Source organism: Peterkaempfera griseoplana, from assembly GCF_001418575.1.
Taxonomy (GTDB): domain Bacteria; phylum Actinomycetota; class Actinomycetes; order Streptomycetales; family Streptomycetaceae; genus Peterkaempfera; species Peterkaempfera griseoplana.
This window is the reverse complement of record NZ_LIQR01000008.1, coordinates 1-44,110: the sequence shown is the minus strand read 5'-3', so window position 1 is coordinate 44,110 and position 44,110 is coordinate 1. Positions and strand designations below refer to the sequence as shown.

The 44,110-nt window shown below is 75.1% G+C and carries 47 protein-coding genes; 16 read left to right on the top strand and 31 right to left on the bottom strand.

Features of this window, described 5'->3' with window-relative positions:
- Positions 1 to 139: 139 nt before the first annotated feature.
- Positions 140 to 1,156, top strand: coding sequence for a phosphotransferase (locus tag AOK09_RS00720; RefSeq protein ID WP_079062617.1), 1,017 nt, complete (start codon positions 140 to 142; stop codon positions 1,154 to 1,156).
- A gap of 19 nt (positions 1,157 to 1,175) precedes the next feature.
- On the opposite strand, the gene AOK09_RS00715 is transcribed toward AOK09_RS00720, so the two are convergent.
- The 4 genes from AOK09_RS00715 to AOK09_RS00705 all read right to left on the bottom strand — a co-directional run bounded on the left by AOK09_RS00715 (position 1,176) and on the right by AOK09_RS00705 (position 3,667).
- Complete coding sequence (locus tag AOK09_RS00715; RefSeq protein ID WP_055585099.1) at positions 1,176 to 2,363, bottom strand: acyl-CoA dehydrogenase family protein; 1,188 nt, start codon at positions 2,361 to 2,363, stop codon at positions 1,176 to 1,178.
- A 137-nt stretch (positions 2,364 to 2,500) separates the two neighbouring features.
- A complete protein-coding gene (locus AOK09_RS43540; protein ID WP_407675316.1) occupies positions 2,501 to 2,629 on the bottom strand; it encodes a putative leader peptide in 129 nt (42 codons plus the stop codon).
- Between the two features lie 104 nt (positions 2,630 to 2,733).
- Positions 2,734 to 3,228 (bottom strand): hypothetical protein, encoded by a 495-nt coding sequence (locus tag AOK09_RS00710; protein ID WP_055585098.1) that lies wholly within the window; start codon positions 3,226 to 3,228, stop codon positions 2,734 to 2,736.
- Positions 3,229 to 3,409: 181 nt separating this feature from the next.
- Complete coding sequence (locus tag AOK09_RS00705; RefSeq protein WP_079062615.1) at positions 3,410 to 3,667, bottom strand: DUF397 domain-containing protein; 258 nt, start codon at positions 3,665 to 3,667, stop codon at positions 3,410 to 3,412.
- Positions 3,668 to 3,890: 223 nt separating this feature from the next.
- On the opposite strand from AOK09_RS00705, the gene dhaK reads away from it, so the two are divergent.
- From dhaK to AOK09_RS00685, 4 genes are all read left to right on the top strand, one after another.
- The gene (gene dhaK, locus AOK09_RS00700) at positions 3,891 to 4,883 is read left to right on the top strand and encodes a dihydroxyacetone kinase subunit DhaK (protein ID WP_055585107.1); all 993 of its coding nucleotides are present in this window, start codon (positions 3,891 to 3,893) and stop codon (positions 4,881 to 4,883) included.
- 36 nt (positions 4,884 to 4,919) lie between these two features.
- Positions 4,920 to 5,594, top strand: coding sequence for a dihydroxyacetone kinase subunit DhaL (dhaL, locus tag AOK09_RS00695; protein WP_055585097.1), 675 nt, complete (start codon positions 4,920 to 4,922; stop codon positions 5,592 to 5,594).
- Between the two features lie 119 nt (positions 5,595 to 5,713).
- A complete protein-coding gene (locus AOK09_RS00690) occupies positions 5,714 to 6,139 on the top strand; it encodes a PTS sugar transporter subunit IIA domain-containing protein (RefSeq protein ID WP_055585106.1) in 426 nt (141 codons plus the stop codon).
- Positions 6,140 to 6,256: 117 nt separating this feature from the next.
- Entirely contained in the window at positions 6,257 to 7,183 is a 927-nt protein-coding gene (locus tag AOK09_RS00685; RefSeq protein WP_055585096.1) for an NAD-dependent epimerase/dehydratase family protein, read from the top strand.
- 142 nt (positions 7,184 to 7,325) lie between these two features.
- On the opposite strand, the gene AOK09_RS00680 is transcribed toward AOK09_RS00685, so the two are convergent.
- Both AOK09_RS00680 and AOK09_RS00675 read right to left on the bottom strand, forming a co-directional pair.
- Positions 7,326 to 7,835 carry an NUDIX hydrolase gene (locus AOK09_RS00680; protein WP_055585095.1) on the bottom strand — a complete coding sequence of 170 codons (510 nt, stop codon included), beginning with the start codon at positions 7,833 to 7,835 and terminating at the stop codon, positions 7,326 to 7,328.
- Positions 7,836 to 7,844: 9 nt separating this feature from the next.
- Positions 7,845 to 8,534 (bottom strand): acetyltransferase, encoded by a 690-nt coding sequence (locus tag AOK09_RS00675; RefSeq protein WP_079062613.1) that lies wholly within the window; start codon positions 8,532 to 8,534, stop codon positions 7,845 to 7,847.
- A gap of 145 nt (positions 8,535 to 8,679) precedes the next feature.
- Between AOK09_RS00675 and AOK09_RS00670 the strand changes: the two genes are divergently transcribed.
- Both AOK09_RS00670 and AOK09_RS00665 read left to right on the top strand, forming a co-directional pair.
- Positions 8,680 to 9,750, top strand: a complete 1,071-nt coding sequence (locus AOK09_RS00670; RefSeq protein WP_079062612.1) for an O-antigen ligase family protein — start codon at positions 8,680 to 8,682, stop codon at positions 9,748 to 9,750.
- A gap of 1,106 nt (positions 9,751 to 10,856) precedes the next feature.
- Positions 10,857 to 11,213 (top strand): DoxX family protein, encoded by a 357-nt coding sequence (locus AOK09_RS00665; protein ID WP_055585094.1) that lies wholly within the window; start codon positions 10,857 to 10,859, stop codon positions 11,211 to 11,213.
- Between the two features lie 45 nt (positions 11,214 to 11,258).
- Here AOK09_RS00665 and AOK09_RS00660 read toward each other — a convergent pair whose 3' ends face one another.
- The 14 genes from AOK09_RS00660 to AOK09_RS00595 all read right to left on the bottom strand — a co-directional run bounded on the left by AOK09_RS00660 (position 11,259) and on the right by AOK09_RS00595 (position 20,678).
- Positions 11,259 to 11,540, bottom strand: coding sequence for a gas vesicle protein K (locus AOK09_RS00660; protein WP_055585093.1), 282 nt, complete (start codon positions 11,538 to 11,540; stop codon positions 11,259 to 11,261).
- Positions 11,537 to 11,758 (bottom strand): gas vesicle protein GvpJ, encoded by a 222-nt coding sequence (gvpJ, locus tag AOK09_RS00655; RefSeq protein ID WP_055585092.1) that lies wholly within the window; start codon positions 11,756 to 11,758, stop codon positions 11,537 to 11,539. Before gvpJ ends, AOK09_RS00660 begins: the two co-directional genes overlap by 4 nt.
- Positions 11,755 to 12,561, bottom strand: a complete 807-nt coding sequence (locus AOK09_RS00650; RefSeq protein ID WP_055585091.1) for a GvpL/GvpF family gas vesicle protein — start codon at positions 12,559 to 12,561, stop codon at positions 11,755 to 11,757. The genes gvpJ and AOK09_RS00650 overlap by 4 nt, the downstream gene beginning before the upstream one ends.
- Positions 12,558 to 12,902, bottom strand: coding sequence for a gas vesicle protein (locus tag AOK09_RS00645; RefSeq protein WP_107101198.1), 345 nt, complete (start codon positions 12,900 to 12,902; stop codon positions 12,558 to 12,560). The genes AOK09_RS00650 and AOK09_RS00645 overlap by 4 nt, the downstream gene beginning before the upstream one ends.
- Positions 12,903 to 12,919: 17 nt before the next feature.
- Positions 12,920 to 14,038 carry an SRPBCC family protein gene (locus AOK09_RS00640; protein ID WP_055585089.1) on the bottom strand — a complete coding sequence of 373 codons (1,119 nt, stop codon included), beginning with the start codon at positions 14,036 to 14,038 and terminating at the stop codon, positions 12,920 to 12,922.
- Positions 14,031 to 14,687 carry a hypothetical protein gene (locus AOK09_RS00635; RefSeq protein ID WP_055585088.1) on the bottom strand — a complete coding sequence of 219 codons (657 nt, stop codon included), beginning with the start codon at positions 14,685 to 14,687 and terminating at the stop codon, positions 14,031 to 14,033. Before AOK09_RS00635 ends, AOK09_RS00640 begins: the two co-directional genes overlap by 8 nt.
- A gap of 31 nt (positions 14,688 to 14,718) precedes the next feature.
- Positions 14,719 to 14,988 (bottom strand): gas vesicle protein GvpG, encoded by a 270-nt coding sequence (locus tag AOK09_RS00630; protein ID WP_055585087.1) that lies wholly within the window; start codon positions 14,986 to 14,988, stop codon positions 14,719 to 14,721.
- Positions 14,976 to 15,728, bottom strand: coding sequence for a GvpL/GvpF family gas vesicle protein (locus AOK09_RS00625; protein WP_055585086.1), 753 nt, complete (start codon positions 15,726 to 15,728; stop codon positions 14,976 to 14,978). The genes AOK09_RS00630 and AOK09_RS00625 overlap by 13 nt, the downstream gene beginning before the upstream one ends.
- Before the next feature lie 3 nt (positions 15,729 to 15,731).
- Positions 15,732 to 16,166: a gas vesicle structural protein GvpA gene (locus AOK09_RS00620; protein ID WP_407675317.1), complete on the bottom strand. Its 435-nt coding sequence runs from the start codon at positions 16,164 to 16,166 to the stop codon at positions 15,732 to 15,734.
- A 93-nt stretch (positions 16,167 to 16,259) separates the two neighbouring features.
- Positions 16,260 to 16,571, bottom strand: a complete 312-nt coding sequence (locus tag AOK09_RS00615) for a gas vesicle protein GvpO (RefSeq protein WP_055585084.1) — start codon at positions 16,569 to 16,571, stop codon at positions 16,260 to 16,262.
- Positions 16,572 to 17,161: 590 nt separating this feature from the next.
- A complete protein-coding gene (locus AOK09_RS00610; RefSeq protein ID WP_079062611.1) occupies positions 17,162 to 17,884 on the bottom strand; it encodes a sugar transferase in 723 nt (240 codons plus the stop codon).
- Positions 17,881 to 19,116, bottom strand: coding sequence for a glycosyltransferase family 4 protein (locus tag AOK09_RS00605; protein ID WP_245687056.1), 1,236 nt, complete (start codon positions 19,114 to 19,116; stop codon positions 17,881 to 17,883). Before AOK09_RS00605 ends, AOK09_RS00610 begins: the two co-directional genes overlap by 4 nt.
- The gene (locus AOK09_RS00600; RefSeq protein ID WP_055585083.1) at positions 19,109 to 19,942 is read right to left on the bottom strand and encodes a polysaccharide deacetylase family protein; all 834 of its coding nucleotides are present in this window, start codon (positions 19,940 to 19,942) and stop codon (positions 19,109 to 19,111) included. Before AOK09_RS00600 ends, AOK09_RS00605 begins: the two co-directional genes overlap by 8 nt.
- A gap of 160 nt (positions 19,943 to 20,102) precedes the next feature.
- Positions 20,103 to 20,678: a hypothetical protein gene (locus tag AOK09_RS00595; protein WP_245687055.1), complete on the bottom strand. Its 576-nt coding sequence runs from the start codon at positions 20,676 to 20,678 to the stop codon at positions 20,103 to 20,105.
- Between the two features lie 308 nt (positions 20,679 to 20,986).
- On the opposite strand from AOK09_RS00595, the gene AOK09_RS00590 reads away from it, so the two are divergent.
- Together AOK09_RS00590 and AOK09_RS00585 are read left to right on the top strand one after the other, a co-directional pair.
- Positions 20,987 to 21,991 (top strand): polysaccharide deacetylase family protein, encoded by a 1,005-nt coding sequence (locus AOK09_RS00590; RefSeq protein WP_245687054.1) that lies wholly within the window; start codon positions 20,987 to 20,989, stop codon positions 21,989 to 21,991.
- 26 nt (positions 21,992 to 22,017) lie between these two features.
- Entirely contained in the window at positions 22,018 to 23,109 is a 1,092-nt protein-coding gene (locus AOK09_RS00585) for a GNAT family N-acetyltransferase (RefSeq protein ID WP_055585082.1), read from the top strand.
- A gap of 94 nt (positions 23,110 to 23,203) precedes the next feature.
- Here the strand turns inward: AOK09_RS00585 and AOK09_RS00580 are convergent, their stop codons facing one another.
- On the bottom strand, positions 23,204 to 24,400 hold the full coding sequence (locus AOK09_RS00580; protein WP_055585081.1) for an FAD-dependent oxidoreductase: 1,197 nt from the start codon (positions 24,398 to 24,400) through the stop codon (positions 23,204 to 23,206).
- A 13-nt stretch (positions 24,401 to 24,413) separates the two neighbouring features.
- Positions 24,414 to 24,893: a hypothetical protein gene (locus tag AOK09_RS00575; RefSeq protein ID WP_055585080.1), complete on the bottom strand. Its 480-nt coding sequence runs from the start codon at positions 24,891 to 24,893 to the stop codon at positions 24,414 to 24,416.
- 167 nt (positions 24,894 to 25,060) lie between these two features.
- On the opposite strand from AOK09_RS00575, the gene AOK09_RS00570 reads away from it, so the two are divergent.
- Positions 25,061 to 25,684 carry a PadR family transcriptional regulator gene (locus tag AOK09_RS00570; RefSeq protein ID WP_055585079.1) on the top strand — a complete coding sequence of 208 codons (624 nt, stop codon included), beginning with the start codon at positions 25,061 to 25,063 and terminating at the stop codon, positions 25,682 to 25,684.
- Here AOK09_RS00570 and AOK09_RS00565 read toward each other — a convergent pair whose 3' ends face one another.
- Both AOK09_RS00565 and ku read right to left on the bottom strand, forming a co-directional pair.
- On the bottom strand, positions 25,685 to 26,701 hold the full coding sequence (locus AOK09_RS00565) for a PHP domain-containing protein (RefSeq protein WP_055585078.1): 1,017 nt from the start codon (positions 26,699 to 26,701) through the stop codon (positions 25,685 to 25,687).
- 18 nt (positions 26,702 to 26,719) lie between these two features.
- Positions 26,720 to 27,685: a non-homologous end joining protein Ku gene (gene ku / locus AOK09_RS00560; RefSeq protein ID WP_055585077.1), complete on the bottom strand. Its 966-nt coding sequence runs from the start codon at positions 27,683 to 27,685 to the stop codon at positions 26,720 to 26,722.
- Positions 27,686 to 27,716: 31 nt separating this feature from the next.
- On the opposite strand from ku, the gene ligD (AOK09_RS00555) reads away from it, so the two are divergent.
- Complete coding sequence (gene ligD, locus AOK09_RS00555) at positions 27,717 to 28,619, top strand: non-homologous end-joining DNA ligase (RefSeq protein ID WP_055585076.1); 903 nt, start codon at positions 27,717 to 27,719, stop codon at positions 28,617 to 28,619.
- Between the two features lie 91 nt (positions 28,620 to 28,710).
- Here ligD (AOK09_RS00555) and ligD (AOK09_RS00550) read toward each other — a convergent pair whose 3' ends face one another.
- Both ligD (AOK09_RS00550) and AOK09_RS00545 read right to left on the bottom strand, forming a co-directional pair.
- Positions 28,711 to 29,697 (bottom strand): non-homologous end-joining DNA ligase, encoded by a 987-nt coding sequence (gene ligD / locus AOK09_RS00550; RefSeq protein WP_245687053.1) that lies wholly within the window; start codon positions 29,695 to 29,697, stop codon positions 28,711 to 28,713.
- Between the two features lie 118 nt (positions 29,698 to 29,815).
- On the bottom strand, positions 29,816 to 30,607 hold the full coding sequence (locus AOK09_RS00545) for a glutamate racemase (protein WP_055585100.1): 792 nt from the start codon (positions 30,605 to 30,607) through the stop codon (positions 29,816 to 29,818).
- An 86-nt stretch (positions 30,608 to 30,693) separates the two neighbouring features.
- On the opposite strand from AOK09_RS00545, the gene tsaA reads away from it, so the two are divergent.
- Both tsaA and AOK09_RS00535 read left to right on the top strand, forming a co-directional pair.
- Positions 30,694 to 31,110 (top strand): tRNA (N6-threonylcarbamoyladenosine(37)-N6)-methyltransferase TrmO, encoded by a 417-nt coding sequence (tsaA, locus tag AOK09_RS00540; RefSeq protein WP_055585075.1) that lies wholly within the window; start codon positions 30,694 to 30,696, stop codon positions 31,108 to 31,110.
- Between the two features lie 50 nt (positions 31,111 to 31,160).
- Positions 31,161 to 32,312 (top strand): glycosyltransferase, encoded by a 1,152-nt coding sequence (locus AOK09_RS00535; protein ID WP_055585074.1) that lies wholly within the window; start codon positions 31,161 to 31,163, stop codon positions 32,310 to 32,312.
- Between the two features lie 51 nt (positions 32,313 to 32,363).
- Here AOK09_RS00535 and AOK09_RS00530 read toward each other — a convergent pair whose 3' ends face one another.
- The 5 genes from AOK09_RS00530 to AOK09_RS00510 all read right to left on the bottom strand — a co-directional run bounded on the left by AOK09_RS00530 (position 32,364) and on the right by AOK09_RS00510 (position 39,877).
- Positions 32,364 to 33,584 (bottom strand): glycosyltransferase, encoded by a 1,221-nt coding sequence (locus tag AOK09_RS00530; RefSeq protein WP_055585073.1) that lies wholly within the window; start codon positions 33,582 to 33,584, stop codon positions 32,364 to 32,366.
- 1 nt (position 33,585) lies between these two features.
- Positions 33,586 to 34,779 (bottom strand): ABC transporter ATP-binding protein, encoded by a 1,194-nt coding sequence (locus tag AOK09_RS00525; protein ID WP_055585072.1) that lies wholly within the window; start codon positions 34,777 to 34,779, stop codon positions 33,586 to 33,588.
- Complete coding sequence (locus AOK09_RS00520; protein ID WP_055585071.1) at positions 34,769 to 35,656, bottom strand: ABC transporter permease; 888 nt, start codon at positions 35,654 to 35,656, stop codon at positions 34,769 to 34,771. The genes AOK09_RS00525 and AOK09_RS00520 overlap by 11 nt, the downstream gene beginning before the upstream one ends.
- 1,611 nt (positions 35,657 to 37,267) lie before the next feature.
- Complete coding sequence (locus tag AOK09_RS43345; protein ID WP_322973141.1) at positions 37,268 to 38,671, bottom strand: AAA family ATPase; 1,404 nt, start codon at positions 38,669 to 38,671, stop codon at positions 37,268 to 37,270.
- 105 nt (positions 38,672 to 38,776) lie between these two features.
- Complete coding sequence (locus tag AOK09_RS00510) at positions 38,777 to 39,877, bottom strand: glycosyltransferase (RefSeq protein WP_157875755.1); 1,101 nt, start codon at positions 39,875 to 39,877, stop codon at positions 38,777 to 38,779.
- 261 nt (positions 39,878 to 40,138) lie between these two features.
- Between AOK09_RS00510 and AOK09_RS00505 the strand changes: the two genes are divergently transcribed.
- The 3 genes from AOK09_RS00505 to AOK09_RS00495 form a co-directional block, all read left to right on the top strand.
- Positions 40,139 to 41,299: a glycosyltransferase family 4 protein gene (locus AOK09_RS00505; protein WP_055585069.1), complete on the top strand. Its 1,161-nt coding sequence runs from the start codon at positions 40,139 to 40,141 to the stop codon at positions 41,297 to 41,299.
- Positions 41,300 to 41,727: 428 nt separating this feature from the next.
- Positions 41,728 to 43,530, top strand: a complete 1,803-nt coding sequence (locus AOK09_RS00500; RefSeq protein ID WP_055585068.1) for a tyrosine-protein kinase family protein — start codon at positions 41,728 to 41,730, stop codon at positions 43,528 to 43,530.
- Positions 43,527 to 44,110 (top strand): glycosyltransferase (locus AOK09_RS00495; protein ID WP_157875754.1); only part of this gene is annotated, 584 nt, incomplete at its 3' end. The genes AOK09_RS00500 and AOK09_RS00495, both read left to right, overlap by 4 nt.

Below are 44,110 nucleotides of genomic sequence, written 5' to 3'. Positions count from 1 at the left end.
GTATCCGTCAGCCACCGCCCCGTCCCCTGTCGCGCAGTCCCCCACCGCGCTGCACGCCCCGGCCGCGCTGCGCCGCCGCCCGGTGGGCGCGCCGTCCGCCCCGGTGCACACCGGGCATCCCCTCGACACCCGCTCCCCCATGGTCCCCCGGCGTTCCGTGACACCGGTGGGCACGGCCCTGCTGCCCCGTCCGGCGGGCGACCCCGCGCTGCGCGGCCGGCTGCCCCAGCCGGCCCCAGGGCGGCCGGACACCGCCGCCCTGCAGTCCCCGCTGGTGCGGGCGGCGATGGCCCATGTGACGCGGATATGTCCCTCGTTCACCCCGCGCCAGCTGATCCGCGAGGACAGCCGTCACGTCCTGGTGGCGGGCACCGTCGGCCGCACCCCGGTGGTGGCCAAGTGCCTGACGCCGACCGTACGGCGCGGCCCCGAGGAGCTGCGCTGGGTGGAGAGCTTCCGCCATGAGGTGGCCTGCTACCGGGCCTTCGTACGGCTGCGGCCCCCGGTACGGCTGCCCAAGCTCGTGGCGGCCGACCCGGACCGCTGTGTGCTGCTGCTGGAGCGGGTGCCGGGCCGTCCGGCCGCCCGGGAGCGGCACCCCGGGGACGCCCCCACGCCGGGCGAGGTGCGTGCGGTGCTGGGGTCGGTCCGGGCGCTCAACCTGTGGCGGCCGCAGTCCGGCTTCCACGCCCCGCTGGACTACCCCACCGAGATCGCCCGCTACCACGCCCTGGGCCTGCTGACCGACCGGGACACCGGTGACCTCCAACAGCTGCTGCACGGCCTGGCCCACACCCCGGCGCAGTTCTGCCACGGCGACGCGCTGCTCTCCAATGTGCTGCTGGCCCCCTCCGGGCCGGTGCTGGTCGACTGGGAGCGGGCCGGCTGGTACCTGCCCGGCTACGACCTCGCGGTGCTCTGGAGCGTGCTCTCCGGCGACACTGCCGCACGTCGGCAGATCAGCCAGCTGGCGCAGGCGTCCGGGACGGTGCCCCGGGACGCGTTCCTGGTGAACCTGATCCTGGTGCTGATGCGGGAGCTGCGCAGGTACGACGTGCCCGGCGCCGGTGAGGAGCAGCGCATCCTGATCCGGCGGCTGCACGACGACGCGGCCCTGGCGCGCCGTGCGGTGCGGGCCGCGGTGGGCACCCGCTGAGCCCCGGCGCCGGCCGGGCTCAGCGGGACGCCGCCCGGGCCAGGGCGGCGCTTCCGGCCCCGGTGAGCACCGCGTCCTCCTGGGGGCAGTGGGTCCGTCCGCACAGGATGTCCCGGTGGTGCCGCTCCAGGGGGTTGGCGCGGCTGAGCCCCTGGTCGCCGGCCAGGGCCAGGGCCTGCTCCACGGAGGAGACCGCGGCGCGTACGGCGAGCAGCCCGGCGGGGCCGGTACGGGGGACGGCTGCCGGATCGCCCTGGTCGATCCGCTGGGCGAGGGCGGTGAGCAGGTCCTCGGCGCAGGCCAGCCGGATCTCGATCTCACCGAGGGCGGCGCGGGGGGCCGGTGCCCGGGAGGTGTCCCGGCGGTGCAGGAAGCCCACCAGCCAGTCGCGGGCGGCACGGGCGGCGCCCAGCTGCACGGCGGGCAGGGCCAGGTTCCGCCAGGCCGCCGCGAGCGCCTCGGGACCCTGTGCCTCGGGGCCGTCCTGGCCGGCTCCGGGACGGATGCCCGGGTCGCGCAGGCCGACGGCGGCCCGTTCGGGTACCAGCACGTCGTTCAGCAGCACATCGTGCCCGGCGCTGGCCCGCAGCCCCAGATGGTCCCAGGTGGGGTCGATCTCGATCCCGGGGGCGTCGCCGCGCACCAGGAAGGTCCCGACCCGGGGCACGGGCTCGTCGGTCCGGGCCGGGACCGCCATCCAGGAGAGCGCCTCGGCGCCGGTGCAGCGGGTCTTGCGGCCGTGCAGCAGCCAGCCGCCGGGGGTGCGGCGGGCCACGGTGGCGGGGATCTCCGAGGGGCCGGCGGTGTCGTCCGCGGGCTCCGACCGCAGGGTGGCGGCCAGGGCCGGCCCGCGGCGGGACTCCTCCAGCAGCGCCCGGTAGAGGGGCTCCGGCCAGAAGCCGTGGTGGGACTGGGCGGCGTGGTGGAGCAGCGTACCGGCGGCGACCAGCGCCACCGACGCGTCGCCCCGGCCGAGTTCGCCGAGCACCCGGACGGTGTCGGCGAGGCCGGCCGCCGTCCCGCCGTAGCGGGCGCCGACGGTGAGGGTGAGCAGCCCGGCCTCATGGACGGCCTCGATGCCCTGGTAGGGGAAGGTGCCCTCGCGGTCCAGCTCGTCCGCGCGGGCGGCCAGCAGGTCGACCACGCGGGGCAGCGCGGCCATGGCGGCGGCGACGGTGGTGGGGCCGCTGTGCTGAAGGGTCGTCATATGCGGTTCTCCGGAACGGTGGCGGCGCTGCGCGCGGCAGCGGGCGGGGGCGCGGTGCACCGGACACCGAGCGGCGACGGCGGGGCGGCGCAGCCGGGGCGGGACGGCGCGAGGGCGCGGAGGGTTCGGCGGAGGTGTCAGGCCGTACGGCGCGCGGCGGCGAGGGGCGCCGCCGCGCGGTCGCGCACGGCGCCGCTACAGACTGCGCTGGCGGTCCGCCGGAGGTCGACATGGCTGCGACGGGTCAGCAGCGGACGGCACGGCATGGAGGGAATCTACGAACCGGGCTTCGGCGGCGTCAACCGCGGTCCGACGGCCGGGCCGCGCCGGCGACGGTCCCGGCCCGCCGCCCGGCGGGGCGTGGGGGCGCTCAGCCCTGCTGGAACATGTCGGCCGGCAGCGGCTTGAGCAGCTGGTAGAGGTCGTCCGAGATCGGCCGGTCCCAGGAGGCGATGGTGACCTGGACGCCGTCGCTGCGGCCGAACTGGGCGCAGGTCACCCTCTCCTCGCTGACCTTGACCTTCTTGACGATCAGCAGGTCGTCGCCGAGCAGCACCGGGAAGTCCTCGGTGGAGACGACGCTCACCGGCTCGTCGTTCTCCAGGGCGGCGAGCAGCTGCCGGACCTCGAAGGGAACGCCGTCCTCCGGCTCCCTGGCCGGGGAACCCTCCGGCAGGTTGCCGATCAGCATCGCGGGGCCGCGGCCGCCGAAGAGGTCGTAGCGCAGGAAGATCCCCTGGCAGGTCCCGTCGGCACCGGCCAGGATGGCGGCTCCGAAGTGGCCGGGCCAGTCCCCGGGGTCCATCGCGAGCACATCGAAGTCAGGGCCCGCGGGGGTGCCGGAGCGGCGGCGGAGAAACGGCATGGGGACATCGTACGGGGCGGTCGGCGCAGGCCGCGCAGCCGTCCGCCCCACGTCGGGCGTGGCCGGGCGGCGGCCCCGGCCGCCGTCACCGCCCGCCGGGCGTCCCCGGGCGGGCGCACGGCAGGCCGCCCGCCGGGCGCAGCGCGGGACGGGGCGGCCTGCCGTGTACGCCGTGCGGCGGTCAGGTGAGGTCGAACTCGCCGTCCCGTGCGCCGAGCACGAAGGCCCGCCACTCGCCGGGGGTGAAGATCAGCGCCGGGCCGTCCGGCTGCCGGCCGTCGCGCATCGCGATATAGCCCTCCACAAAGGCGATCTGCACATCGCCGACCCCCTGGCTGCTGGAGAGCCACTGCGCTTCGCTGAGGTCGATCTGCGGCTTCCGTCCGTCTGCGAGGACCTCGGGTCCGCCGAGGTCCACACTGGTGCTTTCGCCTGACACTCCTGCACTCCTCCCGCCGTCGTCCGGGAGCCAGCGTAGCCAGCGGGGCACGTCGCCAGCAGCCGTTTGCCCCGGTTGCACACTCGCCGGGGCGCGGACACGCCGGGAGCCGGGCCGCTCCGGGTCGTTCCGCAGCGGGCTCGGGTTTGCGACAGTGGCAGCAGCGGTCGCGGTGGTCCCGCGGACCGGCCGGCTGCACTCGGCGGAACGGGAGGAAGCGGCGATGAAGAAGCTGGTCAACGCCCCCGATCGGGTGGTCCCCGACGCGCTGCGCGGTCTGGCCGTCGCCCATCCGGAGCTGGCCGTGGACCTGGAGGCCCGGATCGTGGTGCGCCGCGACGCCCCCAGGGCCGGCAAGGTCGGCCTGGTCTCGGGCGGCGGCAGCGGGCACGAGCCGCTGCACACCGGGTTCGTCGGCTTCGGGATGCTGGACGCGGCCTGCCCCGGTGAGGTCTTCACCTCCCCGGTGCCCGACCAGATGGCGTCCGCCACCAGGGCGGTGGACGGCGGCGCGGGCGTACTCCACATCGTGAAGAACTACACCGGTGACGTGCTCAACTTCCGGTTGGCCGCCGAACTGTGCGAGGACGCCGGGGTCGAGGTGCGGCAGGTGGTGGTGGACGACGACGTGGCGGTCACCGACAGCCTGTACACGGCCGGGCGGCGCGGCACCGGCGCCACACTCTTCGTGGAGAAGCTCGCTGGGGCGCTCGCCGAGTCCGGGGCGCCGCTGGACCAGGTCGCCGCGACGGCCCGCCGGGTCAACGAGTCGTCCCGCAGCTTCGGGGTGGCGCTCACCGCCTGCACCACCCCCGCCAAGGGCTCGCCCACCTTCGACCTGCCGGACGGCCAACTGGAGCTGGGCATCGGCATCCACGGCGAACCGGGCCGGGAGCGGCGGGCCATGATGCCGGCCGCCGAACTCGCCGAGGTCTGCCTGGACGCGGTCCTGGCCGACCTGCCCCCGGGCGGCCCGGTGCTGGTCCTGGTCAACGGCACGGGCGGCACCCCGCTGCAGGAGCTCTACGTCGTCTGCGCCGAGGTGGACCGGATCCTGCGCCGGCGCGGCGTGCCGATCGCCCGCTGCCTGGTGGGCGACTACGTCACCAGCCTGGACATGGCGGGCTGCTCGCTCACGCTGTGCCGCACCGACGACGTCCTGCTGCGGCTGTGGGACGCGCCGGTGCAGACCCCCGCGCTGCGCTGGGGCCGCTGACCCCCCACTCCCTCGACCGCAGGAGCGACAACCCGGATGCCGACCGTGACCGTCCTCGACACCGCCTTCTTCCGCCACTGGCTGGAGCTGGCCGTAGACGCCGTACACCGGGAGAGCCCCCGGCTCACCGAGCTGGACTCCCCCATCGGCGACGCCGACCACGGCGCCAACCTGGACCGGGGGTTCACCGCCGCCGCGCTCGCGGTGCGCACCGAGCCGCCGGGAACGCCGGGGGAGCTGCTGGTCACGGTGGGCCGCACCCTGGTCTCCAGCGTCGGCGGCGCCTCCGGCCCGCTGTACGGCACGGCGCTGCGCAGGGCCGGGAAGGCACTCGGCGACGCCCCCGAGGTGACCCCGCCCGAACTGGGCGAGGCCCTGGCGGCGGCCGTCAACGCCGTACGGGAGCTGGGCGGCGCCGAGCCGGGCGACAAGACCATGGTCGACGCCCTGCTGCCCGCCTCCCAGGCCTACACCGGGGCGCTGACCGACGGCGGCAGCGCCCGGGAGGCGCTGGCAGCGGCGGCGGAGGCGGCCCTGGCGGGGGCGGAGGCCACCGTTCCGCTGCTGGCCCGCAAGGGCCGCGCCAGCTATCTGGGCGAGCGCAGCATCGGCCACCAGGATCCCGGGGCCACCTCCTCGGCGCTGCTGCTGGCGTGTCTGCGGGACGCGTCGGCGCCGGGAGCACCGGGGACGGAGGCGGGGCCGCGATGAGCACCTCCGAGGGCGGCGGCGCCGAGGTGATCCCGATCAGTGAGGCCCCCTCGGCTCAGTCGGGCGCCGCCCGCCGGGTGGCCCCGCGCCCGGCCGTCGCCCCGGTGGAGCCCCCGGTCATCGCGCACCCGGCGGAGCTGGACCGGGTGGGCGTGGTGCTGGTGTCGCACAGCCGGGAGGTCGCCTCGGCGACCGCCGCGCTGGCCATCGGCCTGGTGGGTTCCGGTGATCCGGCGCCGGTGGGAACCGCCGGCGGTACCGCGGACGGCCGGCTGGGCACCAGCGCCGAACTGGTGCTGGCCGCCGCCAAGCGGGTGGACCAGGGCATGGGCGTGGTGCTGCTGTCGGATCTGGGCAGTGCGGTGCTGACGGTGAAGTCGCTGCTGGCGGAGGCCGACAGCAACGGGCTGCCGTTCCCGACCCGGTTCGCCAACGCGCCCTTCGTGGAGGGGGCGATCGCCGCGGTGGTCACGGCCTCGGCGGGCGGGGACCTGGCGGCGGTGGTCGACGCCGCGGAGGACGCCTACCGGTTCCGCAAGGGCTGACCCGGCTTCCGTCCGCTTTCCGGCCCGCCGGCGGCCGGCCCGGGGCTACCATCGCCGACGGGGTGAGCCGGCCGCCCCGGGGGGACGCAGCGGGCCGGCCGCAGAGGGGGGTACGCCATGCGAGTCGTCATCACCGGCGGAGCCGGTTTCATCGGGGCCAACCTGGCCCGGACCCTGCTGGAGCGGCCGGAGGTGGAGCAGGTCAGGGTGGTCGACGACCTGTCCACGGGCCGCAAGGCCAATCTGACGGGGCTGGACGTCGCCTTCCACGAGGGCACCGTCCTCGACCCGGCGCTGCTGGACGAGGCGTTCGCCGGGGCCGACGCCGTGGTGCACCTGGCGGCCCTGCCGTCGGTGCCGCGTTCGGTGGCCGACCCGGTGGCCAGCCACCACGCCAACGCCACCGGCACCCTGGAGGTGCTCCAGGCCGCCCGCCGGGCCGGCGACCTCCATGTGGTGGCGGCGTCCTCGTCGTCGGTGTACGGCGCCAACCGGGAGCTGCCCAAGCGGGAGACGATGCGTACGGCGCCGATGAGCCCGTACGCGGTCAGCAAGCTGGCCACCGAGGCCTACCTCGCGGCGTTCCACCACTGCTACGGGCTGGGGGTGCTGCCGTTCCGGTTCTTCAATGTCTTCGGTCCGCTGCAGCCGGCCGGGCACTCCTACGCCGCGGTGGTGCCGGCGTTCGTGGACGCCGCGCTGGCCGGGCGGCCGCTGCTGGTGCACGGCGACGGCGGGCAGACCCGCGACTTCACCTATGTCGGCACCGTCACCCGGGTGCTGGCCGACGCGGTGCTGCGCCGGGTGGTCCACCCCGACCCGGTGAACCTCGCCTTCGGCAGCCGGACCTCGCTCACCGAGCTGGTCGCCGAGCTGGAGTCGGTGCTGGGCCGGCCGGTGGAGGTGGAGCACAGCGAGCCGCGCCCCGGCGACGTCCGGGACTCCCAGGCGGACAACTCCCGGCTGCGGTCGCTCTTCCCGGAGGTGCAGCCGGTGCCGCTGCGGGAGGGGCTGGAGCGCACGGTGGAGTGGTTCCGCGCCTGAAACGCTCCTGAACTGCCCTGCCTCGAACCGGCCTGCCGCGCCCGGGCCCGGCGCCGGCACGACGGCCGCCCGGCCCGTGGGCGCGGTGCAGGTGCCCACGGGCGGGGAGCGGTGGCCCGACTTGCTCCCCGGCCCGCGAAGGTCAGACGCCCCGGGCCGGGGTGAGGACCTCCTCCAGACCCGAGAAGGAGAAGTGCGCCTCGGGGTTTCCGCTCAGCGCATGGTTCAGCCGGCGGGTGGCGCTCTCCCCCAGCTGCGGCAGGGCGTCCTGGGCGAACCAGCCGACCTCCAGGGACTCGTCGTCGTTGACCCGGGCCTCACCGCGCACCGCCCGGCACAGGAAGGTGATCTCGACGTACTGGCTGCGGTCCCCGTTGGGGTACTCCAGCATCCGCGAGACGGTCACACTGGTGATCCGCTCCGGTACGACCTCCACCCCGGTCTCCTCCCAGCACTCGCGGACGGCGCCGTCCGCGGGCTCCTCGCCCGGGTCGAGGATGCCGCTGATGACCGACCAGTTGCCGGTGTCGGCCCGGCGGCCGAGCAGTACCCGGCCCTGGTCGTCGAGGACGACGGCGGTGACACCGCAGAGCCAGAGCGGACGGGTGCCCACCAGGGAGCGCAGATCGCGGAGGAACTCGGGAATCGCCATACGGGGAGACTATGCGCTCCCCGGCCCGCGCAGCGGCCGTGCGGGGGAGCCCACCACCGTCGTCCCCGGCGGTACGTCCCGGGTGACCACCGCCGCCGCGCCGACGAACGCCCCGCGGCCCACCGTGCGCCCCTGCAGCACCACCGCGTTGCTGCCGACGGTGGCGCCGTCCTCCAGCCGCACCGCACCGGAGACGTTGCCGCCCGGATAGACCGTCACCCGCGCCCCCAGCACCGCGTCATGGCCAATGGTGGCGTTGTAGTGGACCTGGGTGTGCGGACCCAGCCGCACACTGCTGGAGATGTACGCCCCACCCAGCACCAGGCAGCCCTCGGCCAGTTCGGTCTCCGGTGCGATCAGCGCCCGGGGGTGGACCAGGCCGGCCGGGCGGGCGCCGCGCTGCTCCAGCAGCTCCGCCAGGCGCAGCCGCACCCCGGGGTCGGCGATCCCCACCAGGTAGCGGGCACCGGACGGCACCTGCGACGGCGCCACCACCGGCAGCCCCCGTACCGTGCCCCCGGCCAGGTGGTCGTCGAGGAATCCCGCCACCCGGACGCCCGCGGCCAGCGCGGTGTCCAGGGCCTCCCGGCCGACTCCCCCGGCTCCCGCGATCCACAGGCCGGTGCCGTGTTCGGCCGCCGGTGCCGGCGCGGGGTGCGGGACGGTGTGTACATCCGGCGCGGAAATCCTTTGCGACATGGTCACATCCTGCCCGCTGCGGCACTACGGTGTGGGCAGGTCCGGGTGCCCGGCCACCTGCCGCACCGCTTCGGGCCCGGATGCCCGGGGCCGACGGCACGGCGGCGGTGCCGGTCCGCAGCGGGGGGACTCGAAGGGGGCGGGGATGCCGGGTTCTGATGCCGTCTCCGGTGCCGTGCTGCCGTCCCGGTCCCGTGTGTCGAGCCCCGATGTGCTGGGCCCGGTGGTCCTGACCAGTTGCGCCGGCTGGACGCTGGCCTCCGCGGTCGGCCATGAGGCGGCCCGGCCCGAGGGGGTGCTGCTGGCCCTGCTGGCGGTCGCGGCCGGCTTCGCCGCCGGGCGGGTGGCCGGGGCGCTGCTGCCCACGGTGGCCCCGGCGGCGGCCGCCGTCGCGGTGGGGCTGGTGGTCGCGGCCACACCCGGCGCCCTGTCCGGTGATCCGCTGGCGCCCCCGCTGCACTACGGCAACGCCGACGGCGCGCTGCTGGCGCTGGGCGTCGGCGCGGCGTGCTGCGCCGCCTGGTCGGCGCGCGGCATCCGGGTACGCGCGGCGCTGCTGGCGCTGGGAGCCGTCCTCGCCGGACTGAACCTGCTGGTCGGCTCGGCCGCGGCCTTCGCCACCTCGGTCGCGACGCTGCTGGTCTCCTGCGCGGCCGCACGGTCACGGCGCCGGGGGCCGTTGCTGGTGGTGCTGGCGCTCTGTGCGGCGCTGGCGGGCTGCGGCACGGTCGCGCTGGCGCGCGGCCACGTCCCGGCGGCCCTGCAGCGGCATGCGGTGGCCCAGCTGTCGGAGCGCCGGCTGGAGCTGTGGGGGGACGCGCTGGACCAGGTGGGCCGGCATCCGCTGCGAGGCGTGGGGCCGGACCGGTTCGCCGAGCAGAGCCCCACCGCCCGGGCCGACCAGGACACCACCAAGACCCACTCGGCGGCGCTGCAGCAGGCCGCCGAGCAGGGGCTGCCCGGGCTGGCCCTGCTGATCTGCGCTTTTCTGTGGACGCTCTGGTCGCTGGCACGCTCGCCGCGGCCCACGGCGGTGGCGCTCTCGGCGGCTGTGGCACTGACCGGCCTGGCGGTGCACGCCACCATCGACTACGTGCTCAGCTTCGCCGCCGTCACCGTGGGCGCCGGTCTGCTGCTGGGCATGGCCACGGCGCGCCCGTTGACGGAGGAGGACTCCGGCGCCGGGCACGGCCGGCCCGAGGTGGCTCCCGCGTAGCGACGCGTCGCGGGCGCGGGACGTCGTGCGGGGCCCGCCCGGGCTGACCGGCGCTCCGGGGCCGTCCGGCCCGGGTGACCGCACGGCCCGCGCACGGGTGCCACCGGTCCGGGCACTCGGCGGTGGAAGGTCCGCCCGCCTGCGCCTGAGGAGACGGACCACACCTCGACGATCAGCCCGGCGGAGACCCTGAGGATGTCGATTCCGCTTCTGGCGGTCTCTCCGCCCCGCTCGCCGGCGAAGCGTGCCAGGTAGGGGCGTGCGACCGATCCGGTCGGCCCTCCGCCGGCGGGTGTCAGGTCGACCACGGCGGTGCCCTCCGCCGTGAAGAGAAGCCCGTCGTGGGATCGGTGCCAGGCGGCGACCGTCTCGGCCGGCTGCGGCGGGGTGCGGATCCCGTCGAAGGCGTCGGTGCCCGCCTGTGCGTGGCGGAGCACGAACTCGGGCGCCATCATCTCGTCGACGAGACCGAGGTCGCCGTTCCACATGGCCGTCCACTGGTCGGACAGACCGATACCGAACGCGTGCATGCCGGTGCCGCCCACAACAACCCCCCGTGTACCGGATCCTGACGGACGCGTGCACCGTGGCAAGCACCTCTGACAGTCACCGCTCTCGTGTCCGGGGCCCCCGGGGCTCGTCACCGGGTCTGCGGGTTCGCCCTCGCTGGCGGGGACTGGTCCTTTAGGTTGTCCCACAGTGGTGCACGTTCAACTGCCGTTCACGGCAAGGGACTTCGGCAGCACCTGGCCGCCGCTCGGCGAGTGCGGACGGGGCAGGAGGACCACCCGGGTCAGGCGGCGGGCCGGCCGTGCACAACCGGCTTACAGCAGTGGGGGACGAAGGCGTGTCGGAGGCTCCGCCGAAGGGCCAGGTCGCGGGGGGCGCACAGCAGGGCTGGTGGACCCGTCACCCCCTCTGCGCCGGTTCTGCCGCGTGGGCTGCCGGACGGCCCGCCCCCGCGACCCGGGAGGGCGGCCGGTCACCCGCCCTGGAACCGGTGCCGCGGACGGCCCCGGAAGCCCCACCCGACGTCCCAGCCGGGGACACCACATCCCGCAGCGGCGGTGCCCGCCGGCACCCCGCCCCACAGAGACGGAGACATCGTGTTCGCCGCGTACCTCACGGTCACCATACTCGGCGTGGTCTTCAACGGCGCCGCCGCCGTCACCTATCTGATCGGCCATGAGTACCCCAAGTCCCAGGCGGACATGAAGGGCATTCCGCGGAAGTGGGTGCCGGTGCTCGGCATGCTGCTGGCAGCGGGCACCGTGGGGCTGCTGGCCGGGCTCGCCGTGCCGCTCCTGGGGACTCTCGCCGCCTGTGGCCTGGTGCTCTACTTCATCGGCGCGATCATCGCCCATCTGCGGGTGGGGTCCCGCAACATCGTGGGCGGGATCGTGTTCCTGCTCACCGCGGCGGCCGTCCTGGTCCTGGGAGCGGCCTACCACGGCGCCTGGTGACCCGCAGGGCCGGAGCGGTGCGCACGGCCGCCCCCGGCCTGCCGGTCACCCCGCGTCCTGGGGCAGCAGGGTGCCGAGCGGGCCCAGGTCGAGGTTGAGGTCCTCGGGGCTGAGCCCGAAGCGGTCCCGCAGTTCGCCCATACGCTCCTCCAGGAGCATCAGGGTGAGCCCGACCCGCTCCTCCTCCTCCTCCGAGAGGTCGCCGCGGTCCACCCGGCGGCATGCCTGACGCTCCATCAGCTGACGGAGGAGTTCGACCAGGGTGAGCACCAGCCGGATGAGGTCCCGCTCCACCGTGTCCTGGTCCATCCGCAGCCGCTCGGTCATCGCGGCACCTCCTCCCACAGGGACGGCAGGGCCTCCTCCACCGACCTGATGACGGCGCGGAGCGAGATGTGCACCAGGTCCACGTCGGCGATGCAGAGCACCAGGTCACCGGTGAGGACCACCCCGCCGTCCAGGAGCCGGTCCAGCAGGTCGATGAGTGCGAGCTGCGGCCCGGCCGGCGGCCCCGCGGCGTCCCGCACGGCCGGTTCCGCGGTCATGCGTGCTCCGGGACGGCCGTGCCGCTCTCCGCCGTGGCGGCGAAGGAGTAGGGCGCCCAGGGGCCCGTGACCTCCACCCGCAGACCGGCCTCCGGTTCGGCGAGCGACCGTATGCGCTGCTGGAACTGCGCCGCCCGGTCCTCCGCCACCAGGTACGCGTCGTTGGCCACGTTCGTCCCGGGACCGACGGCCAGCTGTCCCGACTGCGGCCGGTGCCGGCGCAGGCCGTCCGCCAGCTCGCCGAGTTCGCTGCGCAGGCGCTCGGTGAACCGTGCCGCGTCCTCCCAGCCGCGTTCCCGGGCACGGCGCTGCTCGCGGCGGCCGCGGAGGTAGGACCTGCCCGGGCTGTCGGCCGGGCCGGAGGCGGAGCCGGGCTCCGGAGTGCGCGACTGCGCCGCGGGCAGCGCGTACACCTTGACGCCCCACTCCGCGTGCCCGGCCAGCCGGGCGAGCTGCTCGGCGAGGTCGCAGCGGCGGTCGGCCAGCATCAGCCGCAGCCGGTCCTCGTCCAGGTGGACGGTGGCCAGCCGCAACGGCAGCACCGCGGTCCTGGCGGCCAGTGCGGCGACGACACCGTGATGGGCGCGGGCGGTGGTCTCCACCCAGGCGAGGTCCTCCAGCCGGGTCCTGAGGGCCTGCTCGCTGAAGTCGCCCGCCGGGACGTCGCTGACCGCCGCCACCAGTCCCCCGTGGAGGACCGGCCGGACCGGCAGGCCGCCGACGCCCCGCAGCTCCGGGATCGCCTCCTGGTGGCCGTGGAAGGGCAGCAGCACGGCGTAGGTGTAGACGGAGGTCGCCGTCATCGTTCCACCTCCTCGGGTGCCGGCCGGCGCAGGGAGGCCAGCTCGGCGCGCAGGCGCGCGTTCTCGGCCTCCAGGTCCGGCTGGTCCCGCCGGTCGCCGACGGCGCAGTCCCGGGCCCGGGAGGAGAGCGACGGGTCGCTCTCCCACCAGTCGATGCCCATCTCGCGGGCCTTGTCGACCGAGACCACCAGCAGGCGGAGCTTGATGGTGAGCAGCTCGATGTCCAGCAGGTTGATCTTGATGTCACCGGCGATGACCACGCCCTTGTCCAGGACGCGCTCCAGGATGTCGGCGAGGTTGGCGCCGCCGCCCTGCGGCGGGGATGCGTAGATCTGGCTCACGGTTCCGTCCCCTCGCCTCAGCGAGCAGGTTCCTTCTCGTACGCGCGGTCGTCCTCGGCCTCGTCCCCGGGACCGTAGCCGGGTTCCGGGTCGTCCTCGGGCTCCTCGACGTACTCCTCCTCGGGCTCCTCGTCCTCGGCGAACTCGTCCACGGGTTCCTGGTCCTCGGCGAACTCGTCCTCGGGTTCGTCGTCCTCCGCGTACTCCTCCCCCGGCTCGTCGTACTCGTCGTACTCGTCGTCCGGCTCGCCTCCGCCGGACCGCTCCTCACCGTGGTCCTCGTCGTCACGCAGGCCGTCCTCGTGCGAGGTGACGACCTCGCCGTCGCGGATCTCGCCCCGCCACGACCCGGTGGCCTCGCCCTTCATGGTGACGAAGCGCCGGAACAGCTTGAGGTCCAGCCGGGCGCGACGGCCCTGGGCGCGCCAGATGTTGCCGGTCTTCTCGAAGAGGCCCTTGGGGAAGTACTCGATCACCAGCAGCACCTGGGTGAGTTCCTCGCCCAGCGGATGGAAGGTGACGACGCCCTTGGTGGTGCCCTTGGCGCCCTCGGTGGTCCAGGCGATGCGGCGGTCGGGGATCTGCTCGGTGACCTTGCCCTGCCAGCTGCGGCTGGACCAGAAGATCTTGGCCTTCCAGTGGGTCGTGGTCTCGTCGGCGTTCTCCACGCTGCGGACGCCCTTGGACCAGTTGCCGAACTCCTGGAACTGCGTCCACTGGTCGTACGCGGTGCGCACCGGCACCCCGACGGCGAGATCCTCGACGATGGTGACCGATTTGGAACCGCCGCCGCCCCGGCCACGGCCGCCCTTGCCGAGCAGGCCGCCGAGCTTCTCCTTGAGGCCGGCCGCGGCACCCGAGGCCTTGTTCTTGAGGGCCTGTTTGGCCTGGTCCTTGACCACTCCGCCGAGCAGTGAGGCGCCGCCCTTCAGGGGATTGCCGCCCTGGAGCGGGGTGTCGCCCTGCTGAAGCCTGGTGGTCGCCTCACCGAGGCCGCGGCCGAGGGAGGAGACGGTGTGCTTCACCCTGGCCTGGAGGTACTGTTCGGCCGCGTCCATCAGCCGGGCCGTCCCGGGGTTGTGCGCGGCGGCCTGACGGACCCGTCCCAGGGTGCCGGTGACGCTGTGTTCAGCCATCGTCCCGGCTCCTCTCCGCGGCCTTGCGGCGCGGCCGGGCGGCTCCCGCGGCCCGCCGGGCGGTGCCCGCCGTCTTCCGCACCGCACCCTCGGACTTCCGTACCGCGCCCTCGGACTTCCGGGCAGGGCCGTCGGACTTCCGGGCGGCGCTGCCGGTCTTCCGTGCGGTGCGGGCTGCGGGGCGGCGCCGGGGTGCGGTCTCCTCGGGCTCCTCCTCCGCGTCCTCGGGCGCGTCCGTCTCCTCCTGTTCGGCCTCCGGCGCGTCCGGCTCCTCGGCCTCCTCGGCCTCCGGTTCACCGTCGTACTCGTCGTCGGGTTCGTCGTCGGGCTCGTCCCGCGAGCCGCCCACGGGGGCGCCGCGCAGCATCTCGGTCCGCCGGCCCAGGGACTCCGCCCAGCTGTCGGCCCTGCGGGTCAGCGCGGCGCCGGCGGCCTCCTTGCCGGCCTTCGCCAGTTCGCCGCGTACCTGAGCGCTGAGGCCGGCCGCCCCCGGCAGCGCGCCGAGCAGCTGCGGCAGCTGCCGTGGGTCGATCGACAGCTTCTTACCGGCCAGCCACAGGCCCAGGCCTATGGCGAGCTTGGCCTTCCTGGTACGGCCGAGCAGATAGCCGCCTGCCACGGCGATGCCTATCTTGGTGTTGGTGTTCACGCGCTTCCACTTCCTGATCGCTCGGTGGTGTTCATCCGTCCCGGGCCGGCCCGCCGAAGGTGCCCGTCTGCGGGCCCCTCAGCTCCTCCAGGCGGTCCAGCAGCTCGTCCTCCCGGCGGTCGAACTCCTCCTCGGTGATGCGGCCGGCCAGCAGTTCCCGCTCCAGCCGCGCCAGTTCGCGTTCGACGGGTGCGGGGTCGCGGTACTGGCGCTCCGCCTCGGCGACGACCTGGTCCAGCACCCAGCCGACCCCGCGCACCGGCGCCAGCGGCAGGGTGAGCAGCCCCGTCAGGAGGCCCACTGCCGCTCCGGAGCCCCGGCCGCCGCCTCCACGAAGCTGTAGGGCGGCAGCGGCCCGTACAGCCGCAGCTCCGCCTCCGGGCCGATGTCCTCGGCGAGGCGGTCCACGGCGGCGCCGAACTCGGCCGCCCGCTCACCGCGCACCAGGAAGCTCACGCTGAGGAAGATGTCCCCGGACGAGGAGAGCGTTCCGGAGGCCTCGGCCTCCGCCAGGGGGCGGAGGGCAGCCGACACCCGTGCGGCCATGGCCTGCTGACGGGACTGCAGTTCGGCGGCGACGGCCTCGCCCAGGGCGAGACGGTCCTGGTGGGAGCCGCTGCGGGCCGCCTCGTTGAGCCGCCGCACCTGCTCGCTGCCGGCCAGGACGGCCTGCAGCGCGGTGTCCTCGTCCTGGACGGCGCGGACGTTGAACTCCACCCGGCCGTCGAGCGCCCGCAGCCGCTCGGAGAAGTCGCGCTCCCGCTCGGTGAGCACCCGCCGTACCGCGGCGTCGTCCTCCGCCAGCAGGCCGAACCGCATCGGCAGCACGGGCCCGGTGCGGCGCAGCTTCTGCAGGACGTCCTGATGGGCCTTGAGGTCCCGCCGCTTGGCGCGCACGGTCTCCGCCGCGTCGCTGACCACCGCGGCCACGCCCCCGCACCGCACCACCCGCAGGGGTGCCGGAGGGGCGCCCACACCGGCGGTGTCGGCGAGGTCGGGGGTGCTTCGCTCGTCGGTGATCGCGTAGACGTAGACGGACATGGTCTAGGACTCCTCCTTGCGGCGGGCGGTGGTGCGGCGGGTACGCGGGCGTTCCTCCCGCTCCTCCTCCTGCGAGTCGCCCTGCCGGCCCTGGCTGAAGGAGTCGGAGATGCTTTCCAGCGCGCCCGAGAGAGCACCCCGGGTCTTGCCCCTGGCGCCCTTCTCCGTGGTCTCACCGACCAGATCGGGGAGGGTGGCGCCGCCCTTGTTCTCCAGATCCAGCCTGTTGCACGCCTCGGCGAACCGCAGATAGGTGTCGACGCTGGCGACGACCACCCGGGCGTCGATCCGCAGGATCTCGATGCCGACCAGCGAGACGCGCACGAAGGCGTCGATCACCAGTCCGCGGTCCAGGATGAGTTCGAGGATGTCGTACAGGCCGCCGTCGGTCTTCTGGGCCTGAGGGGCGGCCGTCTGCTGTGTGGCCACTGTCACGATGATTCGCCCCTTTCGATGGGGGGTCGATGTCGGTCAGGTGCCCGGTTGGTCATGGTGTGTCCGGCCGTGATCGCCGGTGCGGTGCCGGTCCGGTCAGCGGCGGTCCACCTGACCACGGCTGTACCGGCGGCGCCGCTCGTAGCCGATCAGGTCGCCGTCGGCGTCGAGCTGCACCGTGTACGTGGCGAGCACGCTGGTGGAGTCCGGGATGCGCTCCAGTTCCAGCACTTCCACATCGGCGGTCCAGCCCTGGTCGGTCCGGGCCAGTGCGGAGACCGACTCGGGCTCACGCCCGAGCAGCGCGGAGAGTTGTTCCCGCGCGTTGCGGATGGCCACCGCGGGCTTCACGCCCCTGGCCGTTCCGTTGTCCTCTCGGCCGGACGTCCCGTCACTGTCGTCGCCCATGTCCTGACCTTCCAAACCGGGTCGGTCGCTGATGGCACGTCAGCCTGCGCGGCTGCTGTGTCTCTGTCGGATCCGCCCCTACCCGGCGCCCTCCACCCCATGCCCGGGCGTGCCGAATCCCCTGGCGGGCAGGCCCCTCGTGACCTCCTTGGCCCGGCCGCACCGGTCTGCCGGCTGCCCCGCAGGCGGGTCACGTCACCGCCGGACGCCGCTGGGCGCCACCCTCCGGGCGGGCGGGTGCGCCGGGACGCCGCAGACCGGCCGGCAGCCGTGGACGGCACGTCGTGGACGCCCGGTGCGGCTCGTCGCCGACGTCCCGGTACGGCTCGGGCAGGGGCCCGGGAAGGGCCCTCGCACGCCGGGGCGCACGGCACCGGCGGCCCGCAGGTCAGGGCGGCAGGTCAGGGCGGCAGGTCAGCGCGGCAGCTCAGGGCCGAGGGTTCACCGCAGCGGTGTCACCCCGGTCGTCGACGGCCGGCGGCCGCGGGCGGGCCGCCGTTACCGTGCCCGCGGACGTCCGCGGGCACGGCGCACGGCACTGCCCGCGCCGGGTCGGTGGACCAGGCGCGGGCAGTGCCTGCGGCGTACGGTCAGGACGCCTCCTCCGCCGCGGCGGCCGGCTGCGGGTAACGGGTGCGGGCGGGCAGCGGGGTGACCGGGCCGCCCTGACGGTGCACCTGCGCGGGCACCGTGCCGGGGTGGGGTGCGGTGGTGGGCACCGCACGCAGGACGGGCTCGCTGGGCGCGGGGAAGCCGGGGTTGACGCCGCCCGCGCCGGTGATTCCGGCGGGCCTCAGCAGTACGCCGACCGTGCGGAGCAGGATCCGCAGGTCCAGCCGCAGCGAGCGGTGCTCGATGTACCAGAGGTCCAGTTCGATCCGCTCGGGCCAGCTGATGGAGTTGCGCCCCTGGATCTGGGCCCAGCCGGTGAGTCCCGGCCGGACGGCCAGCCGGCCGCGCTGGCGTGGCGAGTAGTGGACGACCTGCTCGGGAAGGGTGGGCCTGGGGCCGATGACACCCATGTCGCCGCGGAGGACGTTCCACAGCTGGGGCAGTTCGTCGAGGCTGGTGGCGCGGAGCAGCCGGCCGAGGCGGGTGATGCGGGGTGCGTCCTCCTCGTCCGGGAAGCGCCGGTCGCGCATGGTGCGGAACTTGAGGATCTCGAACTCGGCGCCGTCCCGCCCGGTGCGTACCTGACGGAACACCACCGGGCCGCCCATGGTGGCGCGGACCAGCAGGGCGATCAGCAGTACCAGTGGGATCGCGACGATCCCGGCCGGCACGGCGACCGCCAGGTCCCCCCCTCGCTTCATGCGTGCTTCCCCCCTGTCGGCTCCGCACCGGCGCGGAGCGGTGAGCCGTGCTGTCTGTGCGGTACGTCGGTCGTCCAGCCCAGGCCCCGGTCCCGGGCGACGGCGGCATAGGTCTGCACGGAGACCCGGGCCACCGCCCGCTGGTCGAACTCCCGGTGTGCCCGGTCGCGGGCGGCCTCCCCCAGCCGCCTCCTGAGGCCCGGGTCGGTGAGCAGCCGGCCGACGGCTCCGGTGAGCGCGGCGGGGTCGCCCGGCGGGACCAGCAGCAGGTGTTCACCGTGGGTGCCGATCTCCCGGCAGCCGCGGATGTCGCTCAGCACCATCGGCAGCCCGCAGGCTGCGGCCTCCATGCCGGAGCGGGAGAACCCCTCGCGGTAGGACGGGAGGACGAAGACGTCCAGCGCCGCGTAGACGTCGGACATGTCGGAGCGCTCACCGAGGAACTCCACCCCGTCGAGCGCTCCTGCCAGGGCGTCGGACTTGGCGGGGTCCGCGGGGCCGATCCAGGTGAAGCGTGCCTTGCCGGCCAGTGCGCGGGCGGCCGCGGCGTACTCCCGGATGCCCTTCTCCGCGACCCTGCGGCCGACTCCGGCGACCAGCAGCTCGTCGTCGGCGACGCCCAGCTGGGCACGGATCCGGGCACGGACGGCGGCCCGGTCCGGGCCGGTGGTGAAGCGCTCCAGGTCGACGCCGTTGCCGACCACCCGGGAGCGGCGGGCGGGTACGGCGCGGGCGAGGGTGCGCCGGTCCTCGGCGTTCTGGTAGAGCTCGGCGTGCGAGAAGCGGCCGGCCAGGGCCTCCGCGCCGAGGACCAGCACCCGCTTGGCGAGCGGGTCATGGGCCTGGGCCCACAGGCCGTGGCAGGTGTTGACCACCACCGGCACCCGGGCGGCGCGGCCCAGGATGCGGCCGAGCACTCCGGTCTTGGGGTTGTGGGTGTGCAGGACGTCCGGGCGGATGCGCCGGAGCGCGGCCAGCAGCTCCCGGGCGGCTGCGGCGTCGCTGCGCGGGTTCCAGGAGCGGGTGAGCGCGGGCAGCGGGACATGGGTGACGCCGAGCGCCTCGAGGGTGGGGACGTGCGGTCCGGGGGCGCTGATCCCGTAGGTCTCGAAGCCGCTCTCCACGTCGTGCCGCAGCTCGGTGCCGAGCAGCAGGTGGAGGGACATGTCGACGGTGGTGAGATGGGCGACGCGCAGGGGCCGGCCGCCGGGGCCGCGCGGGCCGTCAGGCACGGGCGCCCACCGCCTTGGCGCCGGCGACCAGGCGGGCGTAGGCGCGTTCGGGGAGGAGGCGCCCGGTGAGCTTGGCGCGGAAGAAGTCGACCGGGTCGGTGCGGCGCACCGGGACGCGGCGCATCCGTACCGGGTCGGCGCCCGGGAGGTTGCGGCCGACCTCGCCGGTGGCGGCGCTGCGGAAGCGGGCCCGCAGTGCGGACTCCATGTGCGGCACCGGGACGCCCCAGGTGTAGGCGTAGTGCCGGGGGCGGGTGCCCAGGTGCTCCTCGACGTCGTCGTTGCAGGCGTCGAGTTCCTCGGTGGTCAGCAGGGCGGGGCGGGCGTGGCTGCGGGTGTGGTTGGCGACGGTGCAGAGCCCGCCGGCGGCCATCTCGGCGAGCTGTGCCCAGCTGAGGGCGGGGGCGCCGGCGGCCTTGGCGGTGGAACCCTCCCAGCGCATCTCGCCGCCGACGTGGCCGCTGGCGAGGTAGACGGTGAAGGGCAGGCCGCGCTCCCTCAGGACCGGCCAGGCGTGGTGGTAGACGTCGGCGAAGCCGTCGTCGAAGGTGAGGACGGCGGTACCGGCCCGGTCTCCGCGCTCCAGCCGGTCGACCGCCTCGTCGATCGGGACGACGGGGGTGCCGGGGAGTTCGGCCAGCAGGTCCATCTGGGCGGTGAAGTCCGCCGTGGAGACGTCGAGCTCGTCGGGCGAGCCGCCGCCGACGCGGTGGTAGATGAGCAGCGTGGCGCCCTGTGCGGGGCGGCTGCCCGCGGCACGGGCGAGCTGCTGTTTGACCCGGGTGCGGGCGCCGGCGGGTGGCGACGGCGCGGTGCTGCGGCTCACGGTTCCCCCCTTTTGCGGCGGTGCCCTCCCCGGCACCGCTGCCCGGTGGTGGTGTCCCATCCCCGAACGGGACCACCTTAGGGGGAACTGTGGGGCTGATGCCCGCAAAATGTGAAAGAAGCGCAAAGGCCTCGGGTCAACGGCCGATAAGTGTGCTGTGCTACACCGCCCCCGGCCGGGCGGGCAGCAGCGATCTCAGCACGGTGACCGCGGCTTCGGCGTCGTCGACGGTGACGGTGAAGCGGCGCCCTCCGCCGAGTTCGAGCACCAGGGCCGGGCCCTTGCGCACCACGACCGCGGCGCCGTGGTTCTGGCGGTAGCGGTAGCCCCAGCCACCCCAGTGCATGGGGGTGCAGGGCTGGTAGCTGGCGTCCACCACCTCGGTCAGCGGGATCCGGCGGCGCGGCAGGCCCATGTGGCCGCAGCGCACCTCCAGGGCGTGACGGTCAATCTTGACATGAACATGTACGAAAGCCAGGGTTCCGGCCAGCAGCAGCATGCCCACCGCCAGGCAGCCCGCCACCGTCATCACCCAGGCCGCCGGGCCGTCGGTGTCGGGGACGGTGACCGCCACCAGGACCCCGAGGGCCAGGCAGGCCGCTCCCACCAGGGCGAGCAGCCACTGGTGGCCGTTGTGCGCCGAACCGGTCCACAGCGGCCGCTCGGAGGAGGCCGCCGCACCGGACGCCGAGGCGCCCGCCGGAACGCCTTCACGATCGCTCTCCGCATCCTCCATGGCCCTCACGGTATACCGGCTGCCCGGCCTGGGCACCGGCAAGCACATGAGGGTTCAGCACCGTCCGCACGGGACGTCCGGACCGCCGCGCCGGACAGAAATTCATCTCCATCCGGCTACAACCATCCACGGAGCGTATGGGTCTGTACTACGTTGAGCGACCCCGGGCCGGGTTGGGGGGCCTGCCCCGGGTCGCCGTACCTCAGGGGTGGAGCCGTCCACCCCGTCGCACCACCAGCGCCGGAAGGGCAGGCGTCCTGCCGCTCCGGCGGAGCCGCCGCGCCGCCAAGGCGTCGGAAGGGGGACCCGTGCCGCATCCGGACACGACCACGCGTTCGTCCACCGCCATGATCACCACCCTCGCACCCGGGCCCAAGCGCCTCACCCCGATGGGGCCCCGCCGCAGGCGCCGCCTGGACGCCCTGCTCCGCAACTGCCCGGCACAGCCGATCTTCCGCGCCCGCTCCGCACGGCGGCTGGCGGTCCTCGCCTACCACGAGATCGACGACCCCCGCAGCTTCGCCGCCCAGATGGACCGGCTGCTGCGCACCGCCCATCCGGTCTCCCTGGACGACGTACGGCAGGCCGCCGCCGAGGACCGGCCGCTGCCGCCGCGCAGCGCCCTGGTGACCTTCGACGACGGCGACCGGTCGGTGGTCACCGAGGCCCTGCCGGTGCTGGAGCGGCGCGGCATCCCCGCGGTGGCGTTCGTGGTCACCGGGGTGATCGGCGGCGACCAGCCGTTCTGGTGGCGCGAGGCGGCCTTCCTGGCCCGGCACGGCGGCACCGCCCGTTCACTGCCGCCCGGCGGATCGCCCGCGGCCGTGGTCCGCCGGCTGAAGGCGCTGCCGGACCCCGACCGCCGCCGCAGCCTGGCCGAGCTGCGGGTGAGCGCCTCCCGCCCGGCACCGCGCCAGACCCAGCTGTCGGCCGAGGACCTGCGCAGCCTGCGCTCCGGCGGGGTGCAGATCGGCAACCACACCATGGACCACCCCTGCCTGGACCGCTGCGACGACGCCACCGTCCGCACCGAGATCACCGGAGCCCATCAGGCCCTGCACCGCTGGCTGGGCGAACCCCCCACCGCCTTCGCCTACCCCAACGGCAATGCCGACCCGAGGGCCGACCGCATCCTGCGGGAGCTGGGCTACCACCTGGGGTTCCTCTTCGACCACCGGCAGGAGGCGCTGCTGCCGAGCGACCCCCTGCGGATCAGCAGACTGCGCGTGAACGCCGCCACCAGCCTGCACCGCTTCGACACCATCCTCTCGGGCCTGCACCCCGCGGTGCACCGGCTGCGCGGCGGCTCCTGACCGGGCCGCCAAGGGGGGAGGGCGAGATGGAAGTGGGGACCGACGGGTCGGCACAGCCGCGGCTGTACCGCTCACCGGCGCTGCCCGCCGGGGTCGAGGAGGGCTGGCGGTCGCTGGTCGCCGCGGACCCGGACGGGTCGTGGTTCATGACGCCCGACTGGGTGCTGGCCTGGTGGGAGACGCTGGGAGCCGGCCTGGCCCCGGGTGCCGCCGAGATCGCGGTGTGGCAGGGCCCCGGCGGCGCGGTGGAGGCGGTGGTGCCGCTGCTGCGCACCCGGCTGCGGCTGCATCCGCGGGCCCCCGTCTCGGTCCCCTGCGTCACCCTGCTGGGTTCCGGGCCCGGGGCGGCGGACCACTGCGGTCTGCCGGCCCTGCCCGGACGCCGGGCGGACGTCCGGGAGTGGCTGGCGCGCCGCAGCCGGGGTGCCAGTCTCTGGCTTCCCAACGTCGACCCCGCCCAGACCGGCCCGCTGCCGGCCGGCCTGCGCACCGTGGAGCGGTTCCGCTGCCCCCGTGCGGACCTCTCCGCCGGGGTGGACGCCCTGGGCTCACGGCAGTTCAGGGCGGCGGTCCGCCGTTACGGGCGCAAGCTCGCCGCCGCCCGGGTGGACTTCCGCTGGGTGCCGCCGGGTGAGGCCGGACCGGAGCTGCTGGACGAGGTGATGCGGCTGCATCTGCTCCGCCGCGCCGCACTGGGACGGCCCACCACCTTCGACGCCGCACGCCGTCCCCTGCACCACCGGCTGCTGGAGCGCGCCGCCGCGGGCCGGGGACCGGCCCTGCTGATCGCCTCCTCGGGCGGTCAGGTGGTCGGCGGGCTCTACGGCTTCCTGTGGGGGGACACCTTCTCCTACTACCAGATCGGCTGGGACCCGGCCTGGGCGCCGCTGCGGCTGGGCACCGCGGTCATCGCCGAGGCGATGCGGGCCTGCGCCGAGCGGGGGGTGCGCACCTTCGACTTCCTGCGCGGCACCGAGGGCTACAAGTACCGCTTCGGCGCCGTGGACCGGGACGACCTCGGACTGCTGCTCCCCCGGGGGACGGGGGGCGCGCTGCTCGTCCTGCGGCAGCGGGCCAGGGCCCGCCGGGCGGCGGGGGCCCCGGCGGTGGACGGGTGAGTCGGCCGGTCCCGGCGGGAGGTCCCCCGTCCGCCGCCGGGATCCCGCGCGCTGCTTGAGGTGGCCCGCCCGGCCGGGGACGCCCACCAGCGGCTCACCGGACCGGCGCCTGCCAGTCGATGTGGTGGCTGAACTGCCAAGCCTGCTTCTCCGGCTTCATCAGCCGCATCGCCAGCGGCATCAGCGCATCGCGGACGACCCGGCCGACGGGTCCGGCGGCCTTGTCGGAGTTGGTGCGCGCCGCGGCCTTGATGATGCGCTCGACCCGGGCCCGGCGCAGCGTCTCATAGGCCGCGAAGGCCTCCTGGTGGGGCAGGTCGCGCAGACAGCGCGCCAGTTGGACGGCGCTCTCCGCGGTCAGTGAGGCGCCCTGCCCCGAACTGGAGGAGGGGGCGTGGGCCGCGTCTCCGGTGATGACCAGACGGCCGCGGCTCCAGTGCGGAACACGGGTCATGCTCTCCATGGAGCCGGTCATCACCAGGTCGGCCGGGTCCAGCCGGTCCAGCAGCTGCGCTGCCGGGGTCCGGTCGCCGGCGACGGCCGCGCGCAGCAGCGGCAGCCAGTGGGCGGCGCCCCGCGCGGTGGCCTCGGCGGCCGTCATGGGCTCGTCGTACGGCAGATTGACGAACCATCCGCCGCTGCCGTCCGCGTCCACCATCCAGCCGAAGAAGGCCCGTCGGCCGAAGCTCATGTGCATCCGCCCGCCGGTGGAGGGCAGCCCGGTGTCCGGGAGGCGGCCGCCGAAGCCCAGCAGCGGGTGACGGGTGGGCTGCGGGGCCTGCGGGTCGATCAGCCGGCGTACGGTCGAGCGGATGCCGTCCGCGCCGATCAGCACGTCCGCCTCGGCGGTGGTGCCGTCCGCGAAGCGGGCGACGACTCCGTCGCCGGTCTCCTCCGCGTCGACCAGGCGCCGGCCGTGGGTGATGGTGATGCCGCGCTGCTCCGCCGCGTCGTGGAGCACCCGGTAGAGCTCCCCCCGCCACAGGAACTGCTGCGGGGGGATGCCCGGGATGCTGCCGAAGGTGGCGAGCGGGCGGCGCTTCCAGTTCTCCAGGACGATCCCGGTCATGGGGGTGCCGATCCGGCGGACGGCGTCGCCGACCCCGATGGCGTCCAGGGCGTCCAGGCCGTTGGGGGCCAGGCTGAGTGCGCCGCCGACGCCGTCGGCGGTGGAGCTGTAGGCCTCGTGGACGGTGGCCTCGATGCCCGCGCGGGCCAGGGCCATCGCGGCGATCGGGCCGCCGATGCCGCCGCCGACGACCAGGGCGGTGCGGGTGTGCTGCCGGCTCATCTCTGCTCTCTCCTCAGTGCTTCCGGGCGGCCGCGGCGGGCGCCGGGTCGTCGATGGTGGGCAGGCCGCCCTGGCGGTGCACCCGGCGCAGCTCCTCCAGGTACTCGCGGGAGAACATCGCGGTGATCCGGGCCACTCCACCGCGCTGCACCCGGATCTCGCTGTCATGGGCGACGCCGTGGAGCCGGATCCGCTGGGACGGCGCCGCGGGGGCGAGCCGGGGTGCGCCGTGGTCCTTGGTACGGCCCCGGCCGGTCCGGCGCAGGTCCCATGCGTCGACCTCGGCGTCCTCGGCCACCAGCAGCTTGACGACGGCGTGCCGCAGGTCCAGCCGGAGCTCGATCTCGTCGCGCTCGGGGCGGGCGCGCAGGTCGACGACGACGACGCCGTCGCGGGCGCGGATCTCGAAGCGGCCGGCGGCGGTCCAGTCGCCCAGGCGCCTGGCGACGTCGTGGTCCACATGGATGCGCTCGACGGCGGTGCTGACACTCATCGCGGGGCTCCTTCGTCCGGTCGGCGGCTGTCGGGTCGACGGCTGCCCGATTGACGGCTGCCTGCTTGACGGCCGTCGGTTGACGGCCGGGGCTGACTGCCTCTCCTCGATAGTTGCACTGCAACTAGTCTCAGGTCAACTAGTCTTTCTGCGTCTAGTATGAGCGCATGACCTCGGCGCCCCGCAGCTCCCCGCTGGCCCTCACCGTGCTCTCCCTGCTGGCGTACCGGCCGCTGCACCCCTACGGGATCCAGCGGCTGATCAAGCAGTGGGGCAAGGACCAGGTGGTCAACGTCAGCCAGCGGGCAAGCCTCTACCGGACCATCGAGCGGCTGCACTCGGCCGGGCTGATCGCGGTCCGGGAGACCGGGCGGGACCAGCTCTATCCGGAGCGCACCGTCTATGAGCTCACCGCGGCCGGCCGGGAGACCGCGCACAGCTGGATGCTGGAGATGCTGGGCACCCCCCGGCAGGAGTACCCGGAGTTCCCCGCCGCCCTCTCCTATCTGATGCTGCTCGAACCGGAGGAGATCGCCGAGGCGCTCGGCCGCCGTGCGGACGCTCTGGAGCGCTCACTGGCCTCGGCCGAGGCCGCCCGACAGGCGCAGCAGCAGAGCGGGCTGCCGCGGATCGTCAGCCTGGAGGACGAGTACCTGCACACGATGGCCGCCGCCGAACTGCGGTGGGTCCGCTCGGTGCTGACGGATCTGCGCGAGGGCCGGCTGGCCTGGTCCCCCGAGGAGCTGCTGGCCCGTGCGGCGGACATGGAGGCAGCCGAGGGGACGGGCTGATCAGGACCGGCGGTCGCGGCTCCAGGCGAGCAGCCGCTCCGCCGGGAGGGTGTTGACGACCCGGGAGGCCGGCACACCGCACTCCTCGGCCCGCGCACAGCCGTAGATCTGCCAGTCGAGCTGTCCGGGGGCGTGCGCATCGGTGTCGACCGCGAAGAGCACCCCGGCGTCCAGGGCCTCGCGGATCAGCCGGCGCGGGGGGTCCCTGCGCTCCGGCCGGGAGTTGATCTCCACCGCGGTGCCGCTCTCGGCGCAGGCCGCGAAGACCGCCTCCGCGTCGAACTGCGACTCCGGGCGCCCCCGGCCGGTGACCAGCCGCCCGGTGCAGTGGCCGAGGACGTCGACCCGGGGGTTGCGGACGGCGGCGAGCATCCGGCGGGTCATCGCGGGTGCGTCCATCCGGAGTTTGGAGTGCACCGAGGCGACCACGATGTCCAGTTGCGCCAGCAGACCGGGCTCCTGGTCGAGCGAGCCGTCGTCGAGGATGTCGCACTCGATGCCGGTGAGCAGCCGGAACGGCGCCAGGGTCGCATTGAGCTCCGCGACCACCCGCAGTTGCTCGCGCAGCCGGTCGGGGCTGAGACCGCGGGCGACGGTGAGCCTGGGCGAGTGGTCGGTGAGGACGGCCCACTGGTGCCCCAGCGAGCGGGCGGTCTCCGCCATCAGCGGGATCGGGCTCCCCCCGTCGGACCAGTCCGAGTGCAGATGGCAGTCGCCGCGCAGCGCCGCCCTGAGCTCCCGGCCGCCCTCGGTGAGCGGTTGCCGGGCGCGCTGCTCCAGGTCGTCGAGGTACTCGGGGGTGGCGCCCTGCAGCGCCTGCTCGACCACGGCGGCGGTCCGGGGGCCGATACCGGGCAGGGCGGTGAGGGTGCCGGCGCGCCGACGCTGCTCCACCTCGGTCCTGGGAAGGCCGGCGATGGTCGCGGCGGCGGTGCGGAAGGCCTTCACCCGGTGGGTGGCGGCCTGGTCGCGCTCCAGCAGGAAGGCGATCCGGTTCAGCGCCTCGACCGGGTCCACGGGCGGGTCCCTCCCGGCTCAGGCGCTGGCACGCTTGCGGGCGGCGGTCTTCTTGGCAGGCGTCTTCTTCGCCGCCGTCTTGCCGCCGCTCCCGGCGGACGTCTCGGCCTTGGCCGCGCTCTTGCGGGCGGGCTGCTTGCGGGCCGCCTTGCCCGGCTCCTTCTCCGCCCCGCCCGCGCCGGAGCCCGCGGGGCCGCCGGACCGGCTGCGCTCGGCGGCCTCGACGCTGGCGGAGAGGGCCGCCATCAGGTCGATGACGTTGTCCGCCCCGGCCGCCTCGGCCTCCTCGCCGCTCGGCGGCTCCACACCCTCCAGCTTGGCGGCGACCAGTGAGTCCAGGGCGTGCTGGTAGTCGTCGTGCAGGGCCTGGAGGTCGAAGTCCTCGCTGAGGGTGTCCATCAGCGAGGTGGCCATCTTCAGCTCCTGCGGCCGTACGTCGACCTTGCCCTGCGGCTCCAGTCCGGCCGCCGGGCGGACCTCGTCGGGCCAGAGCATGGTCTGCAGCACCAGCAGGTCGCCGCGGACCCGCAGCAGCGCCAGGCTCTCCCGGGTGCGCAGAGTGATCTTGGTGACCGCGGCCCGGCCGCTGCCGCTGAGCGCCTCGCGCAGCAGCACATAGGGCTTGGCCGCGGCGGGGCTTGCGGTCTGCAGATAGTACGGCTTGGCCAGCAGCAGCGGGTCCACCTCCGAGGCGTCCACAAAGGCCAGCACATCGATGATCTTCTTACTGGGCAGCGGCAGTTCGGAGAGGTCGTCGTCGGTGAGCACCGCGGTACGGCCGTCCGGCGACTCATAGGCCTTGGCGATCTCCGCGTAGGGGACCTCCCGGTTCTCCTTCTCGCAGTACCGCTTCATGCGGATGCGGCCGCCGTCCTCCGCATGGACCTGATGCAGGCTGACGCCGTGCTCCTCGGTGGCGGGGAAGAGCTGCACGGGAATGCTCACCAGACCGAAGGTGATGGCACCTTTCCAGGTACTGCGCATGGTTTTGTCCCTTCTGGGGGACTTTCACCGTATGCCGGACCGGATCGCCACGACAGTCGACGGCCGCCGACTGGCTCTCGCCAATCTGGAGAAGGTCCTCTGGCCGGCGACGGGCTTCACCAAGGGCGAAGCGCTGCACTACTACGCCCTGGTGGCTCCGGCCCTGCTGCCTCATGTACGGCGCCGGCCGGCGTCCTTCGTACGGTTCCCCGACGGGGTGGAGGGCGAGCTCTTCCACATCAAGCACCCCCCGCCGGGCCTGCCGGAGTGGGCGCCCACCGCGGAGGTCCACGGCAGGGAGGGCACCCGCCGCCAGGTCCTGGTGGACGACATGGCGACGCTGATGGCGCTGGCGAACCTGGCCGCGCTGGAGGTCCACGTACCGCAGTGGACCGTGGACGGCGGACGCGACGCCCACGACCGCCTGGTGGTGGACCTCGACCCCGGGCCGGGGGTGGGCCTGCCGGAGTGCTGCCGGGTCGCCTGCCTGGTACGCGACGCACTGGCCGGGGACGGGCTGGAGTGCTGGGTGAAGACCAGCGGCTCCAAGGGCCTGCACCTCTACGCGCCGATCGCCCCGGCCCCCGGGCGACAGGTCTCCGACTACGCCAGGGCGCTGGCGCGGCGGCTGGAGGCCGACCGGCCGGACCTGGTGCTGCACCGGATGGCGCGGCAGCTGCGGACGGGCAAGGTCTTCGTCGACTGGAGCCAGAACGCCAGCGCCAAGACCACCGCGGCCGCCTACACCCTGCGGGCCGGGCGCACCCCGGCCGTCTCGGCGCCCGTCCACTGGGACGAGGTGGCCGGCTGCACCCGCGCGGAGGAGCTCTCCTTCACCCCCGGGCAGGTGCTGGCACGCATCGAACGGGACGGTGACCTCTTCGCCGCCCTGGCCGACCCGGACCGCGCCCGGCCGCTGCCCCCGGCGCACTGATGCTCGCACTGACCCTCGCACACCGACCCCCGCGCACCGACCCGAGAACACCGACCCGGTCAGTGCCGGGCCGTCGTCCGGAAGGCGGCGGTCAGTACGGCGCGCGGTCCGCCGCGTCGCCGCGCAGCCCGCGCCAGACCGGCTGCCGCAGCCGCCCGCCGGTGGTGCGCTCCAGATACTCCACCTCCCCCTGGAGCACCGGGCGGACCCAGCGCACCGCCCGGCCCGCCTCCTCGGCGAGCGCCTCCAGGTTCGCCGTGAAGGGCGGTGCCTGCCCGGCGAGCGGCCGCAGCAGTCCGGCCAGGGTGCGCCGGTCGCGTTCGGTGAAGCCGGTGCCGACCCGGCCGGCGTAGCGCAGTCCGACGGGGTCGGCCACGCCGATCAGCAGCGCCCGGCAGACCTCGGCGCGGGGTCCCTCCGGCACCCAGCCGCCGACGGTGACATCGGCGGTGCGCAGGTGCTTGATCTTGACCCAGTCCCGGGACCTGGCCCCCGGCCGGTAGCGCGAGTCCAGCCGCTTGGCGATCAGCCCCTCCAGCCCCGCCGAGCGCGTCCAGTCGAAGGCGAGGGTGCCGGTACCGGCCCAGTTGGCGGGGACGACCGCCCGGGGATGGCCGATGCCCAGGCCCGTGAGCAGCTCCCGGCGTGCGGTGTACGGCAGCGCGGTGACCTGCCCGCCCCGCAGCCACAGCACATCGAAGACCATGGCCGTCACCGGCGCGGCGGCCGCCGCCCGGCGCACCTCCGCCGGACGCTGCAGGCTCATCCGTTCCTGGAGCCGGCCGAAGGACGGCCGGCCGCCCGGGCCCAGCGAGACGATCTCCGCGTCCAGGATCGCGTCCATCGCGCCGGGCAGCACCTCGGGCAGCACCGCCAGCTCGGGGTACTGCGCGGTGACGTCGCGGCCGCTGCGGGACCGGAGCCGGACCGTCCCGTCACCGGGCAGCTCGGCCAGCACCCGCATGCCGTCCCACTTCACCTCGTACGCCCACTCCTCCTGGCGGGCGGGCAGGACTCCCGCCACGGCCAGCATCGGCCGCAGGGACGGAAGCGGTACGGCGGCGCCGGCGGATCCCACCCGCCCAGGCTGCGCCCGACGGCACCGACGCGCAGCCCGGGCCGCCCGCAGCAGCCCGGCTCATGACGCACACCGCTCGGCGCACACCGCCCGCCGCCCGGCGCGTACCGCCCGCCGCTCAGCGCGGTACGGCGGCCCCCGCGATCGCCCGGCCCTCGGCGAAGCGCAGCGCCTCCGGGGGCAGTTCGCTCTCCCGGCCGCCGAGGAGCACCCGCAGGGTGCCGCCCCCCGTGGCCGCCGCACGCTCGGGCGCGGCGGCGGCGACCCGGCGCAGGGCCTGCGCGGCGACCGCGTCGGCCGAACCGAAGAGGGCCAGCTCCGGGTGGGCGGAGCCGGCGACGGCGGCCCTGATCCGCTCGGCGACCAGCTCGTAGTGGGTGCAGCCGAGGACCAGGGCGCGGATCCCCGCCGGGGTGCGGGCGGCGGCGTCGGCCACCGCGGCGTCCATGGCCCGCTCGTCGGCGCGCTGTACGGCGTCCGCGAGGCCGGGGCAGGCCACCTCGGCGACCTCGGCCCCGTCGGCGAAGTCACGGATCAGGCCGCGCTGGTAGGGGCTCCCCGTGGTGGCGGGGGTCGCCCAGATCGCGACCACGCCGCCGACGGCGGAGGCGGGCTTGATCGCCGGTACGGTGCCGATGACGGGAAGGCCGGGTTCCAGCTCGGCGCGCAGCGCCTCCAGGCCGTGCACCGAGGCGGTGTTGCAGGCAACGATCAGGGCGTCGGGGCGGTGTGCGGCGGCGGCCCGGGCGCAGTCCAGGGCCAGCGCGCTGACGTTCTCGGGGGTGCGGGGGCCCCACGGCATGCTGTCGGGGTCGGAGGAGAGCACCAGGTCGGCGTCGGGGCGCAGCCGCCGCAGGGCGGCCGCGGCGGCGAGCAGGCCGATACCGGAGTCCATCAGTGCGATCTTCACGGTCATCGACCTTAGACGATGTACCGGCCCCGGGGCCCATGAGGTGCCCTAGGCTGGCGGCACGGCCGGAGCGTGAGGGGAGCGGCATGGACAGCAGCCCGTACCAGGTGCGGCCGATCGGGCGGGTGGAGTCCCCGCTGACGGACCGCGCCTCCGCGCCCCGGCAGGGCGACGAGGGCTCCCCCGAGGCCTGGCTGGTCTTCGAGCCGGAGGTGGCCGAGGGCCTGCGCGGTCTGCGGGCCGGGTCCGAGGTGCTGCTGCTGACCTGGCTGGACCGGGCCCGGCGCGATGTGCTGACCGTCCGGCCGCGTGGGGACGCCGCCCGCCGGGAGACCGGCGTCTTCTGCACCCGCTCGCCCGACCGCCCCAACCCGGTGGGGCTGCACCGGGTGGAGATCCTGGCGGTCGAGGGCACCCGGCTGCGGGTGCGCGATCTGGAGGCGCTGGACGGCACGCCGATCGTGGACGTCAAACCGGTGCTGGGGCCGCTCTCCGAACGGTGACCGCGGCGGCGGGGCCACGGCACAGCGCCCGGTGCGGCAGACTGCGGGGCGTGACGGTGCTCGGGTGGATCTCCGCGGTGTCCCTGGCGGCCTGGGTGTGGCTGACCCTGTGCCATGGCTTCTTCTGGCGGACGGACGTCCGGCTCCCGCCGCGCCCGGACTCCCCCGCCCGGTGGCCCTCGGTCGCGGTGGTGGTCCCGGCCCGCGACGAGGCGGAGGTGCTTCCGCTGAGCCTGCCGGGCCTGCTGGCCCAGCGGTATCCGGGCGAGGCCCGGGTGGTGCTGGTGGACGACGGCTCCACGGACGGCACGGGTGAGCTGGCCCGCAGCCTGGGAGCGGCCGGCGGCCTGCCGCTGACCGTCACCACTCCGGGGGACCCGCCGCCGGGCTGGACCGGCAAGCTCTGGGCGGTACGGCACGGTGTGGAGCAGGCCGGGGAGCCGGAGTACCTGCTGCTGACCGACGCCGACATCGCCCATGGGCCGGACTCGCTCGCCGGGCTGGTCGCCGCCGCGGAGTCCGCCGGCCTGGACATGGTGTCGCAGATGGCCCGGCTGCGGGTGCACACCGGCTGGGAGCGGCTGATCGTGCCCGCGTTCGTCTACTTCTTCGCGCAGCTGTATCCGTTCCGCTGGTCCAACCGGCCGCGCGGCCGCACCGCGGCGGCGGCCGGCGGCTGCTCGCTGGTGCGGCGCGACGCCCTGGAGCGGGCCGGCGGGGTCGAGGTGATCCGGGGGGCGGTGATCGACGACGTGTCGCTGGCGCGGGCCGTGAAGCGTTCCGGGGGACGGATCTGGCTGGGCCTCGCCGAGCAGGTCGACAGTGTGCGGCCGTACCCGGACCTCTCCCAGCTGTGGCGGATGGTCTCCCGCAGCGCCTTCGCCCAGCTGCGGCACTCGGTGCTGCTGCTGGCCGGGACGGTGCTGGGGCTGGCGCTGGTCTACCTGGTGCCCCCGGTGGCCACCGTGGCGGGGCTGGTGGGCGGGGCTCCGCTGGTGGCCGGGCTGGGAGCGGCCGCCTGGGCGCTGATGGCGGGGACGTACGCGCCCATGCTCCGCTACTACGGGCAGCCGCTGGCGGCGGCGCTGCTGCTGCCGTACACGGCCGCGCTCTATCTGCTGATGACGGTCGACTCCGCGGTCCAGCACTGGCAGGGGCGGGGGGCGGCCTGGAAGGGCCGTACCTACCCGGCGCCCGACTGACCCCGGGCACGGTGCACCTCCCCGCCCCGGAGGTACGCCACCGGGGGCGGGTCAGCGGTGCTGTCCGAGCAGACGGCGGCCGGTCGGCTTGAGGTAGTCGTAGCGGACCATCTGCTCGGCGTCGCGCAGCCAGCCGGCCAGTCCCGGCGGGGCCGCCAGCGCGGCCTGGTAGAGCTGCTCGAAGGCGGTGGCGACGCTCTCCAGCGAGAAGCGGCCCACCACCCAGCCGCGGCCCCAGACGGAGAGCCAGGCGCGGCGCGCCGGGTCGTCCAGCAGCCCGCGGATCTGCCTGGCGAGCGCCGCCGGGGAACGCTCGCCAGTGCCGTAGCCGTACATGCAGCGTGAGGCGTGCTCCTCCACCGCCGGTCCCGGTTCGTGGACGGCGGTGTAGCCGTCGGCTCCGTGCACGATCAGCGGTTTGCCGAAGGCCAGTCCGCGCAGCGCCGAGCTGCCCATGCCGAGCACGATGTCGGCGGCGGCGTAGGCGGTGCGCGGGTCGGGCATCTGCCCGGGGACCAGCACCGCCTCCCGGCCGAGTTCGGCGTTGGCCGCCGCGGCGGCGGCCTGCAGCCGGGCCCGGCTGGGCCCCTCGCCGACGACGGCGAGGCGGACGCCGGGGTCGGCCAGCGCCCGTACGGCCTGCACGGTGAGTTCGGCTCCGGCGTCCTTGCCCAGGTCGGGGACCAGCCGGGTGACGATGACCAGCAGCCGTTCGTCGGGGCGGATGCCGTGGGTGGCGCGGAAGCGCGCGCCGTCCACCGCGCCGGGGGCGTCGGTGCCGGTGTCGACCGGGGGCTCGATCAGGTGCAGGTCGCGGTGGCCGAAGGCGCGTCCCTCGGACAGCAGCGCCCCCAGGCCCAGGACCAGGGGCTGGTGGCGGGGCATGCCGCGGAGCATCCGGATGCCGTAGAAGGTGGTGACGACGGGGAGCCGCCCGTAGCGTCCGGGGCCGAAGTAGGCGTTGCGGGCGGCGGGGACCTCCCAGGCGTGCAGCACCTGGCTGCGGTGCTCGCGGGCCAGCCTGCCCAGCCGGGCCCGTACGGTGGCGCGCGGGGTCGCCGGTCCGCCGGCCACCACCAGGTCCAGGCCGTGCGCCGCGGCCTTGTCCACCAGCGGCGCCGGGCCGTCGACGCCGCGGGCGAAGAGCACCGGGTGGTGTCCGCGGTCGCGCAGGGTGCGGGCGATGTCGACGGCGTTGATCTGGGCGCCGCCGAGGGCGAGGTTGTTGAGGTGGACGAGGATCCGGATGCCCTGACCGTCGCCTGACGACATGTCAGTCCCCCCAGTGGTGCGGGACGAAGACCGGGGCGGCGAGCACCACGGCGCGCGGCGGGGTGTCCAGCATCGGGCCGAAGACGTCGAACTGCCCGGCGGAGTGCCAGCTCATCAGGGTGCCGCCGTCGGTACGGCCGATGGAGTACACGCCGGCCCAGAGGGTGTAGCGGCCGCGGGGCAGTGGCAGGCGCGGGATGGTGCAGGTGACCTTGCGGTCCGCGCCGTCGAGCCGTATCTCGTGGCTGATCTGGAAGATGGGGCTGGCGGTGCCCTCGCTGACCCCGAGGTGCAGGGTGGCGTCGCCGCGGTAGTCGCCGCCCAGGAAGAGGTCGACCACCATGGGCTCGTCGGTGAGCAGACTGTCCCGGCCGACGCCGCGGACCTCGTGCTTGAGCAGCTGCAGCGGCTCCCCGGTGCGGGCGCCGGCCTCCGACTGGGCCTCGATGGAGTCGCGGTAGCCGGCCATGGCGTCCCGGATGCCCGCGTCGACCCGGACGGTGCCCCGGTCCAGCCAGATGCCCCGGGTGCAGATGGACTCCACCGCGGGCAGGTCGTGGGAGACGAAGACCAGGGTGGTGCCCTGGTCCAGCACCTCGCGCATGCGGTCCAGGCAGCGCTGCTGGAAGACGGCGTCGCCGACCGCCAGCACCTCGTCGACCAGCAGCACATGCGGCTCCAGATAGGCGGCCACGGCGAAGCCCAGCCGCATCTGCATCCCGGAGGAGTAGAACTTCACCTGGCGGTCGATGGCGTCGTTCAGCCGGGCGAACTCCACGATGTCGTCGAAGCGGCCGGCGACCTCACGGCGTTTGAGGCCGAGCAGGGCCCCGAAGAGGTAGATGTTCTCCCGGCCGGTCAGGTCGGGGTGGATCCCGGCCCTGATCTCGATCAGGGCGCCGATGCGGCCGCGTACGTCGATGTCGCCCGCGTACGGGTACATCACCCGGGTCAGCATCTTCAGCAGGGTGGACTTGCCGGAGCCGTTGGAGCCGATCAGGCCGACAGCCTCGCCCGGCTCGATGTGGAGGTTGATGTCCCGCAGCGCCCAGCGCCAGTCCTCGCCGCGCAGGCCGCGCAGCCTGCGGCTGACGGCCTCGACCTTGTCGCGCAGCAGCATCCGCTGCTGGTCGGCCTTGAAGCGCTTCCAGACGTGCTCGGTGCGGATGGTCCCGTCGGGCAGCTCACGCGACATCGGCGATCCCCGTCTCGAGCTTCTTGAAGAGGAGGTAGCCGCCCACCACGTAGACCAGTGAGCTGGCGGCGGCGATCAGGGTCAGCCGGGCGTCCGGCGCGTCGCCGTAGAGCAGCGCCCGCCGGTAGCCCTCGATGACGGCGCCCAGGGGGTTGAAGGCCACATAGATCTCCTGCAGCCGCTGCGGGATCTGGGACAGCGGATAGGCGACCGGGGTGGCGAAGACTCCCATCTGGGTGATGATGGGCAGCAGATGGCGGACGTCCCGCAGGTAGACCACCGCGATGGAGAGCACCAGCGCCACCCCGTAGGTGAAGGTGAACTGGATCAGCAGCAGCGGCAGCGCCCAGGCGGCGGTGGCCGCGGGAACCGTCCAGAACGCCAGGAAGAGCACCCCGAGCACCCCGATGCCGATCAGCATGTCCACGGTGGCGACCAGCATGGTGGCCAGCGGGAAGACCTCGCGGGGGCAGTAGACCTTGTTGAGCAGGCTGAGGTTGTTGGCGAGGCTCAGCGCGCCCTGGTTCATGGTGTTGCTGAAGAACTGCCAGACGATCAGGCCGACGTAGGCGAAGAGGGCGTAGGGCGCCGTACCCGTGTCGATCTTCACCGCCCGGTGGAAGACCAGGGTGAAGATGGCGCAGAGCGCCAGCGGTGTCAGCACCGCCCAGGCGAATCCCAGCACTGCCTGCTTGTAACGGGCTCTCAGGTCGCGTTCGGCCAGCGCCCGGACCAGTTCGCGGGCCCCCCACAGCTCCCTGGCCACCTGCCCCGGGCGCAGCCGGCGTCTGAACACCGTGCCCGGCGCCGGCCCCTCCGCCACGGCCGCGCCTGCCTGGGCGCGCACCTCGGCCACCTGTGCGTTGCGTCCCCCCACGGACCTCCGCCTTTCGTCCCCCCAGCGGCCCCGTCCCGGGACCGGGTCTGCCCAACTCTGGCACAGGATGTGGCCGACCGGAGGTGATTTGGTGAACGTGATCAACACCCCCGCCCGGATGCGCCCCGGCGGCCGGACCGCCCCCGGACGGGCTGCGGACCTCTGCGCGCCCGTGGCCCCGCGCCGGGCCCGGCGGCTCAGTCGACGGTACGCAGCAGCCGCGGCCGCAGCCCCGCCGCGGCGAGCTCGGCCAGCGCCCGCTCCACCAGGCCGTCCGCCGCGCAGCGCACGGCCAGGTCGGCCCCCCGGTACAGCGGCTCCGCAGCCTCGGCGGTCCGCCCCGTTGCACGCAGCGCCGCCCCGAGGTCCACCAGCGCCTCGGCGTACTCATGGGCGTCGGGTGAGCGGTCGAGGTGCTCCACGGCCTCCTGCAGCAGGACGACCGCCTCCGCGGGACCGGCCGCCACCGCGGCGGAGGTGCGCAGTGCCTGCCCGACGGCGGTGGCGGTGCCCTGGCGGCGCGCCCGCTCCAGGGTCTGCTCCGCCAGCCGGCGCGCGGCCGCCGGGTCGTCCCCGGCGAGCGCCAGGGCCAGATGCCCGGCCCAGGGGCACCAGGTGGGGTTGAGGGCGCCCTTGGCCTCCATGCGCCGTCCGACCTCGGTGAGTTCCGCGGCCGCGGCGGCGTGCCGCCCCTCGGCGAGCAGCAGCCGGCCCAGCACCGTCTGCGGGTCGGGGAAGACCACGGCGGCGGGGAACGGCGGGCCGAACTCATGGGCCCCGGCGATCTCCCTGGCCTCCTCCAGGCGGCCGCGGGAGAGCAGCACATCGATGAGCAGCCCGACCGCGTACCACTGGGCGGGCACCCGGCGGCCCACCCGGTCGGCGAGCCGCACCCCCTCGCGGGCGAACTCCTCCGCCTCGCCCAGCCGGCCGCGGCGGAAGCGCACCAGTCCCAGGAGGGTGAAGGCGAAGGAGAGGTGCGCCCCGCTCCATCCGGTCTGCTCGCACTCGGCGATGGCGGCGGCGAACATCTCCTCCGCCCGGTCGGGCCGGTCGGCGTACATGAAGGAGAGCGCGGCCACGCTGGGCAGTTCGAAGCCCCAGTCGGGGTCGGTGTAGCCGAGCGGACGGCCGGGCCGTCCGGGCGGCGGTGCCTGCCGCACCCCGCCGGCCTGCGGCTCCGCGTCCTCCAGGGCGAGGGCCCGGTCGGCGGCACCCACCGCGACCGCGGCCGGCTCGCCCCGCAGGGTGGCGTCCCAGGCCCGCAGGCACAGGACGGCGCGTTCGCCCTCGGTGCGGCCGGCCAGGTGCTCGGCGAGCCGGGCGAGGCGGCGGGAGCGTACCGGGCCCCCGGTCTCGGCGGCGTCGAAGACCTGCCAGAGGAAGTGCGCCGCCTGCAGCCGCAGCCGGCCGCGGCGGGACTCGGTGCGGGCCGACTCCTCGCCGACCATCTCCGCGGCCTCCTTCAGCCGGTCGCTGTGGGCGAGCGCCTGGGCGAGGCGGAAGGCGATGTCCTCGCGCAGCTGGGGGTCGAGGTCGGGTTCGGCGAGGGCGGCGTGCAGATGGTTGACGGTGAGGGCGGGCGCGGTGAGCAGCGCGGAGCAGCCGAGTTCATAGCGGACCACGGCCCGGTCGGCGAGGGCCGGCGGCTCCCGCAGGGCGCGCTCCAGGCAGCGGCGGGCCGCTTCGGGGGCGCCGGCCCGCAGGTTCTCCCGGGCGGCGGCGCGCAGCCGGTCCACGGTGGCGAGGTCGCCGTCGGGATGGGTCTCCAGCAGGTGGCGGGCGGCGGCGGTGATGCCGAGTCCGGCGTCGTCGACGGCCCAGGCGGCCTGGCCGTGCAGCGCGGTGCGCACGGCCGGGGGGGATGGCGTGGTAGACCGCGGTGGCGATCAGGGGGTGGACGAACTCCAGGGCGGCCGTGCCGGTGAGGATGCGGGCGGCGCGCAGCCGGTCCACGGCGTCGGCGGCCTCCGCGGGGCCGAGGCCTGCGACGGTGGCGGCCAGGTCGGGTTCGATGGCGGTGCCGAGGACGGCGGCGGCCCAGGCGAGCCGTACGGCGCCCGGCCCCAGGCGCTCCAGCCGGCGGACCAGTCCGCTGCCGCGGGCGGTGGCGGCGAGGTCGCGCAGCAGCGGGGCTGCGTCGCCGACCGGTTGGACGCCGCGGTCCTGGACCCTGGCGATCAACTCGACCGTCTCATAGGGGTTGCCGCCGGTGACAGCCCAGCACTCGCGGCAGAACGCCTCGTCGGCGACCTCGCCGAGGGCGGCTCTGACCAGGCCGGCGACGGCGTCCGGGCTCAGTGCGCTCAGGCCGATCGGCCGGGCGGTGCGGCCGGTGACCAGCTCGCGGAAGGTCTCGGCCTCGACGGGCAGTTCGGCGGGGCGGTAGCCGAGGACGGCCAGGACGGGCAGCTCCCGGATCCGGACGGCGAACGCCGCGAGCCAGGCCAGGGACTCCAGGTCGGCCCAGTGGGCGTCGTCCAGGACCAGCACGACCGGCGGCTGGTGGACGGCCAGCCTGGTGACGACCCAGTCCAGGCCGTCGCGGACGCCCTGCGGGTCGGGCAGCGCGCCGTCGCCCCGGGCGAAGAGGCCGACGGCGGGGCCGGCGATCTCGTACCAGCCACCGAACAGCTCCCGGCACTCGGCCTCGGTGCGGGAGGCGAGGACGGGCTGCAGCAGCTGCCGCACCACATGGAAGGGGACGGTGTGCTCCTGCTCGCTGCCGCGGGCGAAGAGCACGGTGCAGTCCCGGGCGGCCGCCGCGCGGCGCGCCTCGGCGAGCAGGGTCGTCTTACCGAGGCCCGCGGCGCCGCTGAACAGCAGCAGGCCGCCGATCCCCCGGCCGTCGCCGTCGGGCCCGTCGCAGATCCGGTCCACCGCCTCGCGGACGGCGGCCAGTTCGCTGTCCCGCTCGAACAGCTGCGGTCCGCCGCCCCGGACGGCCGCGGGCACGCCCGGTCCGATGCGGTCGGGCGACGCCGCTCCCGACGCCGCCGGTGTCTTGGACACCACCGCGCCCCTCTCCTCGCCTGCACCTTGCGGGGATGGTACTGACAATTGCGCCGTGTGGCAGTGGCTTTGACGGTGGGTGACGCCCGGCTGCCCCCGGGCGGCCCGCTACCTGAGGACGGCGACCTCGTCCAGCAGCCGCTCCCAGGCGTCCACGACGACGCCCAGTTCGAAGCGGTCCAGGGCGTGACGGCGGGCGGCCGCGCCCAGGGCGGCGCGGTCGCCGCCGAGGACCTTGCCGAGGCCGTCGGCCAGCGCCTGGGCGTCACCCGGGGGTGCCAGCACACCGGTGACGCCGTCCAGGACCACCTCGCGCACCCAGCCGACATCGGTGGCGACGCTGGGCAGCGCGGCGAGGGCGGCCTCGATGAGGACGCCCGGCACCCCTTCGCTGTCGCTGCTGAGCAGCAGGGCGTCGGCGGCCCGGTAGAGCGGCGCCGGGTCGGGCAGGTTGCCGAGGAAGTGCACCCTGCCCGGCGCCAGGGTTTCGGCGTGCTCGCTCAGCGCGGCGCGCAGCGGTCCCTCGCCCGCCACCGCGAGATGGGCGCCCGGGGTCCTGGTGACGGCCTCGACGGCGAGGTCGAGCCGCTTCTCGGGGGCGAGGGCGCCGACGGCGGCGACCAGGTCGGCGTCCTCCGGGAGACCGAGGGCGCTACGGGCGGCGCTGCGCTGCATTGGGCCGTCGGCGGGCGGATAGCGGTCGGCGGCGCGGCCGTTGGGGATGGTGCGGACCTTCGCGGACGGCAGCCGGAAGCGTTCCAGCAGCACCTCGCGGGCGCCGTCGGTGAGCGCGGCGACGGCGGCGGCGCGGCTCAGCATGGCCTGGACCCGCAGCCGCCGGGAGCGGTCGGCGGTCCAGTGGCGGGGGTCGCCGATGCTGACGTAGACGAAGGGGGTGCGGCTGCCGAGCAGGGCCGCGGCGCAGGCGGGCAGGGTGCTGGAGCCGTGGGCGACCACCACGTCGGCGGCCGCGGCGGCGCGGCGCAGAGCGCGCAGGGTCGCGGGGTGGAAGCGGGTGGGGCCGAGCACGGGCAGCGGGTCGCCGGCGGGGGCGTCGGGGTGCGGCTGGAGTGCGGCGAGACGGCTGTCGCGGCCCCGGGCCAGCAGTTCGCCGTGCAGGTCGCGGGCGAGGTTCTGGGCGCCGCGCCGACGGGCGTCGGTGACCAGGTGGAGCACGCGGGGGCGGGGGGCTGACGCGGTGTCCGGCATGGTGTCAAACCCTGGCACAGTCACGGCGGCGCCATTGCCTGTTCCCGGGGGCGGCTGACCGGCTGTCATGGAAAGTGACCGATTTCCGGTGCGACGCGCTCGGTGACGACCGGATCTTTGCATCGCTGGGGACAGTTTTTACGTATCCGCACTGGTATTCGCCAGCGGGCCCCAGATCCTGCCTGGGATGCTGTGTCGGCGTTCGCGCCGGTGTCCGGCCGCCAGGGCCGGGGCGCGTCGCACGAGGGGGGAGACCGGCACATGCATGTGCTCTACGTGATCGACAGCCTGGAGAGAGTCGGCGGAGCGGAGCAGGGGCTGGCCAGCATGGCGCCCCATCTGGTCCGCAGCGGTGTGCAGCTGGACATCGCCTACCTGGTCGACTCCGAGGGCTTCCAGCCCGAACTGACCGCCGCCGGCGCCACCCTGTTCGGTGTGCACCGGCCCCACCGGGCCGCGCGGGTGCGCGGACTGTACGACCTGCTGCGCGAGCGCCGCCCCGACCTGGTGCACACCACCCTCTACGAGTCCGACGTGCTGGGCCGCACCGCCGCGCTGGCGGCCCGGGTCCCGGTGGTCTCCAGCCTGGTCAACTCCTCGTACGGGCCGGAGCATGTGCACGCCCGCGGGCTCAGTCCGTGGAAGGTGCGCGCGGCCCAGGCCGTCGACGGGGTCACCGCGCAGGGGACCCGCCGCTTCCATGCGCTCACCCGGCATGTGGCCGGGGCGATGTCCCGCCGGCTGCGGATCTCCGCCGACCGGATCGAGGTGATACCGCGCGGCCGCGACCCCGAGGTGCTGGGGACGGTCACCCCGGAGCGCCGGGCCAAGGTCCGCGCGGCGCTGGGGGTGCCGCAGGAGGCGCCGCTGGTGCTGGCGGCGGCCCGGCAGCAGTACCAGAAGGGCCTTGACGTCCTGCTGGAGGCCTGGCCGCGGGTGCGCCGGGCGGTCCCCGAGGCGGTGCTGCTGCTGGCCGGCGGCCCGGGGGCGGAGACCGGGCGGCTGCGCGCCCTCGCCGAGGCCGCCGACCGGGACGGGCCGCGGAGCGTGCAGTTCCTGGGCGCCCGTACCGACGTCTTCGACCTGATGGCGGCCAGCGACGTCTTCACCGCCCCGTCCCGCTGGGAGGGACTGGGCAGCGCGGCCATGGAGGCCATGGGCGTCGGCGTGCCGCTGGTCTGCTCCGACGTGCCCGCACTGCGGGAGACGGTGGGCTCCGAGGAGTACGCGGCGCTGGTACCGCCCGAGCGGCCCGGCGCGCTGGCCGACGCGCTCACCGACGCGCTGGGCGACACCGAGGCGGCCCGGCAGCGGGTGGCGGCGGCCAGGGCGCGCTTCCTGGCGTTCTACACCCTGCAGCATGTGACCGGCCGCACCGTGGACTTCTACGAGCGGGCGCTCGCGGGCCGGGCCAGGGCCTGACGCCCCCACCTCGGGGCCCGGAATTGCCAAAGTGGTTGCGCCGGGCGCCGACTGGGGCAAGCATCGCAGGTGGTGCCGGAAGCTCACGGGGGTGGGGACGCAGGTCTTCCGGCCGTTCAGGGGGGTAACAGGTGCACAACCGTCCGAGTAGTCCCGCGACCGCCGACGGCGGCCGGCCCTGCGGCATGCGTCCGCGGCCGGCGCCGTCCGGGCCGGCCATGGCGATACCGGCCTGACCGGCCAGCCAGCGAGGCACGGCCGCCCCCTGGGGAGGGGGACGGCCGGGGTATCCGTGCCCCGCCATCGCCGTACGCACCGTGCGGGCTTGCGACGGCCCGCGGGGACGGCTGCGCCGGCACCGCAGGGAACGGCCGCGAGGCGGCCGGTCCCGGCAGCACCAGCACACGATCGCGAGGGGAACTCCACCGGTGGAACCGGCAAACCATCTCACCGTCCTGCGGCGGCACTGGCGGCTGCTGGCCGGCTGCGCACTGGCCGCGCTCGTCATCGGCTGGCTGCTCACCCCGACCGGCACGGCCGTGGACAACGGCAAGTGGGAGTGCAAGGTCAGCATCGTCCCGGCCGCGGGCTCCGGGGACACCGTCAAGATCGACCAGGTGATGTCCTTCGCCACCGGCTCGGACGTCGCGGAGGCCGCCGCCAGGAAGCTCGGCACCACCGACATCCAGGGGCTGCTGGCCCGCCGTGAGGTGGCCGCGGTCAGCCCGCAGATGCTGCAGTTCACCGCGCACGGCCCCACCCAGCAGGCCTGCTCCGACGTGGCCAGCGCCTTCGCCACCGCCACCATCTCCGGCTACGGCCGGGAGGCGCAGCGCAACGCCCAGGACTCCATCCAGGCCCTCCAGCAGCAGGCCACCGTCCAGCAGCGCCAACTGGACACCCTGAACACCCAGTTCGCCACCGCCACCCGTGCCACCCGGGTCAAGCTCCAGCCGCAGATCGACGCCGCCAAGGCCGCGGTCACCCAGACCCTCACGGACATCTCCAACCTGCAGAACGCCGCCCGCACCGACGCGGTGCGCCAGTGGGGCTCCATCGACAGCAGCCCGGCCTCCTCCAACATCCTCACCGCGCCCAGCAGCCGTCCGCTGCGCCTCGGCCTGGCGGTGCTGCTGGGGCTGGCGCTCGGCGTGGTCGCCGCGCTGATGCTGGACCGGCTGGACAGCAGGGTGCGCAGCCGCAACGCCGCCGAGGAGGCCTTCGGGCTGCCGGTGATCGGGGAGATCCCGGTGCTCTCCCGGCGGCTGCGCCGACTGCGCGAGCCGGTGGTGACCGCCCGGCCGTCCGCGCCGGCCGCCGAGGCGTACCGCTCGCTGCGCTCCACGCTGCTGCTCACCGGCCCCTCCTCGCTGGCGCTCCACATCAGGGAGGGCGAGGAGGACGGCACCCCGGCCGCCCGCGCCGCCCGGCGGCTCGCCCACCCGGCGCCGGTCGTCCTGGTGATGTCCGGCCGCAGCGGCGACGGCAAGACCACCACGGTGGCCAACCTGGCGGCGGCCCTGGCCGAGACCGGACGCTCGGTCCTGGTGCTGGACTGCGACTTCCGGCACCCGCAGACCCATGAGCACCTGGGCAGCGGAACCGGCCCCGGCATGGCCGAACTGCTGGCCGGCACCCGGTCGCTGGGCATCGAGGACGTCATCCGGCCCACCAACGTCCAGGGGGTGACCCTGATCGGCGCCGGCAACACCAACGCCTACCCCGCCGCCCTGGTGATGCGGGCCGGCGAGGTGCTCCAGCGGGCCAGACGCCACGCCGACCTGGTCCTGATGGACACCTCCCCGCTGCTGCACGCCAACGACGCCTACGACCTGGTGCAGCACGCCGACGCGGTGCTGGTGACCGTCCGCAGCGGCAATGTGACCCCCGAGCAGGCGGCCCGGGTGAGCGAGCTGCTGGCCCGTACCGGGGTGCCGGTGGCCGGCGTCGCGCTGACCGCCTCCACCTCGCCCTCCGGCGGGCTGCCCCGGGTGGGGCTGCGCCGCTCGGAGTCGTCCGCGTCCGGCGCGGCCGTCACCCCGCTGGGCCGCGGCGGTCAGGCCCGGGCCCTGAACCGCCCCGCCGCCGGCGAGGGCGCCGCCCGGGAGCCCGAACGGCCCGCCCCCAGCTGGGCCCGCGGCCGGGACGCCGGTCCGCCTGAGCACCCCGCCGACGTGGGGTTCGCCGACGGCGCCGCGTCCGTCCGCCGCGCCGAGGGGGACGACCGGTGACGGACGCCGCCGCGACCGAACCGGCCGCCGCCCCGGACCCCGCACCGGCGCAGAACCCGCCCCGCGACGGCCGTACCCGGGTGCTGTGGCTGGCCAAGGGACTGGGGCGGGGCGGCGCCGAGCAGTTGCTGGTCAACTGCGCCCGGCAGTTGGACCGCGACCGCTACGAGGTCGACGTCGCCTATGTGCTGCCCTGGAAGGACGCCCTGGTACCCGCCCTGGAGGCGGCCGGCGCCCGGGTGCACTGCCTGGGCGGGACCCCCGGCACCCCGGGCCGCCCGGACCCCCGCTGGCCACTGCGGCTGCGGCGGCTGGCCGTGGAGCGCGGGTACGCGCTGGTGCACACCCATATGCCGGTGCCCGCCGTGGCCGCCCGGCTGCTGGTGCGCGGGCCGGGGCTGCGCCGGGTACGGCTGGTGCACACCGAGCACAACATGTGGGAGCGCTACCGGACCGCCACCCGCTGGGCCAACGCCGCCACCTACGGCCGCAACGACGCGGTGATCGCGGTCTCCCAGGCGGTGGCGGACACCGTCACCCGGCGCGGTCCGGGCGGCTGGCTGACCGTGGTGCACCACGG

What these genes read in the sequence shown, in the direction of transcription:
- AOK09_RS00720 (WP_079062617.1), top strand. Translation starts at nt 140, where the DNA reads ATGGTCCCCCGGCGTTCCGTGACACCGGTGGGCACGGCCCTGCTGCCC.
- AOK09_RS00715 (WP_055585099.1), bottom strand. Translation starts at nt 2,363, where the DNA reads ATGACGACCCTTCAGCACAGCGGCCCCACCACCGTCGCCGCCGCCATG.
- AOK09_RS43540 (WP_407675316.1), bottom strand. Translation starts at nt 2,629, where the DNA reads ATGCCGTGCCGTCCGCTGCTGACCCGTCGCAGCCATGTCGACCTCCGG.
- AOK09_RS00710 (WP_055585098.1), bottom strand. Translation starts at nt 3,228, where the DNA reads ATGCCGTTTCTCCGCCGCCGCTCCGGCACCCCCGCGGGCCCTGACTTC.
- dhaK (WP_055585107.1), top strand. Translation starts at nt 3,891, where the DNA reads ATGAAGAAGCTGGTCAACGCCCCCGATCGGGTGGTCCCCGACGCGCTG.
- dhaL (WP_055585097.1), top strand. Translation starts at nt 4,920, where the DNA reads ATGCCGACCGTGACCGTCCTCGACACCGCCTTCTTCCGCCACTGGCTG.
- AOK09_RS00685 (WP_055585096.1), top strand. Translation starts at nt 6,257, where the DNA reads ATGCGAGTCGTCATCACCGGCGGAGCCGGTTTCATCGGGGCCAACCTG.
- AOK09_RS00680 (WP_055585095.1), bottom strand. Translation starts at nt 7,835, where the DNA reads ATGGCGATTCCCGAGTTCCTCCGCGATCTGCGCTCCCTGGTGGGCACC.
- AOK09_RS00675 (WP_079062613.1), bottom strand. Translation starts at nt 8,534, where the DNA reads ATGTCGCAAAGGATTTCCGCGCCGGATGTACACACCGTCCCGCACCCC.
- AOK09_RS00670 (WP_079062612.1), top strand. Translation starts at nt 8,680, where the DNA reads ATGCCGGGTTCTGATGCCGTCTCCGGTGCCGTGCTGCCGTCCCGGTCC.
- AOK09_RS00660 (WP_055585093.1), bottom strand. Translation starts at nt 11,540, where the DNA reads ATGACCGAGCGGCTGCGGATGGACCAGGACACGGTGGAGCGGGACCTC.
- gvpJ (WP_055585092.1), bottom strand. Translation starts at nt 11,758, where the DNA reads ATGACCGCGGAACCGGCCGTGCGGGACGCCGCGGGGCCGCCGGCCGGG.
- AOK09_RS00650 (WP_055585091.1), bottom strand. Translation starts at nt 12,561, where the DNA reads ATGACGGCGACCTCCGTCTACACCTACGCCGTGCTGCTGCCCTTCCAC.
- AOK09_RS00640 (WP_055585089.1), bottom strand. Translation starts at nt 14,038, where the DNA reads ATGGCTGAACACAGCGTCACCGGCACCCTGGGACGGGTCCGTCAGGCC.
- AOK09_RS00625 (WP_055585086.1), bottom strand. Translation starts at nt 15,728, where the DNA reads ATGTCCGTCTACGTCTACGCGATCACCGACGAGCGAAGCACCCCCGAC.
- AOK09_RS00615 (WP_055585084.1), bottom strand. Translation starts at nt 16,571, where the DNA reads ATGGGCGACGACAGTGACGGGACGTCCGGCCGAGAGGACAACGGAACG.
- AOK09_RS00610 (WP_079062611.1), bottom strand. Translation starts at nt 17,884, where the DNA reads ATGAAGCGAGGGGGGGACCTGGCGGTCGCCGTGCCGGCCGGGATCGTC.
- AOK09_RS00595 (WP_245687055.1), bottom strand. Translation starts at nt 20,678, where the DNA reads ATGGAGGATGCGGAGAGCGATCGTGAAGGCGTTCCGGCGGGCGCCTCG.
- AOK09_RS00585 (WP_055585082.1), top strand. Translation starts at nt 22,018, where the DNA reads ATGGAAGTGGGGACCGACGGGTCGGCACAGCCGCGGCTGTACCGCTCA.
- AOK09_RS00580 (WP_055585081.1), bottom strand. Translation starts at nt 24,400, where the DNA reads ATGAGCCGGCAGCACACCCGCACCGCCCTGGTCGTCGGCGGCGGCATC.
- AOK09_RS00575 (WP_055585080.1), bottom strand. Translation starts at nt 24,893, where the DNA reads ATGAGTGTCAGCACCGCCGTCGAGCGCATCCATGTGGACCACGACGTC.
- AOK09_RS00570 (WP_055585079.1), top strand. Translation starts at nt 25,061, where the DNA reads ATGACCTCGGCGCCCCGCAGCTCCCCGCTGGCCCTCACCGTGCTCTCC.
- ku (WP_055585077.1), bottom strand. Translation starts at nt 27,685, where the DNA reads ATGCGCAGTACCTGGAAAGGTGCCATCACCTTCGGTCTGGTGAGCATT.
- ligD (WP_055585076.1), top strand. Translation starts at nt 27,717, where the DNA reads ATGCCGGACCGGATCGCCACGACAGTCGACGGCCGCCGACTGGCTCTC.
- tsaA (WP_055585075.1), top strand. Translation starts at nt 30,694, where the DNA reads ATGGACAGCAGCCCGTACCAGGTGCGGCCGATCGGGCGGGTGGAGTCC.
- AOK09_RS00530 (WP_055585073.1), bottom strand. Translation starts at nt 33,584, where the DNA reads ATGTCGTCAGGCGACGGTCAGGGCATCCGGATCCTCGTCCACCTCAAC.
- AOK09_RS00525 (WP_055585072.1), bottom strand. Translation starts at nt 34,779, where the DNA reads ATGTCGCGTGAGCTGCCCGACGGGACCATCCGCACCGAGCACGTCTGG.
- AOK09_RS00510 (WP_157875755.1), bottom strand. Translation starts at nt 39,877, where the DNA reads ATGCCGGACACCGCGTCAGCCCCCCGCCCCCGCGTGCTCCACCTGGTC.
- AOK09_RS00505 (WP_055585069.1), top strand. Translation starts at nt 40,139, where the DNA reads ATGCATGTGCTCTACGTGATCGACAGCCTGGAGAGAGTCGGCGGAGCG.